Here is a 57,671-nt window from a genome sequence, read left to right as displayed (position 1 = left end):
CACTGATTGAGAAGCTTCCGTTTGGGAAGTTACAACCTTTAGAGATATGAAGGATACGGTAGTCAGTTTTAGAGGGGTAACAGTAGAGCAACAAGGCAATTCGGTATTGTCAGAGGTTTCTTTTGATGTTGCCAAAGGGGAGTTTCTCTATCTATTGGGCAAGACAGGAAGTGGTAAGTCTTCTATTCTTAAGACCATGTATGCTGATCTGCCTTTTCGTGTAGGTACTATTGTTATCTCTGATTATGAGCTAGCTAAGTTACCACAGAAGGAGCTGCCTTATCTAAGACGTAAGCTAGGAATTGTTTTTCAGGACTTTGAATTATTGACAGATCGAACAGTAGAAGATAACCTATTGTTTGTGATGAAGGCGACTGGCTGGAAAAAAGAATCCTTGATGCAACAACGTATGGATGATCTTTTGACCTTGGTAGGCCTTGAAGCTTATCGAAAGAAATATCCTCATCAGTTGTCTGGTGGGGAGCAGCAACGTGTAGCGATTGCCAGAGCCTTAATTAATGATCCTGTACTATTGTTGGCTGATGAGCCAACGGGAAACTTAGATCCTGTAGTCGCTCAAGATATCTTGAAACTATTTATTAAGATCAATCAACAGGGTACTGCCGTAATTATGGCAACACACTATCACAATTTTTTGAAAATGCACCCTTCTAGAGTGATTTTTTGTGAAGAAGGCAGGTTGAGAGATATCTCCAAAGCACAAGTATTGCAACGTCTTGATCTGGGGAGTTAAGAATTTGCTAATAATTATTTTTGTGATATAATAATTATTAATTTACTAACCTCCCATTTTTTCAACTTTTCGAGGGGGAAAACTACGTACTTACGATTAAATAGTGCAATAATATTAATTTGTATTGGAAGGGTAGCTTGTTATTAAGGATTGCTGCCCAATAAGATACAATAACCTAAGGTTACTTTTACAGGTCATGCTGTAGATGCCTTTTGATTTATTAACCCTATTGCACTTGTTATGAGCCCTACAACTACTTTATCATTTTTTCTTGTGGAACTACCTTTAGAGGTTGTGATGCCTATATTGAGTAGTTGTACTTTTATACTAGGAGCAGTTTTGTCAAAGAGTAAGTTGAGGGAGCAGGATAAGTTACCCGTTTCTGTGGAGGCTTGCGCTAAAGCATTGGATACCGCTATGATGGTGATGACCGTTAATGAGTCGGGTAAAATCACCTACATGAATAAGCTCATGTTAAACTTTTTGGGGTATGAAAAAGGTAAATCAGGAGTTTTGCAAATAGATGATGTGTTGGATGCTGTTTCTGTAAACTATTTTAAACAGGAGGTACAATTACTCAAAGAAGAAGGTGCTATAAACCTGGAACTATGCTTTAGAGGGAGTCAACAACAAAATATGTGGGGGATGTGTACTTTCACCAAGTCCCGAAATACCCAAACCAATGCTTTAGAGTACATTGTGTTAGTCGTAGATATTTCTCATCGTAAAAAAATAGAACATGTTTTTCGTCAACAACACTGTGATCTGTTAAGCCAAAAACAAGAGTTATTGAATAGTAATAAGGCAAAAGATAAATTCCTATCGATTTTAGCACACGACATCAAAGGACCTTTGAATGGTTTACAAGGTTTTACTACACTTCTGGTGAGTTATATTGAGCAATTGTCAAAAGAAGATATCCATGAAATGGCTTATGAGCTAAGAGGTTCTTTAGATAATCTTTATAAGCTACTAGAAAACTTATTGGAATGGTCGAGAGCCCAAAATGGTCGTATGGAGTTGCATTTTGAAGAGGTCTCTTTGAAAGTATTGGTAGATCAATCCAAGGCTTTATTAATTAATCTTAGTGAAGGAAAACAGATTACCATCAAAAACCTAATAGATGAACACTTGATGGTAATGGTTGATGTAAATGCAATGGCTACAGTTTTAAGAAACTTGTTGTCTAATGCACTTAAATTCTCTAATAGAGAAGAAGTGGTTGAAGTGAGTGCCGTAGAAGAACAGGATACTGTTTTGATCGCAGTAAAAGATTATGGAATAGGTATGCCGAGTGTCATCAAGGACAAACTATTTAGAGCGGATGAAAAGGTGAGTACACCGGGGACAGAGCAGGAAAGAGGTACAGGACTAGGACTATTGCTTTGTAAAGAGTTTGTAGAGAAAAATAACGGTACGATCTGGGTGGATAGTGTAGAGGGAGAAGGAACAACTTTTTGGTTACGCTTGCCTTCTGCTAGAAATTCACATAAAATCTTTCAACAAAAGCATAAAAAAGAAACAAATCTATAGTTTCCCTAGTTATAGATTTCAGGGTATAAAAAAAGGTACATGAAACATTCATATACCTTTAACCTTAACCAATAAACAACACATAAAATAAACACATGCTTGAAATCAGTGAGGGATTGCACCCCATATACCCCTCCTCGGGCTGATTTTTTAGAGAATTATTCTCTGATAACACTACAAATGTAAGGTACTCATCCATGAAAAAAAAGGAATTTAAACTTATTAAATAAAAAAACGCAGGGTGATTTTGGTCAACAAAATCAATAAAATAAGTGTCATAAAACCCCTTAAATACAGTGTTGCGGTCTTTTGGTATGTTATACTATATTTTGAATAATAGTAAGGGGTACGTTTATAGCCTTTACTCATTTTTATATTTTTTTAAAGGGCAAAAAAACACTTACAATGAAAATTCATACCGGATAAATTATATCTTTGCGGCAGGGATCGTTTTTTGAAAAATTTACAATAGAATGGATAAGCATTTAGAGATTGACGAAATTGATGTCAAGATTCTTACGGAACTTCTCAAGGATGCCAAGACTCCTTATACGGAGATCGCTGAGCGTATCCCAGTTTCTGGTGGAACAGTTCATGTTCGTATGAAAAAGCTGGAGAAAATGGGTATTGTAAGAGGGGCGACATTGGATATTGATTTTGCCCGATTAGGATATGATATCACGGCGTTTTTGGGTATTTTTCTTGAAAAGAGTTCTTTGTACGATACAGTGAGTAAGGAGTTGGAGAAGATTCCTGAGATTTTAACCTTACATTATACGACAGGTGACTATAGTATTTTTGTGAGAATTGCCTGTAGAGATACGAACCACCTGAGAGAAGTACTCCATGATAAAATTCAGCGAGTACCAGGGATTTCAAGAACAGAAACCTTTATCTCTTTGGAGGAGAAATTCAGCAGACCGATATCCTTTGCCAAGGATTATGGTGTGTAGTAGGTCTTTAGGTAGAGTTTGTTGATTGAATCATCAACTCCAAATGTATAAGTAAGAAAAATTATTATGAAGCGGGGCCGTCTCATAACGAACTGTTAAGTGAAATTATTTTCAGAGGGATAAAAGGAGAAAGGATGAAGGAAAATACCTTTTAAAAGGGTGCTTTTCTTCATCCTTTCTCCTTCAACGTCAACAACGTATCTCATTTGAATGATTTTCATTTTTGTTGGAGTTATGAGGTTGTCTCGTTTTTATTTTATACTATAAAATGAACTTAATCGTAAGTAAAAAAATTATTCTGGCTTCCAAGTCTCCCCGTAGGCAACAATTATTGGAGCAGATGGGACTTTCTTTTGAGGTAAGAACCAAAGAGGTGGAAGAGATTTTTCCTGAGGAAATTGAAGCAGCAGATGTAGCAGCCTATTTAGCATCCCTTAAAGGAAAAGCATTTGAGGGGACATTGGTGGAGGAAGAACTATTGATTACTTCTGATACCGTAGTCGTAAATGATGGTAAGGTATTAGGGAAGCCAGCAGATGAACAAGAAGCCTTACAAATGATTGCAGGGATGTCGGGAAAAAAGCATCAGGTATATACCGCAGTTTGCTTGGCCACAGCTGACCATCAGGAGGTTTTCACGGACTGCACAGAAGTCGTATTCCGTTCTTTGAGTAAAGAAGAGATTGCTTATTATGTCTCGACCTATAAGCCGTACGATAAGGCAGGTGCCTATGGTATTCAGGAGTGGATAGGGTTAATAGGGATAGAGCGAATAGAAGGAAGTTACTTTAATGTTATGGGGCTTCCTACTGAAAAGCTTTATACTTACCTTAAGCCATATATCTCATATGAGAAGTAGCGATTCTATTTTTGAAAAAAGTATATAAAACCAATTAATTGAACCATTATGCTAAACTATTTTTTACCTGTTATTGCCGCTGCAATCGGATGGTTTACCAACTATGTAGCCATTAAGATGTTGTTTCATCCTAGAAGACCGGTAAAAGTTTTATTCTTTACGTTTCATGGTATATTTCCTAAACGTAAACCGATGTTAGCCCAACGGTTGGGACGTATTGTAGCCAGGGATTTATTCTCTCCGGAAATGATTAGTGCCAAGATTAATTCCAATGAAAGTCATGACCAGATTAAAGGAGCAATTATGGAACAATTGGATGCCTTTCTGGAAGAAAAGCTGAAAGGAGCTGAGGCGATGTTATTGATGTTTGGTGGAGATCAAATGGTCACCCAGATTAAGGTAAAAGTAGAAACCATGGTTGATGAGATGGTTCCTCAAATGACGGTCAAAATCTCTGAGAAGATTGATCAAGTAGATATCGAGCAAATGGTCGTTCAAAAAGTAATGGAATTTTCGGATGAAAAGTTTGAAGACCTATTGATGTCGGTAATCAAAAAAGAGTTAACCTTTATTGAGGTAATGGGGGCTGTTTTGGGCTTTATGGTAGGATTATTACAATTGTTGTTAGTGAGTCTTTCCGCTTAAAAATGTTTATCGTTTACCGGTTATCGCTTAAAAAAAGTTTATCGGTTATCGGTTATAGCTTATCGTTTATGGTTAAAATAATTTTCTTAACCGATAACCGATAACCGATAACCGATAACCGATAACCGATAACCGATAACCGATAACCGATAACCGATAACCGATAACCGATAACCGATAACCGATAACCGATAATTAACAATGCTTGGAGACGAAAGCACTAATTCTCTCTGACAATTGTAATGGGGTGCCTTCTGAGGTATCTATACGATAGTCTGCTTGCATGTAAAAAGCTAACCGGTCGTTTCTTTTCTCTTCTAATGCTTTCTGTACGTTTTCTAGACTTTGCTGATCATCGACCAGTGGCCTACTTCCTTTTTGCTGAAGGACTCTTTCGGCTAATAACTTCGTAGGTGTATCTAAAAAGATGGCAAGTCCCTGCTCCTTGATAAAGCCCATATTATTGAAAAAACAAGGAGCTCCTCCACCAGTAGCAATAACGGTGTTTTCTGGTAATGTAGTTTCCAGAACCTCTTTCTCTATTTTTCTAAAGTAGTCTTCTCCTTTTGTGGAAAAAATATCAGGAATACTATTCCCTTCTTTTTCTTCGATTGCTTGGTCCAAGTCAAGGAAATTATAGTTGAGGGCCTCTGCTAGGTGATGCCCTACTGTGCTTTTTCCACAGCCAGGCATTCCAATTAAGTAAATTCGCATGAATGTTTAGTTTAGTCGGATACGAGGGTCTAGTCCTGCGTACAGGATGTCGACAAATAAGTTGATGAGTACAAAGATTCCAGAGATCATTAAAGTAGCACCAATAATAATTGGAAGGTCAAGATATTCTACGGCTTGTATCGTCTTCATGCCTATTCCTTTCCATTTAAAAATATACTCTACAAAAAATGCACCTGTAATCAGGGAGGCCATCCACCCCGAAATAGCTGTAACAACCGGGTTTAGGGCATTTTTAAGAGCGTGCTTAACGATGATCGTAAAAGGAGGGAGTCCTTTGGCTTTGGCGGTAAGGATATAGTCTTGAGAAAGTACATCCAGCATGGCATTACGGGTAAGTTGTGCGATGATCGTCAGCGGACGTATCCCTAATGTTAAAGCTGGAAGAATGATATTTTTTAATTGTAACTGCCTCCCGTAGATAGGGTCTGTTTCCCATAAAGATCCTGTCATGTTTAAGTGCGTATAGTCAGACAGGTAGTACCCAAAAGTAATGGAGATAACAATGGCAGACACAAAAGATGGAGTAGAGATACCTAAGACAGAACTACTCATCAGAAAGTTGTCAATGTAAGAACCATAGTTTAAGGCGGCAATGCCTCCTATGACAATCCCAACGATTGCTGCAAATACAATGGAGACCAAGGTGAGCCATAAGGTACCTGGTAGATGTTCCAACAAGATGTCGTCTACCCTTTTATTGGAACGGAATGAACGTCTTAAATAGGGAGATTTCAGTGTCAAGGCATGCTCTCCTAAAGGCAGCAGTAACCAATAGTCATATTTGCTCTTATTTTCTTCCGTATTGGCATGAACGCTTACCACTGATAGGTCATTGATGTAGATCACAAATTGCTGGAGCAATGGTTGATCTAGTCCCAGCTCTTCCCTCATATGTTGACGTGTTTCCATGGAGGAACTGTTTCCGGCCATCATATTTACGGGGTCACCAGGTAGGGTGTGATAAAGCAGGAAGGTGACCACGACCACTCCAAACATAACCAGGGAGCCGTTAAAAAGACGTCGGACGATAAACTTTACCATAAGAGAAGATTTGTTGTGTATGATCAGTTATTCAAATAACGAAAGGCTTTTTTATCTAGTATATTTCTTTATTTATCGGTTATAGCTTACCGTTTATGGTTAAAATAATTTTCTTAACCGATAACCGATAACCGATAACCGATAACCGATAACCGATAACCGATAACCGATAACCGATAACCGATAACCGATAACCGATAACCGATAACCGATAACCGATAACCGATAAGTTATTTCCTAGCTTATCAAAGCTTTTCTGGAATGACTATAACAAAGGCAAGAGGATCTCTGCAGAAGGCGTATCATTGTAATGCCATTTTCCTGCAACTACACCATCTTTTAATAGTATAATACCTGGGTTAGAGCGAATCATGGCTTTTAGTACGGTAGCATCTCCTATAGCATAAGGCCATTCAAGCCCTTTTTCCTGAGCAAATGCCTTATAGTGTGAAGGATCTGCTGTCAGAGTGACAACCTCAATACTACTGTCTTTTAGTGAATTTTGTAATTTTACAAAATCATCAAAAGGAGCCTGGTTGGCTTTGCTAACGAGCTCTATGATGATGACTAATTTATTTCCACTAAGTAATGTGTTGGTATAATCATTACCATCTGCATCGGTGAAGTTGAAATCTGGAATGGGAGAGATGCAAGCTTCTTCATTCAATAGGCGAGAACTGACATAATTATATCCAGGCTCAGTTGGATATTTCTGAAACTCAAACTCCTCTCCACCTTTTTCCATAATATAGACATACTGACAAGGAGTAGTGGGAGATAGTAATGCTGGAATATTTGCTCCAATCTTATAGGGTCTAAAGTCTACAATAGGAAGGTGCATAAGGGCATATCCAGCAATACCCGCACAAGCAAGGGTGCTTGCAGCAACCATAACGGTAGAAAACAAAGAAGTATAATTAGCACTTCTGTTGTAAGGATGTGCAAAGATTAACAGGGTAGCGACCAATAACACCAGATCCTTAGTGAAGGATTCCCAAGGGGTAAACTTAATAGCATCTCCGAAACAACCGCAATCTGTTACTTTATTGAAGTAAGCAGAGTAGAAGGTTAAAAACCCGAAAAAGAGAAGTAGTCCCAGTATTGCCTTAAGGGTATATTTTTTACGGTAACCAAAAAGTAAAGCGGTACCAAGAATTACTTCTAACGATGAAATGACAATAGAGAAGATCATGGCGAGGGGAATAAGCCCCAGAAAGAAATCTTCCAAAAAAGGAGCAAAGGAAGATACATCATCTGCAAATACTGTAAAGTATTCTTCTAGTTTGATTGCTGTTCCCTTTGGATCATTCACCTTGATCAGTCCTGAGAATATAAAGGTGCCTCCTACAAAAAATGTTAGTAATTTGCTTGTCAATCGCATCATGTTGTTAAAGTTAATCTGTTTTCTGTAACCTGTTACCTTCTACTTTTTGCCTATTACTTCTCTTTATCAAATCCCATCAAAATCAGCGCAAATACTGCGTAGTTGATCATATCCTGATAATTGGCATCTACTCCTTCCGATACTAAGGTATTTCCTTTGTTTTCTTCAATTTGTTTAACTCTCAGAAGTTTCATCAGGATAATATCCGTGATACTACTCACCCGCATTTGTCTCCATGCTTCTCCGTAATCATGGTTTTTGTTGAGCATCAAGTCCATAGTTTCCTGAGCGTGCTTTTCATAATGTTCCATCACCTCTTCTGTTGTAAGCTCCAGGCGATCGTCTCCTTCTAGCGCTAATTGTGTCAACGCCATTACGCTATAGTTAATGATGCCAATAAATTCACCTTGAAGGTTATCCTCAATTTTTTGAGTACCTTTTTCTTGTATAGAACGGATGCGCTGTGCTTTGATATAAATTTGATCGGTAATAGAAGGCAAACGTAGAATCCTCCAAGCTGTACCATAATCAGAGGTTTTCTTCTCAAAAAGTGCTTTGCATTTGCTAATCACTGCCTTGTACTCTAGCTCCGTATTCTTCTCCATGGATAAGGGGTATTACTGCCGTTTGATTGAAAAATATAATAAATAGGCTCGAATTTACGAATATTCTAATATTAATAGATCGGGAATGTTAAATTTAGAGGAGTATTTCTTCAAACTTATGGTTAAAATCATTTTCCCAAAGTAAATACAGGCCTGAGCATTGAATTGTTATGGAGGAAAGTAAATATGATAAGAGAATAACGTACCTTTAACTTTATTTTAGATGAGTACTGACTTTTTATACTCATTTAAAATAGATGTTAGAGAAACTTATTCCAGACTTGGAATATTTAAAGAAGTATTCCGAACAACTTTTTTAGTAAGTGTTTGGAGTAACAGAATAATAAAGGTTACAGACAGTGTACAAGTTTAACGAATTTACTGAGCGAAAAACGATTTGTATTCAAGGAAAACTAGTATCCTTGGAAGTTCCTAAGGTCATGGGGATTTTGAATGTCACTCCAGACTCATTTTATGATGGGGGAAAGCATGCCCACATAGATTATGCTTTTCAACAGGCTCAAAAAATGCTGGAAGAAGGAGCGGACATTTTGGATATCGGAGGATACTCTTCTCGTCCTGGCGCAGAGGATATATCGGTAGAAGAAGAAAAGAAAAGAGTTTTACCGATCATTAAGACCTTGTCTGAGGCATTTCCGCAGGCATTGATTTCTATAGATACGTTCCGTTCAGAAGTGGCAGAGGCTGCCATTCAGCAAGGGGCGCATATAGTAAATGATATCTCTGGTGGACAATTGGATCAACAAATGCTGGAAGTTGTAGCGGGCTTGCAAGTGCCATACATTATGATGCATATGAGGGGAACACCGCAAACAATGCAACAAAAGACACAATATAGCGATTTGGTTGGTGAACTGTTGGATTTCTTTCATCAACAAGCAGATAAGTTCCTGGCTGCAGGTGGTAAAGATATTATCATTGATCCGGGGTTTGGTTTTGCTAAAACGGTGGAGCAAAATTATCAGTTGCTGCATTGTTTAGGTGAGCTACGGATCTTGAATTATCCTATTTTGGCTGGGCTTTCTCGTAAGTCCATGATTTATAAAAAGCTGGATATCACCCCTGCTGAAGCGTTGAATGGTACCACTGTATTGAATACAATCGCAATACAGAATGGCGCAAGCTTATTGAGGGTTCACGATGTAAAAGAAGCCAAACAGGTGATTCAATTGTTGAGAGAATAGATATTCCATGGAATATCCTTTACCTTTGTTAAGAATACAATTGATCCTTGTGGTCAGTCTTTATTTACCATTCCGATTATCACCAATTAAAAATACAATAGATTGTTTGCACAGATTCATCGAGGAATATTGCTCTTTCAGATAGGCTTTCTAGAGATAGAAATGGTTGATATTATTGATATTCTTATGGTATCAATACTATTGTTTAATCTCTATAAGCTGATTAGAGGAAGTGTTGCCCTGAAAATCTTTTTGGGAATCCTTTCCCTATACCTGGTTTATCAGGTGGTCAAAGCGACAGAAATGGAGCTTCTTTCTGCGCTCTTAGGACAGTTTATGGAGGTTGGGGTGATGGCAGCCATTATCTTGTTTCAGCCAGAAATACGTAAGTTCTTGATGTTGGTAGGTAACTCCACCGATTTCAAAAATTTCCCTCTATTACGCTTGTTTAGAAGCCGGAAGGATAAGGATACTGAACTAGATATTTCTCCAATTGTGGAAGCGATGAAAGAAATGGGGGCTTCTGCAACAGGAGCCTTAATGGTGATTTCCAAAGATGATGCCTTGAGCTATTATGCCGACACAGGGGATCATCTGGATGCTAAGATCTCTAAACGGATTTTGTTATCGATCTTTTTCAAGAATAGTCCCCTTCATGACGGAGCAGTATTGATCTATAAAAATAGAATTACTGCCGCACGTTGTATCTTGCCTGTAACAGAAAATCAGAATATCCCTGCAACAATGGGCTTAAGACACCGTGCTGGTATTGGTATGACAGAAGTAACTAATACCGCAGTATTAGTAGTGTCTGAAGAAACTGGTCAAATGTCTTATATACGTGGTGGACGTATTTTTCATAATCTTTCTACATTAGAGATTAGACAGAAGCTGAAAGAGTATTTCGCAGATTCTACTGATCGTAGTAATAAGATTTCCCTCAAGTAGTGAGGACCCTTGTGGTCGTTTGATGAACAGTAAGTGAGGTAGAAACTGCTTGTAGCGTCACGTATGTCATGATACAGCCTGCAGCGGGTTTGTACTACTCTTTCTACATGCACTTTCCTTAAGTTGACAACATTGAGCCTGTCCCTACTTATAATCATCCTTTTGACTTATAGGAATTTTGTGGTATCCTCTCTACTTATATGTCCCTTGTTTTTTACCACAAAAAAAAAGCAAGTCCCACGGAGACCTGCCTTTCTATGCAATCTGTAACTGATGAACTACTCTGTGTGCTACTCGGCTTTATCTTTAATTTCTTGATTTAGAAATGTTTTTTTTCATTTGATTATATTTGAATATAAAATGAATCTTAAAAAAAAACATGTAGAATTTACCTATTTTAATACATGGAGGGAAAATATCCTTCCCTTTTTATGTTGTCAATAGGACTATTTTAAGTATTAATTTAAAAGTGGTGGGATGCTGCTTCCAGAAGAGGAAAAAGGTGAGAAATATGGATTGTGTAGGTTGTGGAATAAGTAATAAAGAATTAGTTGAGTTTATAGTTTGGAATCAGAAAGAAAACAGGAATTTCTACCTCTAGGATTGCCCCATCAATTAGACGTTTCATAAAGTACTTTCCATACATCTTCCCCATTTCGGCAGAAAGATGACATCCTGATTCATAGCAGTGTTTACCTTGTGGATCAATTATGGGCTGTAGGCCGATTACCCCTTCCCCCGAAACATGCGTATGTTTGCCATTGGCATCAACAATGTACCATTCCCTACTGATGAGTTGTATACTGTAATCCCCTAAGTTCTCAATGGTGACTTCATAGGTATATACAAAGTTAGAATGTTGGATGTTGGCATATTCTTCCTGAAAAGAGCTTTCTATGCTTACGCGAATGTCGTGGGTGATAGCCTCTACCATATTTTATACGTTTAGAATACCGATGATTTAGATAATAAACGCCGAACTAAATAGATATTATATATGTATATAACAAAAAGGCAGCTCCAATATGGTTTTTTGAAGATTTTTTTCTATAATAGCGTTATAGATATATAAGTACTTATATTTTTAATAGTCCAATGAATTTTTATCAGGATTTAGGTGCGTTGATTTTTGGAAGTCGTTTAAGACGACTAAGTGAGCGCTTTTTAGCAGAGGTTAATAAAATTTATCAGGAAGAGGGTGTTCCTTTTGACGCCTCTTGGTTCCCAGTTTTTTATTTACTGGATCAGAAAAATCATATTTCTTTAATTGAAATATCGGATAAATTGGAGGTAAGCCATTCTGCAATCAGCCAGTTAATTTCTAACTTGGAAAAGAAAGGGTTGGTACAGATGGAAAAAGATCCTGATGATGGAAGAAGAAGGCTGATTACTTTGACTGATGAAGGAAAAGTAATGAAGAATCAGGTGCGTAAAATATGGGTACACCTACAAGAGACTATGGATGAATTGCTAACGGAAGGAGAACATAGCAAGCATCTGTTAAATGGATTGAGTGAAATAGAGAAAAGTATGGAAGAGCGACCTCTTTATGAAAGAGTCCTCGGACGAATGGAATAGTATTTCAAAAGAGAATGTGTGAGGCCACATTCTTTTTTTAAGTTAAAATATATAAGCACTTATATAAAATAAGTTCCTGCACTGAACTAATTAAGCAAAATAAGCATACTAACTATATATAGAAGTTCTAATAGAATAAACTTCACTAATCAGATATGAATAATAACACATTTCGTTACGGGCATGACCATTTGACCGTAGGCTTAGCCTTGGATATTGCCAGAGGGAATATTCAGGGTGTGCTGACAGAAGAGGTGAAGCAGAAAGTGCAGCAAAGTGCACAACATGTAGCCACTATTGTAGAAAGCAAAAAGACAGTTTACGGAGTAAATACAGGTTTTGGTCCACTTTGTACGACTACAATTTCGGAAGAAGATACCATTACGTTACAATATAAAATTCTTCAAAGCCACAGTGTAGGGATGGGGAATCCGATTCCTGAGGAAGTAGCAAAGTTGATGATGATTACCAAAGTACATGCCTTAGCAATGGGGTATTCTGGTATTGCATTGGCTACGTTGGAGCGTATTGTATGGCATATAGATAATAATGTAATCTCTCTGGTTCCTGAGCAAGGTTCTGTTGGGGCTTCTGGTGACCTGGCACCTTTGTCACATTTATTCCTTCCATTGATTGGTTTGGGAGAAGTATATTATAAAGGAGAGTCCCTGCCAATGAAGGCAGTGATGCAGAAGGAGGGACTTGAGCCAATCCAATTGGGGCCAAAAGAAGGGTTGGCTTTGATCAATGGTACGCAGTTTATCCTTTCATTTGCTGTGAGAGCTGTGGAGCGTTTGCAGAATGCATTAGATACCGCTGATATTATTGGCGCGATTTCCCTGGAGGCCTTAATGGGATCGGGAAGACCTTTTATTGAGGAGTTGCATCGCATTCGTCCTTACAAAGGCACCAAGTATGTAGCTAATCGTCTAAGCAACCTATTGGCAGGCTCGGAGATCTTAACCTCTCATGCAGAATGTGACCGTGTACAGGATCCGTATTCCTTGCGTTGTATGCCACAGGTACACGGAGCGTCTCGAAATGCTTGGTTACACTTGAAGGAGATGACAGAGATTGAGCTGAACTCGGTAACGGACAACCCGATTATTCTGGATTCAGAAAATACGATCAGTGGTGGTAACTTCCATGGACAGCCTATGGCACTTCCTTTGGATTATGCGACCATCGCAGCAGCGGAGTTGGGGAACATCTCAGATCGTCGTAGCTATATGATGATTGAGGGACGTTATGGATTGCCAAAACTATTGATGGAAAATACAGGATTGGATTCTGGATTTATGATCCCTCAATATACCTCTGCAGCATTGGTGACGGAAAATAAGACACTTTGTTTCCCTGCAAGTGCGGATAGTGTTCCTACTTCATTGGGACAGGAAGATCACGTATCCATGGGATCGGTGAGTGGTCGTAAGCTGAATCAGGTTATCACGAACCTAGAGAGAATTTTAGCCGTGGAGTTACTTTCAGCAGCACAAGGATTGGACTTCAAGAGGCCATTGAAATCCAGTGTTGTGATTGATGGAGTACATGAGATGATCCGTGAGCATATTCCGTTCGCTCCAGAGGACCGCATCTTTGCCTATGATCTAAATACGTTGGAGACGCTGATCAGGAATAAGAAATTAGTAGAAGCAGCCAATCAAATTGCACAAGAAAATAACATTGATATAAATGGAAAAGAGAATGACACCTTCGGAATTTATTGAGAAATACGCTAAGCATCCTGTATATAAAGCACCAACAGGAAATACGCTACATGCAAAATCATGGCAGACAGAGGCTCCTCTTCGTATGCTATTGAACAATTTGGATGCAGAAGTAGCGGAGATTCCTGAAGAGTTGGTCGTATATGGTGGTATCGGTCAGGCAGCAAGAAACAGGGAATCTTTAGAGAAGATTATCGAGGTATTGCTGGAGCTGGATGAACACCATTCCCTATTGGTACAGTCTGGTAAGCCGGTTGGAGTGGTACGTACACATCCAGAGGCGCCAAGAGTGTTGATTGCCAATAGTAATCTGGTGCCGGAGTGGGCAACATGGGAACACTTTGATGAGTTGAAGGAAAGAGGATTGATGATGTACGGACAAATGACGGCCGGCTCATGGATCTATATCGGAACACAAGGGATCCTGCAAGGAACGTATGAAACGTTTGTTTCTTGTGGACAAAAGCACTTCAACAGCGACCTTCGTCATAAGCTCTTGGTGACAGGTGGTCTTGGTGGTATGGGTGGAGCACAACCATTGGCAGCGACCATGGCAGGGGCCACATTCCTTGGCGTAGATATTGACCCTACACGTATTGAGAAACGTCTGGAGACGCGCTATATCGATAAGATGACGCACTCTTATGAAGAGGCGATTCAGTGGGTGATGGAAGCAAAAGAAAAAGGTGAAGCAGTTTCTGTAGGCTTGGTAGGCGATATCGGAGATGTATTGGAGCGTTTGATCCAGGATAATATCACGCCAGATGTATTGACGGATCAGACTTCCGCACATGATCCTGTAAATGGGTATATACCTAATGGACTTTCTTTGGAAGAAGCGGCCAAGCTTCGTAAAGAAAACCCTGAAGAGTATAAAGCGCTTTCACTGAAGAGTATGGCAAGACACGTAGAATTTATGTTGGAGCTTCAGCAAAGAGGTTCAATTACCTTTGACTACGGTAATAACCTTCGTGAGTTTGCAAGACAAGGTGGATGTGAGAACGCATTCAACTTCCCTGGATTTACGCCAGCATATATTCGTCCATTGTTCTGTGAAGGAAAAGGACCATTCCGTTGGGCAGCACTTTCAGGAGATCCTGAGGATATCTATGTCACAGATCAGGCATTGAGAGAGGCGTTCCCAGAGAACACGCACTTGATCAAATGGTTGGACGAAGCAAAAGAGAAAATTGCTTTTCAGGGCTTGCCATCACGTATTTGCTGGTTAGGTATGGGCGAAAGAGAAAAAGCAGGTTTGATCTTCAACGAATTGGTAAGAACCGGTAAGGTAAAAGCACCAATCGTAATCGGTCGTGATCACCTGGACTGTGGATCTGTAGCGTCTCCAAACCGTGAGACAGAGTCTATGCTAGACGGTTCAGATGCTGTATCAGACTGGCCATTACTAAACTTAATGTCCAACACGGCAGGTGGTGCAACATGGGTGTCTTTCCACCACGGTGGAGGAGTAGGTATGGGCTTCTCTCAGCACGCAGGTCAGGTGATTCTGGCAGACGGTACAGATCGTGCAGAAGCGTGTATCCGTCGAGTACTTTACAATGACCCTGCCATGGGTATCTTCCGTCATGCGGATGCAGGGTATGACATTGCGAAAAAAGTAGGTGATGATAACGATATGTTAATTTAATGTTGAATCGTTGAGGTAGCTACGCTACTGGTTGAATCGTTGATTTGAGTTGAATTGTTTTTTGATATAGCTCAAATCAACGCTTCAACTCGATTCAACTCACCGAAGGTGAAATTCAACAATTCAACGATTCAACATGAAACTAATAGGACCATTTACACAAGCGCTCCCATTGGCCGATCTTCCAATGAAAGGAGCGATTGCTGATGAGGATTTAAAAATTATAGAACAGGCAGGAGTATTGCTAGAAGATGGCAAGATTCTGGCAGTGGATACATTTGACAAATTACAAAAAGAAAACCCTGAGGTAGCAGTGACCGAGATTCAAGAATCCATGGTATTGCTACCTTCTTTTGTAGATTGCCATACGCACATCTGCTGGGGAGGCAACAGGGCTAGGGATTATGCCATGCGTATTGCGGGTAAGCCTTATCTGGAGATTGCCCGTGCAGGAGGAGGTATTTGGGATTCTGTGACGAAGACCCGTGCTGCTTCCGAGGGGGAATTGACAAATATTACAATCCAGAGAGCAAATCGTCACCTTGCGGATGGCATTACTACTATTGAGGTGAAAAGTGGGTATGCTTTGGATGTAGAAAATGAATTGAAGATGTTGAAGGCCATTAAAAATGCCGATCGGGAAGTAAAAGCAGACTTGGTATCTACGTGTTTGGCCGCGCACATCAAGCCAAAGGATTTTGAGGGAGATGCAGCGGCTTATCTTCAGTATATTCTGGAAAATCTACTGCCGGAAATCAAGCAACAAGGTTTATCGAATCGTGTTGATATCTTTATTGAGGATACGGCATTTAATGAGGAGGTATCAGTTTCTTACTTATTAGCAGCAAAGGCTATGGGTTTTGAAATTACCATTCACGCTGACCAGTTCTCTACTGGAGGAAGTGCTGTCGGCAAAGAAGTAGGAGCGGTGTCTGTAGAACACTTGGAGTCTAGTACAGAAGAAGAAATTAGATTAATAGCAGATTCTGATATGGTAGCCGTAGCACTTCCGGGAGCTTCTTTAGGACTGGGGATGCAATATACCCCTTCCCGAAAGCTGTTGGATGCTGGAGCATGTTTGGCAATTGCGACAGACTGGAACCCCGGTTCAGCACCTATGGGAGATCTGTTGATGCAAGCAGCCGTATTGAGCGCCTCAGAGAAGTTAAGCTCAGCAGAAGTATTTGCCGGTATAACCTACCGCGCAGCAGCAGCCTTAAACCTAAATGACAGAGGTCGTTTGGCAGAAGGAATGCTAGGTGATATGGTGGCTTTCCCATGTGAGACCTATCAGGAAATTCTTTACCAGCAAGGAAGGTTAAAGCCTACATATGTCTGGAAAAAAGGAGAGGAGGTAGAAGGTAAAAGGTAAGAGGTATAAGGTAAAAGTAGGGCCTGTTTATAAAAATTATTTTATTCATTATGATACAACGTAGGCCCTCGCGTGACGCGAGGGTCCTCGAAAGAGCAGTGCTTCGGATAGCTATAAGGCCTATTTTATTTTTAATAACAGGCCTTGATTAATCGTATTCATCACCAATACGTCCAAAGCGGTATTTCTAAAAGAGCCTGGGGTTTATTAAGTTTGAATATTTATCTGTCATATTCCGTATAGTGACGGATTAAAATCCGCCCCTATGTAATGTCTCCCTTTCAGGGTTTTATGGTATAATCCCGAAAGGATGACATCACATAGAGGTGGGTAGGGACGGTAAGTCTTCAACCCATCTCTTCACGTAAGAAGTGTGTCGGTTATTTATTCAACCTTAATTAAGCGATAAACAATAACCGATAAACTTACTGCCTTTCTAATACCCCCTCACCAATCGTATAAACTCCGCTCTATACCCCTCTTCATCCTTCCCTCTTGCTTCAGTAGCAAGCTCTGAGACCAGCTTTTTATCTCCCTCAGCAACATACTTGGAATCCCTCAGCAACATGCCGAATAGGGCTACCGCAGCCGAAAAGCGGAAGTTTTCTGAGCTTTTGCTCCATTGCTGTTCTTGTTTTTTAACGACTTCTTCCATCAGGATACTTTTTGTTCCTTGTGGTGGCTTGTAACGAAACTTGACGGTTGCTATCTCGGATTGGTTTCCTGTTGGTACGGTTTCCTGATATTTCAGGTCCTCTACATCTTTTAGGAACTCACTTTCTACGCCAGTAGGAATCACTTCGTATAAGGCGGTAACGGTATGGCCGGCGCCGATCTCTCCTGCATCTTTTTTATCATCCTGAAAGTCTTCATTATTGAGCTTACGGTTTTCATATCCGATCAGGCGGTAGGCCTGTACGGTGGCAGGGTTAAACTCCACCTGTATCTTGACATCTTTGGCAATGGTATAGAGTGTTCCTGCAAACTCTGTCCCTAATACCTTCAGGGCTTCTTGACGGGTATCGATATAGGCGTGATTACCATTTCCTTTTTGGGAAAGTGTTTCTAGCATATCATCTCTATAGTTCCCCATCCCAAAGCCTAAACAGGTAAGGTATATCCCTGAAGTTCTTTTTTCTTCAATCATATCCTGTAACTCTCTTGGGCTATTGGCGCCTACATTGAAGTCTCCGTCCGTTGCCAGGATAATACGATTATTCCCTTCTTTCAGGAAGTTTTCTTCGGCTACTTTATAGGCCAGCTCAATACCTTCCCCACCTGCGGTAGACCCTCCGGCTTCTAGCTGATTGAGGGCTGCAAGAATTTTATCTTTTTCTTGTACAGGTGTTGAGGGGAGTACAATGCCGGCAGCACCTGCGTAAACGACAATGGCCACTTTATCGGTTTCATTCAGTTGATCCAGTAATATCTCCAGAGAGGATTTTAATAACGGAAGTTTGTTATAGTCTGACATAGACCCCGATACGTCCAATAAGAAGACAAGGTTATTGGGTTTTAACTCTGCTTTTGGAAGCTCTTTCCCTTTTAAACCAATATGCAGTAACTGATGCTTTGTGTTCCATGGACAGGTAGCCGTTTCTGTAATCACAGCGATAGGGTGTTGTCCTTTGGGCTGTGGGTAATCGTAGTCAAAGTAATTGATCAGCTCTTCAATTTTAACGGCATCTTTATCGGGTTGCTGTCCCATATTCAACATGCGACGCATATTGGCATAAGAGGCCTTGTCCACATCAATAGAGAAGGTGGAACGAGGTTGACTATTGACAGATAGGAAGGTATTCTCCTCGATCATATGATAAGTTTCCGAATCTTGTGGAGGAGCCATGGGAGCATCTTTTACTTTTCTTTCGTATGCACGTTGGGCGGGAGCCGGAGCGCCTACAACCATTTCATCGGCCACCTCTACTTCTTCTGCAAATTCTATCTCTAAATCTGTTGGTTTGGGAGGAGTTTGCTGTACGGTAGGAGGAGTATCAGTTTCTTTTTGACTCGATTTGCAGCTGGGAAGCACTTGGGATAGTAAAAGGCTAAAACCAATGTATAGCCAAATGTTTTTTGTCAGTACTTGCATAGTATTTAGGGGTTATGGATTTCTGTTTGATGATATTCTAATAATACGGAAAAGGTAAAAAGTTACAGTATTGGATGAAGAATAAATTGTATTTTTTATTCAGAATATAATTCAGTCCCTCTCTATTATTATTCCCCATTCCAAATAATAAATCACATGTTGTCCACCCATTGTCCCTTGCTATTTTATGAAAAAACAATAAGGAGAATTTTTATTTGCGGGATATACTATGCGTTTTACCCAGAAGAGTTAAAAAAATATATCCATTACTACTAAGATGTCAAATACACTAGATACCCTTCATAGATTGATAGAGCATGGCTATACCAATCAGATGGTACATAACTATACCCAAGACCAAATACTGGAAGGCGATAGCCAAGTAACGATTGCAGGAGAAGAGATGACCAACTTTGGTTCTTGTAGTTATTTAGGTTTGGAGCATGAAGAAACCTTGAAGCAAGGAGTGATTGATGCGGTGACCAGATACGGTACGCAGTTTTCTTCTTCCCGTACCTATTTATCCTTAGGGTTATATCAGGAACTGGAAATGAACTTGGAGGCAATATTTCGTAAGCCTGTAATTGTTTCTGCGAGTACCACTTTGGGGCACTTGGCAACACTTCCTGTGATTGTAGGGGAGAATGATGCGGTAATCCTTGATATGCAAGCACACTCTAGTATGCAGATGACGGCACAACAGTTGAAGGCCAAACGTATCACCACTTCAGTGATTCGTCACAACTGTATGGAGTCTCTGGAGAAGAAGATCAAGCTATTGAGCAATAAGCACGATAAGGTGTGGTACCTGGCAGATGGAGTATACTCTATGTATGGAGATAAGGCAGCATTTGAGGAAATCGAAAAGCTGCTGAATCGTTACAAGAAATTTCATCTATATATCGATGATGCCCATGGCATGGGATGGGAAGGAGAGAACGGAATGGGGGTTGTACGTCATCATATGGCCCACCATGATAAGATGGTATTGGCAGTATCGCTCAATAAATCTTTTGGAACGGCGGGTGGATGTATTGTTTTTCCTAATGAGATGATGGCCCGCAAGGTGCGTAATTGTGGCGCAACTTACATTTTCTGTGGCCCTATTCAGCCCCCTATGTTGGGAGCGGCTTGTGCTTCGGCACGTTTGCACCTTTCAGATGAGCTGCCGGAACGACAAAAGTATCTCAAAGAATTGATCGCTTATACCAATCAGCGATTAAAAGAGCTTTCCTTACCTCAGTACCTGGAAGCGGATACTCCTATATTTTTTATTCCGGTCGGGTTGCCGGATCCTACGATGAGTGTGATCAAGAAAATGAAGGATGACGGCTTTTATATGAACTCAGCCTCTTTTCCTGCCGTACCGATTAAGAAAGGTGGGGTGCGCTTTATGGTGAACAGCCGATTAACCAAGGAAGATATTAATCAGATGCTGATGCGATTACAGGTTAATTATCTGAAGACCCTTAATGAAATAGGAAGTAGCTGCGAGGAGGTCAGTAAGGTATTTGGTATTTCGGAGTTTTCTATATCAATAGAAGAAACATCTCCAATACAAGAGGGGCGTGTAGAGACATTGAATACTCGTTTATTCCATTCTATTCATGAAATAAAGAAAGAAAGCTGGAATCAATACTTCAAAGGAAACGGAAACCTGGATTACGATAATATCACTTTATTGGAAGAAACCTTTACCAATCAGGCATTACCGGAGAATAACTGGGACTTCCATTATTTTGTCGTTACAGACAATCAGGGAGAAGTGGTCCTGAAAACGTTTTATACTTCGGCGATCTCCAAGGAAGATATGTTCTCTCCAAAACACGTTTCTGAGAAGGTAGAGGCAGAGCGGGTGATGGATCCTTATTATTTGACCTCCCAAAATATTCTGACAGGTACATTGATTACCAAGGGAAGTCAGGTTTACCTGAATCAGTCCCATAAAGATTGGAAACAAGCACTGAAATTGTTGGTGGAGCAGATGCAATCGTCTTTGCAGGATAAGGGAGCCACCAAGATGATGCTGAGAGACTTCTTTGGAGAGAAGATTGATCAGGAACTGGAAGATGTGATGATGGAATTAGGCTTGGTACGTTATCAGTTGCTGAATAATTATGTAGTAACTGATCTGAACTGGAAAACGACGGATGATTTTCTAGGTCAGTTGGGACAAAAGTATCGCTATAATGTTCGCAAAGAGATTTTGCGTTATGAGCATATGTTTTCCTTGAGTTACGATAGACCTGAATCAGAAGAGGAGTTGTTACATCTTTATGAGTTATATATAAAGGTGTTTGAGAGAGCTTTGGATTTGAATGTCTTCCAGTTGCCTTTTGACTACTTTAAAGCCATGTGTCAAAATCCGAACTATGACATTATAAAAATGTATCTAAAGCCAGAACAAGCAGGAACGGAATTTCCACAATTGGTTGGTGTGATGTTTAGCTATGTAAATGAGGATCTGTACAATGCGATGATTGTGGGATTGGACTATGCGTATGTACGTTCACATAATACCTATAAGCAGATCTTGTATCAAACATTATTAAGAGCCAAACAACTTGGTTGTCATACATTGGATTTAGCCTACACGGCAGAGTTAGAGAAGAAAAAGCTAGGGGCCACTGCTCAGGAAGTATATGCCTATGTACAAGCGGCCGATCACTATAATTTCAGTGTGTTGGAGTCGATGAACTAAGCTTTGTTGAGCATTTTGCTGTTGAGGGAAGGCTTAATTTTCAATTTTCAATGATTAATTTTCAATAGTGGGATATTATTAGTGGACTAAACGCCAAGTAAACATACAGTTAAGTGCTTTTTGGTTTAAGGATAAAGGATCAATAATCGTTCTTTACGAGCTTCTATTCTTTTAATGAACAGGCTTGTAATTGAAAATTAATCATTAGAGCTTATCACGGTTTATTTCGTATGAGTAAAGAATATATCTCTAGTTCAAAAGTAGTACGTATAAACCCTAATCGATGTAGTAAACCACTTGATCCAAGAGCAATTCCTTACTCGTACCTCGTTCGGAATTTGAACTCTTGAACCAGTTCAGAATGGAAAATGATTTTTAAGAATAGGTCCTGCAATTGAAAATTGAAAATTAATCATTGAAAATTAAAAATTCCCTCAACAATGCAGTGCTCAACAGCGTAGCGTTCAACCGATGTCAATGTAAGGTTATCAGGTGTTGTGTATGGAAATAAACAATAGGTGCTCCTATCTTACGTAAGTGAACAGTGAACAATGAACAGTGGGCAGTGAATAGAAATTTGGATAGGGTAGTAAGGCGAAATAGTTTGCTCACTGCTCACTGCTCACTGCTCACTGCTCACTGCTCACTGCTCACTGCTCACTATCACACTAACCCATCACCTTAACCTTATTTATGTTTATAAGACTACACGCATTCTTCTTGTTACTGGGGGCTATGGCCTTAGGAAGTGTACTACATGCACAGACCAAGGATGTTAGTGATTCCTTACAACTCAATTATCATATACGGCAAAATGATATTGATTCTTATGCGGTCACCAACATCGTAGATAAAAAAGCAATTTCTTTATTGGGTGGTAACTTAACGGGGCTTTTAAAAAGGAATGCAGGGATTAGTTTTTCTAATGGTGCGTTGATTTCTGTACGAGGGTTAAATCCACGATACACGAATGTAATGTTGAATGGCTTATTTGCTCCTGTGACCGAGCAAAATATCAAGGCATTTTCTTTGGGGTTGGTTCCTGGAGCAGCAGTACAAGCCTTTGAGGTTTATAAGTCTGGTGATTATCATAATCCTGGGGAATGGGGAGGAGCTGTGGTCGATATACTATCGGATGCCGCATTGAGCGAGAATTTTACCCAACTAGCTTTTGGGGTGGGGTATCAGCATAACTTTACCTTTCAAGATTTTATTAAGGATGAAGAGCACGGCAGTGAGTTGGTAGATTTTTTTGGATATGGAATCAACCGTAGAGACTTTCAGAATGATATTGTAGGTCGGGAAGAGCTACAGGCGATGAGTCGAAATGAAGCCGCTGCAGAAGGAGCTAAGCTGCAAAATACGTGGGCATTGGAAACTACGACCGCAATTCCTAATCTGAATTTTGGTTTTGGGATGGGCAGGGTGATTCTCAAAGAGGGAGAGATGCAGCTGTCCACGATTAATTCTTTGTCTTTTTCACGTGTTCAAGGAGGAATACATTTTAATCGAGCTCGTTACGATGGGTATGTTTTTGACCAAAGAGGAAATGTAATTTCAAGTACTCTGAGAAATTATAGTACCGATGCAGTGTTTTCAATTAAGGCTGACCTTGCACTAAATTCTACCTGGAACTGGAAAATTGATGAAGCCAATACGCTGACCTTCGGAGCAATCTATAGTCACTCAGGGGAGAACAAAACGATCTCCAGGTATTTTGTGAATCTTCAAAATAATGGGGAAGCCTACTTTGCACAATACGGTCCCCTGGAAAAAGAATTATTATTATTTCGTTTATCAGGGCAACATGAATGGACAGATTTCACAGAGGTATCGTGGAGTTTAGGGTTTAATAACTCCACCAGAGAGGATGCCGATTTGAGGAGAGTTGCAGCTCAAAGTAGTTTTAGCATAGAGGATACTCCTTTTCTATTGATCATACCGGAAACCTCTAAGTCAGATATTGGTGCCCGTTTTGGGAGTGATATGTTGGATCAGTCTTATGCCGGTAGGGTGGATATTACACAACAGACACAGCAGGATTGGTTGCAATTCCGATTTGGAGGGATGATGGATTATTATCAGCGGGATTTTAAGGCGCGTGTAATTACTAACGTTAAGGATAATTTAACTTCTACGGACCTGTTGCAGGTGCTGGCAAGCGACTTGCCCAATATCTATCAATCAGCAAACTTTGGTCCTGAAGGGTATTATATTGTAGATGGAACGACACCTTTTGATGAGTATGATGCCAGCAATTTACTTGTAGCGGTTTATACGGGAGGGGAGGTGTTATTTTCAGATAACTGGAGAAGTTCCTTGGGCTTTAGGTATGAATATTTTAACCAAAAACTTAACTCAGGAGATGTAGTGGTCGATAATCATACGGACAGTTTCTTACCTTATGTGAATGTAAACTATGTACCTTCCAATCATCGAATGGCGGTGAAGTTTTCTTATTCTCGTTCAGTAAATCGCCCGGCTTTTCGGGAGTTAGCCCCTTTTATCTTCTTTGATTTTGACTACCGCTCAGATGTACAGGGAACGGTAGATTTAAAGGATGCTAAATTACATAATTTTGATCTTGCCTTTTTATACGAATTTGGAAATAATGAATATGTGAGTCTCAATCCTTTCTACAAGCAAATTAAGGACCCCATCGAGATGATCTATGTTGTTCGTTCAGATGTCCCTTTATTTACTTTTCAAAATGCTGAACAAGCAGAGGTGAGTGGGATTGAACTGGAGTTTTCTAAGTTTCTGAGTAATAATCAGAATAGTTTATTAAGTCACTTATTACTCAGTGCAAACTTAGCTTATATCGCTAGTAATATTGACCTGGGAGATGATACGAATGAGGTATTATCTAACCGTCCTTTGCAAGGGCAAACACCTTGGATAGCATCTGCAGGATTAACCTTTTTTACCGAAGATAAAAAAGGGGTGTTTACGGTGGGGTATAATTTTTTGGGAAGTGCCCTTTTTACAGTGGCTGATGGAGTGGAGACTTTCCCGAGGTATACAGAACCTCAGCATTTTTTGAGCGCAACGATGGCATACAAGATTGGAAAGCATTGGGGGATGAACTTGGGTGTAGGAAATATTCTAAATACAGTATTCAATCAGGTCGCTGATGTTAACTTGAATGCAGAAATCGATGACGAAGTAGATAATGTTGTACAAGAGGGGTTGAGGTATCAAAATTTTTCGATGAATGTTAGCTATAAGTTCTAGCCTATGAAAGCCTATAAACTAATTTATATATTACTCTTATGCTTGATCATAGGTTGTGATAAAATTGAGATTTTGCTTCCTCCAGAAGAGGAGAAAATAGACAAAGTAGGCACAGGGAATACGGATGCTCGTTCTATACTATTCCTGAAAAATGATACGACTACCTTGTATGTAAATCCTGATTCTTATGAAAGCTATCTTTCATCTGAAAATGTAGGGGATTTTATCTCAAACGAAGAGTTTGGTAAGCCATCTCCTGCTGATTTAAACCTTTATAATTTAGAGGACTTTCCGACCTTAAAGCCGGGCTTGGATATGGTATTGGAAAGTACAGAAGGGACTTCTTTACAACTGGTAGATTATCCTGGGGCTTTTGGGACTTTTGTTGATCAAGCATGGCATGTTAATTCCAATTGGTGGGTGTTAGACCCGCAGTTTATCGATTATGGGTATGATCCAGCTACTGTAGTGACGTTAAGTGGACGCATTGATACCAATATTACCTTGACAAAAGATAATAAATACTTATTGTCAGGACAGGTATTTGTGGAGGATGGGATCACTTTGACGATAGAAGCAGGGACTGTAATTTTTGGTTCTGTATCAGTAGCGGGAGGTGCAGGAGTATTGATATTTAATAGAGGAGCAAAAATTAATGCGAATGGCACACCCGAAGAGCCAATTGTTTTTACGACAACAGCTCCCGTAGGAACAAAGAATAGAGGACAGTGGGGAGGTGTCGTTTTTCTTGGTAAAGCACCCAATAATAAAGGAGAGGATATTTTGGTAGAAGGAATACAAGGAACGGAAGAGGGGGATGGTTTGTACGGAGGGAATGATCCAGAGGATAGTTCGGGCTCGTTTAGTTACTGGAGAGTGGAATATGCTGGGGTTGCCATTACCCCTTCCAATGAGATCAATAGTTTAACGTTTGGAAGTGTCGGCTCCAAAACAGTGGCCCATCATATAATTATTGCCAATGCTGGAGATGATGCTTTTCAGTGGTTTGGAGGGACAATGAACATATCCTATGTAGCGACTTTTAGTACGCTGGATGATGATATGGACATGGATTCAGGATATTCAGGGACGGTACAGTTTGCTTATTTTATTCGTAATCCTTTTGCAGCAGATAAAGGAGGTGCCAGTAGTTTTGAGATCGGTAGTTCTAATGCATTGGGTATACAGCCGATAACCTCTGCACTTATCGCCAATGTGACAGTAGTTGGTCCTCTATATCAGTTGGAAGGTCTTGATTTGCTTGCTGACCCGAAATATCAAGGAGGGGTCCTGTCTAAGGAAGCCGCTGAGGCTTTATTGATCAATTCGGTGCTGATTGGCTGCCCGGTGGGTGTACAGAATCCATAATCAGTACTTCCAACAAGATTTGTTTTTATAATTTTCAATGATCAATGATGAATTTTCAATAATTAATACACGCTAGAACTAGTTTAGCAGCCTTTGGAGTGATTCATTTTAATTAAAAATTGAAAATTGATCATTGAAAATTAACCCACGCTAGAAGCAGTTCAGTAGGCTTTTTTAATCATAGACAATTAACCGTGATAAACTCTATTATTAATTTCTCACTCTTCATTAAAAATTAAGAACTCCTTATCTCCTTTACGTTCTCCCCCTCTATATTTGTCTATTATCATTGAAAACCATTGCCAACCATGAGAACTATTACTATTAAAGATGAGTCTGCTACGGGAGAGTTGCTGCATGAACTCCAATTGCAAATGGAAAAGGAATGTATTTCCATTAAAGAGCTTATTGAAGCCAGAGTAAAGGCTGAGGTGGAAGCATATAACCAAAAACTACCAGAGTATTTCAGTGGGTTGGTGCAGCCTAGAATGGAAGAGGAGCAACTTAATGCTACAGTCAAGAAACGTATCCAACCGGTAGATTATGAGAAGCAGGTGTACGTTGCGTTAGAGGCTTTTCAGAAAAACGGTTTCTTTGTTTTAGTAGATGATCTACAGGCAGAACAATTACACGAAGAAGTAATGCTGCAAGAGCATACGGTCATCAGTTTTATTAAATTAACTCCTTTGGTAGGAGGGTGAGTTGAGCACGACATTGTTGAGCGCTTTGCTGTTGAGGGCACCTTCGGTGCGTTGAGGAAATTTTCAATTTTCAATAGAGGGATATTACGGGGATACATCGCAGTGAACTGGTCCAAGAGTTCAAATTCCGAACGAGGTACGAGTGAGAAATTACTCTTGGACCAAGCGATTTACTACATCGGTTAAGGTTTATACATACTACTGGAGAAAGAATCAATAATGGTTCTCTACGGACTTCTATTCTTTTACAAAGCCTGTTTATAAAAGATACAACAAGCCTTATAGGTCTTCGAAATACTATTCTTTCGCAGATTCTTGCGTGACGCAAGGGCCTACATCGTAGTATCAGCATAGAAAATGATTTTAATGACATGCCCTGTAATTGAAAATTAAAAACTTTCTTTTCATCAGTACCCTTTCGTAATGCAGTGTTGTTGCCATGGAAAAATCATTGTATTGAAAATTGAAAATTAATCATTGAAAATTACCCCCCCTCAACGCACCGAAGGTGCTCTCAACAACGCAGTGCTCAACAGCGTAGCGCTCAACTAAATACTATGGATATGAAAGAAATATTAACCGAATTAACGCCACTTTGGCTACAGTTATTTTTAGAAGCACAACAGCAGGGTACACTGTATTCGGGTACTCCAATTACTCAACTTCCAACGTATGAGACCTTCAAGAATGGAGGAGATTTTTTTAAGAAAGCAACAGTGGAATACTGTGTTGATCGCTTTATTACATTGAGCTTGCCTGTGCCTGACAGGCAACAAGCAGGGTGGGACGGAGTCTTATCCAAAATTTTTGGAAAGAATAAGGAGCTGACCACAGAGGAGATTAAACTGAGGGGAAAAGAAAAAAGGTTTTGTGAGCTATTGCTGCAGGCATTGCTTCGAACCAAAATCAACTATGAAGAGGAGGAATGGATTGCCTTGATGCAAAAAATGAAATTCTGTGATGGAAAGGCAGTAAAGATGCGGTATCACTCCTTTGCACATTGGCCTTTGGGGTTCTTTGTAAAGCAAATTGAGCGAAGGGTAAAGCAAAAAGGAGCTTCTGCGAAATTGAAGAATTATTTAGGGGAAATGCTCTCTTGGGATGATTTTCAAGGTAACCCAAAGTATTATGGTTGGAGAACCAACATGGAAAAGCTAAAGCAAAATATACAGGAGATTCTGATGGAGGGAAGTAGTGAAAAGCCTGAGGTACTGCCATACTACCTCAACGAAGAAGATGCCTGGGGTAGAATGATCAATCAAACGATCAAAGAAAAAAAAGAAGAAGAGCAGGTACAGTGGTTTGCTTATTTCAGATACATCACCTCAGCCAATGGAGGGAAGCCTACCCAGAAATTCTTGAAAACGGCCAAAGGATTGGTGGATGCCTTTAAAAAAGAACCTTTTAAAGAAACCATACAGGAATGGTTACAGGCGGTGACCAATATGAAGGAAGAGCGTGTAGATACGGAACGATGGCATTATTATACATTCTTGAATACGACCAATTCAAATCTCTTGAAGGGAATGGTTTGGTCTATGGTACAATTTCACGATACCAAGACACTTTCCATTTTGGCTAATCTGGCTGAACGTTGCTATCGAAAAATACCGGGGGTGGGGCCAGCCGCCGCCAGCGTTGGAAATGCCTGTATTTATGTCTTGGCAAATAGTAGAGGGTTGGAAGGAATTAGCCACTTATCCAGACTTCGCTTGAGAATAAAGCAAGCGAACACCCGTAAACTCATCGGAAAGTATTTGCAGGAAGCAGCGAGTAAATTAGGGGTGACAGAAGAGGAGATCGGAGACCTTTCCGTACCTTCTTATGGTTTGACAGAAGGCTATAAGGAAGTGTTGCTGGGAGAGTATACCTTACAAATCACCTTGCAATCCAATGGGAAGGTGTTACAGCAATGGATAAAACCGGATGGGAAGCCACAGAAGACGGTTCCTACTGCTGTGAAAAATGACAGTAAGTTGGCCGATAAGTTGAAAAAGGTAAAACTGGAGGTAAAGGAATTGCAAAAGACCTATGCGGCTCAGAGAGATCGTTTGGATAGAACCTTTGTACTGGAACGTCAATGGACCTATGAGAATTTTGAGAAGTACTATTTAACACATGGGTTAACAGCCGTATTGGCGCAGCGTATGCTATGGATATTACACTCCAAGGAGCAAGAGGTATCGGCACTGTGGAGAGATGGACGTTGGGAGGATATACAAGGAGCTGTTGTACAGATGGATTGGGAGCAGGTAAAAGTATCTTTATGGCATCCGGTATATGCGGAGACTACCACTATATTGGCTTGGAGAGAGCGTATGGAAACCTTGGAGTGGCAACAACCCATTAAGCAAGTGTTCCGAGAGCTTTATTTATTGACCGATGCAGAAGTCAATACCCGTACCTATAGTAATCGTATGGCGGCCCATCTACTCAAGCAGCATCAATTTAGTGCGCTGGCATCCACAAGAGGATGGACCTATTCGCTCATGGGAGCCTATGATGACGGAAGAGAGAACGATATAGCGATGCTTCATTTACCAGAAAGAAAATTAAAGGTAGAATACTGGATCAATGAAGTGGCTACTGACGATTCTTTCAATGATGCAGGGATATGGTATTATGTGGCGACCGATCAGGTGAGGTTCGTCAGAGAAGAAGGTGGAGAACCTATCCCTTTGGTGGATATCCCTAAAATCATTTTCTCAGAGGTAATGAGAGATGTGGACCTCTTTGTAGGGGTCAGCAGTGTGGGAAATGATCCGGAGTGGAGAGATAACGGTGGACTACCACAATACCGTGACTATTGGCAAAGCTATTCTTTCGGTGATCTGACAGAAGTTGCCAAAAACAGGAAAGCAATTTTAGAGCGCTTGATCCCTCGTCTGAAAATCAGAAATGTTGCAGAGGTAGATGGGAAATTCCTAAAGGTAAAAGGAAAAATTAGAAACTATAAAATCCATATCGGAAGCACGAATATCCTGATGGAACCTAATGATCAATATCTCTGTATCGTACCCGCCCGAAAGAAGGAAGTCAATACTGATAAAGTATTCTTGCCATTTGAAGGGGATCGTGGTTTATCGTTGGTATTAAGCAAAGCCATGTTGCTCTCAGAGGATGATAAGATTGAGGACCCTACGATTTTGAGCCAGTTACATTATTAGTTTTCAATGTTCAATGATTAATTTTCAATTAGTAGTGGTCTGACTGAACTGGTTCAAGAGTTCAAATTCCGAACGAGGTACGAGTAAGGAATTGTTCTTGGACCAAGCGGTTTACTACATCGGTTATTTAATAAGTGTAGAAGTGTAAAGTTTCAAACTCTACGCTTCTACACTTAAAATAACCAACCCAGTAGTAACCTACAGGTTTATTTTTCAGCTAGTACTGATTAGCTAATTAAAAATTAATCATTGAAAATTAACAATTCATTCCACCTCTTCTTCCAACAGTCCCTCCAATATATCAATCGCAGCCTTCGCAATAATTGTCCCCGGCCCAAAAACTGCCTGGGCACCTGCCTTGAACAGGAAGTCATAATCCTTTGGTGGAATTACCCCTCCGACAACGACAATAATATCTTCTCTGCCCAGCTTTGTCAGTTCAGCGATCAGTTCAGGAACAAGAGTCTTATGTCCTGCGGCTAAAGTAGAAACTCCTACAATATGGACATCGTTTTCTGCTGCCTGCATCGCTACCTCGGCAGGGGTTTGGAATAGGGGAGCGACGTCTACATCAAAGCCTAGGTCAGCAAAGCTGGTGGCGACTACTTTGGCGCCCCGGTCGTGACCGTCTTGTCCCATTTTTGCGACCATAATTCTAGGACGTCTACCTTCCAGTTTTGCAAACTCATCAGCAAGTTTCTGGGCTTGCTGGAAAGAAGAATCCTCTGCAGCTTCCTTGGCGTACACTCCTTGTATGGTGTGGGTGACTGCCTTATGGCGTTTAAAGGCTTTTTCCATCGCATCGGAGATTTCTCCTAAAGTAGCTCTTAGTCGGGCAGCTTCTACCGCAAGCGACAAGAGATTGTCTTCCTCTAATGAGTGATTGGTAGTATCTTCCAGTTTACGGAATGCACAAGTCGTGAGCTTTTCTAGGGCTGCCTGCACGGCGTCTTCATTACGGTGTGCTTTTAGATCTTTTAGTCGCTTAATCTGGCTATCCCTTACAACGGTATTGTCTACTTCTAGTAACTCAATTTCCTCGTCATTTTCGACTTGATACTCATTTACTCCGATAATGATATCTTTTTTGGCATCAATACGGGCCTGCTTGCGGGCAGCGGCTTCTTCGATACGCATCTTGGGAACCCCTGCTTCTATAGCCTTAGCCATACCTCCTAGGGATTCGATTTCTTCAATATGCTTCCAGGCTCTTTGGATTAGTTCATCCGTCAGTTTCTCCACATAATAGCTACCTCCCCAAGGGTCTACAACCTTAGATATTTCAGTTTCTTCCTGTAGGAATTTCTGTGTATCCCTTGCGATTTTTGCAGAGAAATCTGTAGGTAAGGCAATGGCTTCATCCAATGCATTGGTATGTAACGACTGCGTATGTCCTAAAGCAGCTCCCATAGCCTCCACGGCCGTACGGGTCACATTATTATAAACATCTTGCTCCGTCAAGGACCAACCGGAGGTTTGACAGTGGGTACGCAATGCCATGGACTTTGGGTTTTTAGGATTAAATTGCTTGACCAATTTAGCCCAAAGTACCCTACCGGCACGCATCTTGGCAATCTCCATAAAGTGATTCATGCCAATGGCCCAGAAGAAGGACAGTCGAGGTGCAAAGTCGTCAATATCTAATCCGGCTTTGATTCCTGTTCTTAAGTATTCCAGTCCGTCACAAAGGGTATAGGCCAGTTCCAAGTCATTAGGAGCGCCAGCCTCTTGCATATGGTACCCACTAATACTAATGGAGTTAAATCGAGGCATCTTTTTGGAGGTATACTCAAAGATGTCTGCAATAATTTGAATGCTTGGCAGGGGCGGATAGATATAGGTGTTTCGCACCATAAATTCCTTAAGGATATCGTTCTGTATCGTTCCGCTCAGTTGGTCTGGACTCACGCCTTGTTCTTCTGCAGCGACAATATAGAAAGCCATGATCGGAATGACCGCTCCGTTCATGGTCATGGATACCGACATTTTATCCAGAGGAATCTGGTCAAACAAGACTTTCATATCCTCTACACTGTCAATGGCTACACCGGCTTTGCCGACATCTCCGGTTACCCTTGGATGGTCGGAATCATACCCCCTATGGGTAGGAAGGTCAAAGGCTACCGAAAGCCCTTTTTGTCCTGCCGCCAGGTTTCTTCGGTAAAAGGCATTCGATTCTTTTGCTGTACTGAATCCGGCATATTGTCGGATTGTCCAGGGACGAGTAACATACATGGTAGGGTAGGGACCTCTTAAGAAAGGAGGAATACCAGCTGAAAAGCCAAGGTGTTCCACATCTTTAAGATCTTCCTTGTGATAATTTCCCTTAATGTATATTCCTTCTGCAGTTTCCCATTCTTGTGGTGTTGTTTGCTTGGTACTTGTTGTCTTTGTAGTTGATGAGAGTGCTTCAAAGGACAACTGCTTGAAGTTGTGTTTCATTTAAAACAGGGTTGTGATATTTAGTATTATTTCACGTGTTAATTGCAATATAAAAGGAATAATGAGAATTTGAAATCGATTTAGAAAGTACACTTGTACGAAACTCTTTATTCATAACAGATGTTTCTCTCGGGGTGAGATAAATCATATAAATGTATTTTTCATAGAAAAGCTACTACTATTCAGGAGTACAAAGTGAAAAACACTACTCTTAGAAGAAAACGTATTTTTTGATGGCTATTAATTGCTTTAAAGGCATTGTATAGAGTAGTCATTAATTATTTAAAGAAATAATAATCCTTTAGCAATACGCAGTGATGGAACTAGTAAACGGACGCTATCAGATTCAGGGGGTTGACCTTCTGTCAGTATGTAAAGATCATGGAACTCCTCTATATGTATATGATGCAGATAAGATAGGGCAGCAGGTAGAGCGTCTGCGCAATGCCTTTGAGGGAGTAAACCTGAGAATAAAGTATGCAACTAAAGCCTTAACCAATATCAACATTCTAAAGTTGATGAGAAAGTATGGTACGGAGGTAGACACCGTATCTATTCAGGAAGTAAAGTTGGCATTGCATTGTGGATTTACCCCTGAAGAAATTCTATATACTCCTAATTGTGTTTCCTTTGACGAAATCAAGATGGCAGTAGATTTGGGTGTTATGATCAATATTGATAACATCCATATTCTGGAGCAATTTGGTGAGTTCTACGGCAACTCAGTGCCTTGTTGTATCCGTGTCAATCCACACTTGACTGCAGGAGGAAATGCTAAGATTCAGGTAGGGCACATCGGGTCCAAGTTTGGAATTTCTGTATTCCAGATGAGACATGTCCGTAAAGTAGTTGAAAACTTTGGTATCGATGTAGTAGGACTACACATGCATTCTGGATCAGATTTCTTGCAGAGCGAGGTATTCCTAATGGCTGCAGAGGTATTATTCAATGAGGCGCAGCACTTCCCGGACCTTAAGTTCCTGGATATGGGTAGTGGATTCAAAGTAGCGTATAAAGAAGGGGATATCACAACCAATATCGAAGAGATTGGTAGAGAGATGAGCAAAGTGTTCAAGAAATTCTGCAAGGAATATGGCAGGGACCTGGAGCTTTGGTTTGAGCCTGGTAAATTCCTGGTAAGTGAGGCAGGTTATTTCTGTGTAAGCACTAACGTAGTGAAGCATAGCCCAGCAGCGGTTTTTGCCGGAGTAGATTCCGGACTTAACCATTTGATCAGACCAATGATGTACGGTTCGTATCACGATATTGTGAATATCTCTAATCCATCCGGTACACAGCGTGTATACGATGTAGTAGGTTATATCTGTGAGACGGATACGTTTGGTCAGGACAGAAAACTGAATGAGGTAAGAGCAGGAGATGTTTTGGTCATGAAAAATGCAGGAGCATACGGTTTCAGTATGACTTCGAACTATAACTCACGCTTCAGACCGGCAGAGGTATTGATATACAAAGGTCAGGCACACTTGATTCGTAGAAGAGAAGTATTCGAGGATCTATTGGCTACACAGGTAGAAGTATTATAATGTAGGCCCTCGCCTCAGGCGAGGGTGGCTAGTTTTGTACAGAATCCTATCCAGTGATATGGTATGTGGGCCCTTACTGTGAGGTAAGGGCCCACAATATTAAAAATTGAAAATTAATCATTAAAAATTAAAGCCCTACTCAACCAGCAGCGTAAGCTGCCTCAACAACATCATGTTGCTTGATTTTTTTGGTAAAGATAAGGTATAACGTAGAAATCAACCCAAAGCCAAAAAACACTCCCAGTATACCCACGATACCCATATGGACAGCTGCAAGGCCAAACCAATCCTTTGTCCATATCATATACCCTAATGCCGATGAGCTACTGATTACCTGTACCCAACTTCCCAGTAAATCACGATCCATCACCGAAGTATATCCGTAAATGCCTAAAGCGATAATCCCTCCAAAGTAGTATACCTCTGGCATGGTTAAGCTTCCGTTGGAGATAAGGTAAAGCATTAACGTCGTCAGTGAAAATATTCCTACAAACTGAATCCATGCCCATAGTCCCATAAACTTGGATAGGTGACTATCGTATTTTACTTGCTTATGAACATTTTCCTGATAGTCTACAGGGAGTTTTTCGGCTACATCAGCGGGTCTCCATCCCAAAGGCATAAACCATATACGGGCTTTGTCCCAGTAGCTTTTGGCATACCAGGCATCTCGGATCAAGAAAGCCAAGTGCTTATAGTTAATCTTGAAAGGGTTCCAGGTATTTAGCGGACGCGTCACGCCATATACTGCTGGCTCCTCTTCTAATTCTTCTTGAAAAGTACCGAATAATTTATCCCAGATGATAAAGATCTGACTATGGTTTTTGTCCAGGTAAATCGGGTTGATAGAGTGGTGCACCCTGTGATGAGAAGGCGTCACTAAGATATATTCTAGCCAGCCCATCTTGCCGATAAGACGTGTATGGTACCAGAACTGAGCAAATAGATGAAGTGGTCCCAATAGGGCGATCACTTTGGGAGGAATCCCCAATAAGGCGGCCGGGATAAGGAAAAGTCCGTGATAAGCTAAAATACCTGAGATAGGTTGCCTTAAGGCGCAGGCTAGATTAAACTCCTCACTGCTGTGATGAACAATATGACGGTTCCAAAATACATTCAGGGTGTGGTTAAGGCGATGTGACCAATACCCTGCGAAGTCTAGTGCAATAAACCCTATAACATAAATACTCCAATGATTATCGATCTTTGTGAGTGCAATATGCTTTTCAACCCACTCATAAGATAGAATAGCAATGCTGATTCCTAAGATACTTTTGAGTGTGTTGGTCATTCCTGAACTTAAGCTGGAAATGGTATCCATGCCGTTGAAGGTATGGAAGCCTTTAAAATAGCCATAAGCATATTCCAGTAACATGAGGATCACAAATCCCGGAATAGCATACATTAAAGCGGTAGCATATGTTTGCATAATTGTGTGTAGTTAGTAATGAAAAAGGTTTCTATAAAAAATAGTCTATGCAGACCTTAATAGATGATTGAGTGAATATTCACTATAATCATAACAATATAGTTATTCAGTTTAATTATTTGAAGATAGTGCATAAAAAAACACCCTGCGAAATACAGGGTGTCATCTGTTGTTGAGGCGGCTTGCGCCGCTGGTTGAGCGCTTCGTTGTTGAGTAGAGCTTCGCTCCGTTGAGCTATTATATGGTGTAGACTTCGTACGTTGAGACTTTGCAGTACTGCTCTTTCTCAACAGCCCGAAGGGCTACTCAACAGCGAAGCGCTCAACCAGCGGCGTAAGCCGCCTCAGCAAATTAATCTTCTTTATCGTCGTTTTTCTTGATTTCATTCAGGTTGATTTCCTCATCCTCATCCTCGAAGTAAAAATCATCTGCTCCATCAATCATTGGCTCAAGGTCCAATGGCTTGATATCAAATGTATACAGTAAAGATGGAAGTAAAACCAAGTTGGTGATCATCGCAACCAATAAGGTGATGGACGTCAAAAGTCCTAAAGCGATGGTTCCTCCAAATGCTGAGAATACGAAGATGATAAATCCAAAGAACAGGATAATAGAGGTATAAAGCATACTGGTACCTGTCTCACGGATACTTACAATCAACGCATGTTTCAGGTTTAGATGATGCAGCTTCATCTCCTGACGATATTTTGCCAGGAAGTGAATTGAGTCATCCACGGAAATACCAAAGGCAATACTAAAGACAATCGCTGTACTTGGCTTGAGTGGAATACCTACATAGCCCATCAATCCAGCCGTAACAATCAACGGAATAATATTAGGAACCAGAGATATCAATACGATTCTTAGGTTTCCGAAAAGTGTTCCCATAATGATCGCAATCAGTAAGAAGGCAATCATCATGCTTTGCTTCAAGTTTTTGATCAGGAACTCATTACCCTTGATAAAGATGAGGGTTGTACCTGTTACAAATGCCTCTAACCTTGATCCTTCCAGTATTTCGTCAATCTTCGGTCTGAAATGATTTTCCAGAAGTGAATCCATTTTAATAGACCCTATATCTGCCATCTTCATAGAGATACGAAGGTAGCGTTGTGTAGAATCAGAATACTTGGTCATTAAGCTAGAACCATTGTCTGATTGACTCTGAATATAAGGGGACAAGAAAGTAATTTCATTACGGGAAGGAAGACGGTAGAATGAAGAGTCTCCTTCATAGAAGGCTTGGTTAGCTGCCTTAAGGCCTGTAACGACTGACAAGGCAGGACTTACCTCAGGGAAGCCACTTAAAAAGTTTTGAATCTCCTCAACTTTCTCAAAGGTACCCGGACGTCTCATTCCTCTTTCTCTACCGGTATCCACGACTACCTCCAAAGGCATTACCCCCTCAAAGTGCTCTTCAAAGAACTTAAGGTGCTGCTGTACGTGATAGTCCTCTGGTAGATCATCGACCATATACGAAACGGCTTTGACCTTATAAGTACCAATCAAGGCGACCACAATAAGTACGGCCGAAGCGATATAGACATATCCTCTATAATTCGTTACGGTGATTTCAAGCAATTGGATGATACGTTGTGTTGGCGCAAACTCCAAGTGCTTCAGGTGGCGTGTATCAGGGTCTGGCAAATACGAGAATACTGCCGGGATAAACATGATACTGATCACAAAGGTCACAAAGATGTTGATACCCGCAACTACGCCAAACTCCTGCATGGCCGTAATACCAGTCAAAACCAATACACAGAAACCAATGGCCGTAGTGGTATTGGTAATCAGGGTGATCATACCAATCTTTTTGATCACTGTAGCCAATGCCTTGATCTTATTGCCATGCTTCAGGTATTCACTGTGGTATTTATTCAAGAGGTATACCGAGTTAGGAATACCAATAACAACCAATACCGGAGGTAGAAGTCCTGTTAGAATGGTAATTTTATAGCCTAATAAACCCAATGTACCCACGATCCAAACGATGATAATACCAATCATCACCAAAGGAACAAATACGGCAGAGAACGATCGGAAGAAAAGGAAGAGTACCAAAGCGGTGACCGCTACGGAAAGTCCTAGGAAAAGCAGTAGCTCCGCCTTAACCTTCTGCGCCATGATAGAACGCACGTAAGGAAGTCCAGCGTAGTGCAACTCAATACCAGTCTCTTCTTGATAAACTTCTGCGATGTCAATAATCTTATTCATCAAAGGTGTACGATCCTTAGAGTTCAGGACGTCATCTTGGATGTTGATCGCCATAAAGGTGGCGTTGTCTTTTCCAAATAAAGACTCTTTGTAGAAGGCCCAGTTTTTAACGACAGCCAACAAGCTGTCTAACTCTTGCTGACTCTTGGGGTTTTCTGTGAAAAGAGGTCTGAAGTTGAAACGTTGGTTTTCACGATCCGTATCGATGGTCTGTACCTTGGCAATAGAAAGAATATTGGAGATCCCCTCCAATTGCTCAATCTCTTCTCCCAAAGCCTTGAATTTATTGAATTGCTCCAACTCATAAAGACGATCATCTTTTATACCTAGTACAAAGGCATTCGCATCTTCACCAAAAAGTTCTCGGAACTTCGTATAATATTCCATGTCTGGATCATCTTCAGGGATAATCCTCATGAATTCGTAATACATTTCAATCTTTCTCCCATGGTAACCCATAAAGGCGGTTAATATACCAAGGGTGATTAAGATTGCCAGCCTATATCTAATAATAGAATGTGCAAATTCCTTCCACATGTTTTTGTTGGTCTGAATTATTCAGTTACTATAGAATCAAAAAGTCAATTTATCTGGTTTTAGAGCCTGTTGTATAAACAAGACAAACACTCATTCTGTTAGTGGACAAGTCAGTATTTATGAAATACTGACTTGTATCAAGAAAGAGCGCTTAAAAAGGGCTACTGTAGAAAGAGTTTACTGGTTAAATCCTATCATTTTGATAGCTGCAACCGCCGCTTCTACCCCTTTGTTGCCATGCTTTCCTCCAGCTCTATCCAAAGCCTGTTGCTGGGTATTTGGCGTTAGTAGTCCAAATATGACTGGTTTATTATATTTCAAAGATACGTTGGTAACACCTTGGGCAACCGCATCACAGATGAAATCGAAATGCTTCGTTTCTCCTTGAATAACACATCCTAGACAGATGACAGCATCTACCTCGTCTCTTTGTGCCATGAATTGAGCACCCAACGTCAGTTCATATGCTCCAGGAACGTCTTCACGGAAAATATTTTCCGCTTTAGCACCTTCTTTTAAAAGCGTTTCGGTAACACCTTCGTAAAGGGCTTCTGTAATTTCAGGATTGTATTCAGATACTACCACAGCAAAAGTCTTGTTGCTGATGTCGATTGTTTTGTTTTTAGTGTACTCACTAAGATTTTTCAGTGCTGTTGCCATTACTATTTATATGTTTTAGGAAAGTGTGCTTTCTGCAATATGCAAGGAGCATACAATCCGTGATAAAGATCTATTATTGTAGTACTATATTATTTTTATAAACATAGGAAAACGAAGGAGCGTTAAGTATTTCCTTTATGATACTTGTCATCTCCTTCTCCTCTATCAAAAGATCTTCTTCCGTAAATTAAGATGTAAATCCAGAAATTACCCTCTCAAATAAGGACTTATCATTCAATATTATGCGTTTAAGTCTTATTTTAAGCAGGAACGGTGGATGTATTCATTAGCGACAGACTATTGCATGAGTGAATAGTCTCTTTGCTTGAAAGCACTTGCAATATGCAATATTTTTCTTGAAATGTTAATATTCTATAGAAAGGATGTCTGCTTTATTGGACGAATCATGGGGTAATATCTGAACCCATTTAGTTCTTGAGCAGGGGAAGAATGTGAAAATCCATGTTTTTTATAAAAGGGAATGGCCGTTTTGGAGGCATTGACAGAAAAAGAAAGGTGGGGGGACTGCTGTATAATATGCTCGAGCAATAAACTACCTATCCCCAGCTTTTGGTGCAAAGGATGTACATATAGGTGAAAGATATGAGCGTGTTGTTTTACACTGATGACTCCTATAATCATGTCTTTATGAAGGTATACCCAGTAAGAAATACCTATCTCCATTAGTCGCTTGACACTGTCCGCCTGATGGGCGTGTAGAAAAATTTGATGTCCTTCAGGGGTGTAATCCTCGAAGTTTTGTTTTTGGGCAGTGTATAAAATTAGTTCGCTAATGGAGGAGGCGTCTGTGGTATAGGCTTTTCTAAGGAATCCTTCGTTGAGGCTTGAAATAGGTTTCTCCTTTTCCATGATTACTAATGTTCAGTTGCTTGGGTTGGTTAACGTAAATAATATCTCCAAAAGAGAAGTTTTCGGACTGAAGTGTTGTTACTGGAAATACTGTGATATTTCCAGCACTTTTATGTGTGATAAATACGTGGCTAGCTTGTAACTGCTCCGCAAACAGACTAGATGCAGAAAAGTTACCAGAAATATAATCAAAGTAAATGATCAATTCACTACAGGAGCCATTCAGAGTAATCGGACTGCCACTATTGGACCGTACGGATACTTTCTCACTATGGAGGGTAAGTTGTACGTCACTCATGCTACTATTGGTAAATAGCTGAAAAGAAGGGGTAGATATGGGCGTGTGATTTATCACTTGTCCGTAGTGATGATAGAGCTGAAGCGATTTTAAGGTAGTAGCCGGTAGGTATACGGTAGGGAGTTGACTCTCTTCCCATGCCCTGGAAGAGCTTCGTTCTAACGATAACGTTTGTCCTTCCACCTTCCAATTAAAACCTTCAAGGGTTTCATTATTCGTTTCAAAACTTAGTGTTGAGCTAGTCGTATTCAGAACAATATGGAATGTTCCACTTGCTTTTAAGCTTGAAAAGGGTGGGATAGTATAGGATTCAATATGTCGAATATCTTCTTCACATCCGATATTGAATAAGGCGAGCAGGAGAATGAAATAGCAGTACTTCATAAGAAGTATTTAATTAAGTTTTTGGTAATATTCATTAGAGTTTGTCGTAGTTAACTGTCTATGAGTAAGATAGCTTTCTGAACTGCTTCTAGAGTGAGTTAATTTTCAATGATCAATTTTTAATTAAAATGAATTACCCAAAAGGCTACTCATATAGTACTTCAAGTTAATCTTGTCGCTGTCTGCCGAATAATATACAGCTTATTGTTTATCGCTTATCGTTTATAAACAATAACCCATTACATGGCGTCTTTAAACAGAAAATGCAACAGTTTCAACCTTAACTACTATAGTTCTAGAGTGTATTAATTATTGAAAATTGATCATTGAAAATTATAAAAGCTATAGCGTACCACTGACCTATTTTAAGAGCGGAGAGTTCTCTGCTTATACTGAGTTAACCTTCCATAGTAGCAAGGGGTGACTCTCCAAAAAACTCAACTAAACATCATGAACGAGCGAAGCTCAACTAAACAATATGAACAATGGTCTATAAGCCTTGCTCCTCGATGCTTCTCAGAAAAGTCATCTTGCAAGCCTCCAAAGAAGACAGGCTTCTCTTAAATATTTTTTTGAAATCCTGAGGGTCCGCGAGTAACGACTCTGTAGAGAACCACACCTCTGTTTCATTGATAAAAGCGGTACAAACTTTTGTGGCGTAAGTTACTTGTACGCACTTGTCTTGTACTTTCATAATCAGTTCCGGGTTCTCCATCTTCCAGGCTCCCATCAGAACCATACGGAAAAAATAAGGATCTTCCTCATGTACTTCTATATAATAGGATTGTTGCTGAAACTCAAAGCGAACATCCCCATAAGTATCTACTCTAGGTAATAAGCCTTCTTCTTGAAGAAAAGCTACATATTGGTTCTGCATATCAGCCTTACTTACTGAGGAAGCAGGAGTTTGTGCATAGGAAACATTAAGAACCAAGAATAATAATTTGAATAAGAAGAATTTTATCGAAGTTTTCATTTTTATGTTAGTAGGTTAATAATTGCGAACAAAAAACGGCAATTTGTTATTGGAATACAACAAATTACCGCGTTTATATTATTTGTATAAGGATAATATGTTCATGATGTTTAATTGTAATTGCTAGGCAATTACGTTGATGATGTTTAGTTGTTTTTTTATAGACAATTGAATGGAGCCATTAAACAACTAAACAACATGAACGAGCGAAGCTCAATTAAACAACATGAACAAAAAGAGTCTATTGCAGGCTTTTCTCTTTAAATAAAGCTTGTAGAATTACACTAATACCAATCACTAACAAGCAACCAATCACATTAAACCACAAGAAAGGTGTTGCGCTAAAGAAGTATAGCCCCAGAATGCAAGCCTCTGCAATAATAGCGGCAATGAATACAGCCTTGCTTCCTACTTTCTTGAAGAAGAATGCTACAGAGAAAACTCCGAGAATAACACCATAGACCAAAGACCCCAAGATGTTTACAGCTTCAATGAGTGTACCTAGCCTATTGGCATACATGGAAAATAAAATGGCATAACATCCCCAAAAAATGGTCATTAGTTTAGAGATGCGTACATAATGTTGCTCACTTCCATTGGAGTGTATCATTCGCTTATAAATATCAATCACAGAAGTGGAGGCTAAAGCATTTAGCTCGGAGGCGGTAGAGGACATGGAGGCAGATAAGATTACTGCGATTAACAGTCCGACCAAACCTGGAGCCAGGTATTTTTTCACAAAGGAAAGGAAGATATAGTTGGTGTCGTTGGTGTCTGCATCTGGTATGGCTTGCTTGATGACCGCAATAGCCTCTCCCCGTATTGTTTCTGTTTGTTGCGCTTTTTCTTGTAAGGTGATGGTCGATGTTTCTATCAATGCTTGGTTGTCCGCATGCAAGGCATCAACAAGCTGTAAGGCTGCGGCTTGTTTTTGCTGATGAGCATCCGTATAAGCATTTTCGATCTTTTGCAACTCAGTCTCAAATCCTTTTTCCCTAGCCTCGTTTAGTAGTACTTGGTTAAAGAAAACAGGCGGTTGATTAAAGAAGAAAAATACATAGACCAAGGCACCAATGAGTAGGATAAGGAACTGCATTGGAATTTTGATCATACCATTGAACAATAGCCCTAAACGGCTTTGTGCAATAGAACTTCCAGAAAGGTAGCGCTGTACTTGCGACTGATCTGTTCCGAAATACGATAGGGCCAAGAAGAAACCTCCAATAAGTCCAGACCAGATATTATACTTGCTAGTAGGATCAAATTCCAGGTCTACGACGTTAAGTCGGCCCATTTTACCAGCTATATGTAAGGAGTCCCCAAAGGATACATGCTCGGGTAAAAATTGGACGACCATGATCCCTGCAGCAAGCATACCAACAAAGATTACCCCCATTTGTAGCTTCTGTGTCTGATTAACAGCCTTGGTTCCCCCAATAACAGTATAGATAATCACCAGAATACCAATAATGATATTGGTTAGGGTAACATTCCATCCCAGAATAGAGGAAAGGACCAAAGAAGGGGCAAAGATGGTAAAACCTGCAGCCAGTCCTCTTTGTGTAAGAAACAATATAGCGGCCAGGCTTCTTGTCTTGAGGTCAAAACGCTTTTCCAAAAACTCATAAGCAGTATAGACATTTAGCTTATGGTAGATAGGAACGAAGAACACGGAGAGTACAATCATGGCAATAGGTAGCCCAAAGTAAAATTGTACAAATCGCATTCCGTCCGTATACGCTTGACCTGGTGCGGATAAGAAGGTGATGGCACTCGCTTGAGTTGCCATAATGGAAAGAGCTACCGTTAGCCATTTGGCTTCTCGGTTTCCTCTCAGGTAGCTTTCAATCGTATTTTGTTGTCGGTTTTTCCATACCCCATAGACAATAATAAAGGTCATGGTACCACCGAGTACGAGCCAGTCGAGTAAATGCATGTTGACAGTTAGTTAGAAAAAAATGCTGTAAATCCATAAAATAAGGCAATAAGGAAGAATAGCTCTCCTATGACTACCCAGTATACCTGTTTCCAGCTTTTGAAGAGAGAGGGAAGCCCCTCTCTTTCTTCTTTCGTTGTGTCGATTTCTTTTTTCATTTTCATTATTTCGATTTGTCAGTAGCTTCTTGCTTTAAGGCAATCAGATTGGACAGTATACGGAAAGCTCCCGGTACGCCCGCAGGAAGTTCTCGGAACCATGAAATGCCCGTATAGACATAATAGCCTTTTCCATATGGAGCAATTAGGGTGCTTCCTTCCTTAGGGGTTTCTCCTGGGTCATGCATGCTGAATAGTGGGGTATAATGGGCATCCCATTGAGAAGGGAAGTATAACCCTCTTTCTTGTACCCATCCTTCAAAATCCTTTTGCGTAATTTTGTTAGGATATTGCATGGCCGCATGATTTGGTTGCAATAGTTTCACTTTTGCTTCCTCTACCGTCACCCGATCTCTCGATAAGGTCAATGGGTAGGGGCCTAGTTCCTTTGTTTTCAGTCGGTGGGAGGTATTGTATTGAATAATCAGATTACCCCCATTTTTCACATACTCCAATAGCTTAGGCTGATGGTATTTCATTCGGCTATTCACATTGTATGCCCTGATACCGACCATGATCGCATCGTAACGTTGTAGTATTGTAGGAGTGATATCGTCATTTCCTAGAATATCCACTTGATACCCAACAGCTCTCAAAGCCTCTGGAACGAGGTCTCCTGCTCCCATGATATAGCCAATTCTATTTTGCTCACCACGCTGTATGTTCAGCTTGACCAACTTGGTGTTGGTTTTAGACATTAAGGTTTGTGTAGGAATGTGATCATAGGTAATCTCTTTATATCCTTGTTCATATGCTCGCCCATCTGCTGTAGTGATGGCAATCGATAGGTTGCTGACTCCTTGCTTTTTAGGAGGGTGTACGGTAAAAATAAAAGAAGCTTCTTCGTATTTTTCATCCAGTACAATACTAGCCACATCAGGGGATACTTTCCAGCCTTTACCAACACGAAGCGATAGGTTGCCAGAAGCATTATCCTTTTGTGCCTTGACGGTAACTTTGATTTCTTTAGGTTGATCGTCTGCAAAAGTAATGACTCCTTCCTCAATATTGGCAGTTAGGGTAGGAGTAATGGCGATTGGACGGTATTGTTCTCCTTTAGCGGGGTTGATCCACTTATAGAAGATTGGAATCGTAGTCGTTATCGATGTACCATTTACTTTCAGGTGGATGGTAGCAGGGATAGCATAAGGGTTTTCAGGAAGTCCCCTCAATGCTTGCTCCTGAACAATAAACATTCCTTTTGTTTCTTTTTCTTTCAGCCAATAAGGGTGAGAATAGTCAAGAGAGGTAGGAAGAAGAATGCTGTGGGACAGTTTTGTAAGCGTATTCTTTTCCAGTACACTATCAATCGCAATGCTTCCCCAATTCCCTAGTTGAATAGAGTCTACTTGCACCTGCGCATTTCTTTGAATAATATTTAGGGCCAATTGCAATGAATCTCCAGCTACCAAATTATATTCTTTACTCAAGGCTTCTTGCCAATACCCTGCGCAAGATAGAATCAGCTGTTCTACTTCCTTGGTTTTTAGACGTACATAGTAAGAGTCTTCTGCCGCTCTTAATAGGTGTAGTAATTGAGTCAGTTCAGGAATGGAAGCGGCTGGATTTTCCATGTCAAAGTCATCGTAGACTTTTTTAGCAAGGGGAGCAATCTTATCACCTCCTTTCACTCTATTCCAAGAGGTGTCGATGTCCTCAAATACATCTTTGGAAGCGGAGTCCCCTTTGAGATGTCTCAAATACTCTTCATGGGTACCTCTGGATAGTTCAGCTCCAAATCCTTGGCATCGGTGCTGTGAACGAGCTTCCATAGCAATTTCTCCCAAGGACTTTCCTAATAGAGGGTCATATCCACCAGCATCAAGAATAATATGTTCCGAAGGATCAAAGGTTTCTCCTGTGTAACGGTAGAACCAAGGGGAAGTATTCCAAAGAATACGTTTAGGTTGCCATGTATCTACATATTCCAGTTGTTCTGGAAAGCGATTGGGGTCAGCAGCAGCATCAAAGGCTTCCATACCCAGAATCGCTGAGGTAGTATGATGCCCATGTGTTTTACCTGCACGATAAGGTGAGAAGCGAGTAATAATTACATCTGGGCGCAATTTACGAATGGCCCATACGACATCGGCCAATACGGCTTCTTTGTCCCATATATTCAGCGTTTCATCCGGATTCTTGGAGTAACCGAAGTCATTGGCGCGGGTAAAGAGTTGCTCTCCGCCATCAATACGACGAGCCGCTAATAATTCTTGTGTTCGGATAACCCCCAGCTCTTCTCGTACTTCTGGTCCGATAAGGTTTTGACCTCCATCTCCACGGGTAAGGGAGAGGTAAGCAGTACGCATACCTTTACCTCTGGCAAAGTAGGTAATGATGCGTTGGTTTTCATCGTCAGGGTGAGCTGCCAGATACATGACACTCCCCAGAACATTTAATTTTTTTAGTGCAGCCTTGATCTCAGAGGCGGATTGGTTAGGAGTTGGCTGGTGTTGTGCCTGAGCACTTAGCAAACCAAATAAGAGTCCAAAAAATATCAGTAATTTGTTCATTGACAGTTAAGCTTGGTGGTGATGACACTATTCGTTTCGTTGAATCGTTGAATTTCACCTTTGGTGAGTTGAATTGAGCTTCGCTCGTTGATTCGAGTTGAACCGTTGACTGATTCAATTCTAATTGAATGCTCAATCATAATTGATCAATAAACAAATCAACTCGAATCAACGAGCGAAGCTCAATTCAACGATTCAACGATTCAACAGATGCTTACTTAAAAAAAGAGGTTTAGGAACTAACAGCTCCCAAACCACTTTATGAGAAAAGCGTGATGCAAAAATAATTATTTTTTTGCACTTGCTTTCCATGTATTGATATCCTTATCGATCATGCCTTGACCGTTGAAGTAGTTGAAAGCACCGTCAGGGTTTTTCTCTCCGAAAGCTTTTGCTTTTTCAGCAAGCTTTACAGCTTTCTTGTACTCTCCGTCTTGTGCAAGGATCTGTGCTTTAGTCCAAGTATTCCAGAAGTACTCTGGTTTCACTTCGATAGACTTGTCGATCATTTCCATCGCTTTAGCAGTATTGTTTGCAGATACATAGTATCCAGCGATGTTTTGGTAAGTTCTCCAAGCTCTGTCCAGTTGTTTTAGCTCAGCTTCTACGTTTGCAGTAGCCAACGTTTCTGTAGGAACCTCAACCTCGAAAGAGATCATTGTCTTTTCCCACCATAGGCTTACCGTAGCTTTGTTGTCAGTAGTAGCCTCAACTAGGTAAGTCAAACGCTCTTTCATTGGCGCTTCCATAGGCTTAGCTTCTACACGTACTACGTCATCTGCTTTGATCGCCTCAACATCTTGACCGGCTTTGTAGTCAAAAATACTTTTACCTTCTCCATTGAAGTGGAATGTCCATGCTTTGTCAGCGTAAGGTGTTAGGAACAGGCTGTAATCACCTGCTTTCAATGCTGTTCCATTGATCGTTACATCTGTGCTGAATGTGATTTTAGTAGCGCCATTGGCACCAGCTCTCCATGTTACACCATAAGGCTGTAGCTCTCCGAATACTTTACGTCCTTTTACGGCAGGAGAAGAATAGTCAATGCTGATGTCGGTAAGTCCTACTTGTTGTTTAACACTAGCGGCAGGGCTTGGTACAGGTAGTTGTTGTGCAAAGGCACTGAAGTTGAATAGCATAGCTGCTACTACTAGCAGTGTGCGTGTCATGAATTTGTTCATCATGCTTTAAGTAAATTGAAAAATATTAATAAATATTACTGCACAAAGTACTAATCAGAAGAAGAATTGTTCAAAATACGAGTGTTAAAAAACGTTGGAGATAGTAATTAAACCCTTTAAGGGTGATCCTTTGAGTAACATGGTAACCGATTTTTTTTAATATAAAATGAAAAATCCTATGTAAGGAATAACATCCTCCCTTTCTTATGAATGAGCGTATATCTTGTTAAGAGGGCTGTATGGTACATGATATGTTCATAAAAAAATGAGGTATAATGATATGAATTCTAAGAATTTATAATTTTTTTATGAAAAAAGTGGAGTCCAGAAACCACTGATTAAACGGGGCGATGCCGAAAAGCCATATGAGTAGGGAATTTTTAAACTGAGAATAACCATGAAATACTATTTGAAAGCATTGCAAAACTATGCTGTATTTAGCGGAAGAGCCACAAGAAGTGAGTATTGGTACTACGTATTATTCAACCTTATCTTCTCTTTTATTGTTGGATTTATTGGCGGGTTTATTGGAGTGGAAGCATTGGGTGCAATTTACTCATTAGCAGTAATACTACCTTCTTTAGCGGTAGCTGTAAGAAGAGTTCACGATACCGGTAAAAGTGGATGGTTCGTATTAGTGCCTATTTATGGATTGATTTTGATGTTTACAGAGGGAGAAGCAGGTGATAATAAGTACGGTGTGGACCCTAAAAACCCTGAAGCGGAAAGAGTATTGATCTAAGCGTATCTTTTCAGTTGTTGAATCGATGAATTTCACCGAAGGTGAAATTCATCGATTCAACAATAGATTAAGCTGATAGCTTTTCTTTTTTTACCAATTCCTCCTCCAGCATATTAGCCCAAGCCATCATATACCGTAAGACATCCTCCTTACGATTATGTTGAAGTACTGCCTCTCCATATCCCATATAGGATAGAATTTCAGGATCTGTCAAACGTTCTAAGTGCTTCAGATCATCTGTCGTAAGCCCTGCTTCCAGCATCTTGGTGATCACCAAGTCCATGGGCAACTTACTTTGAGGACAGAAAGCAGCGACCTGATCTGCCCAATCTCCTTCCCTGGCCCTTAAGGCATAATGATGTATCTCTCCCTGCGTATAATTAGTAAGTTCTTGTGCGAGATGTCCGCAATTGCATAACCCCATATGCCCCCATTGGTACTTAGGGTTGTGACGTATTTTGTTTATCGTTCTCCTTAATGCTTCAACGAGTGGATAATTTGCGATAGCCATAGTGTTATTAGGTTTAAGGTGGTTACTTTTTTTTGGTAACGGCTTGTTGGGGGAGAAAGTTTATGAAAAAATTAAGAGCTTGTTTGAATGACAACTCACCACGGATAATTTATTGCTATGAATGAATTATTAGCCCCTTGCCTAAAAAAACATTAGACATGAAAAAGCTTAAACATATCGATGATAATGCGCTCTGCATTCAGCGAAAAAAATGGGGGAAGGGGTATACTTACCTCAATGAAAGTGGTCGGAAAATCACGGATGATGAAATGATTGACCGTATCAAACAGCTCGTAATTCCACCGATGTGGGAGGATGTTTGGATCTGCAAGTATGAGAATGGTCATATACAAGCTGTTGGACGGGATGAAAAAGGCCGCAAGCAATACCTTTATCATGAAGAATGGCAACGGAGAAGTCAACAGCAGAAGTTTGAGAAACTGAAATCCTTTGGAGAAGCGTTGCCAGAGATGCGAAAACGCTGCTTGATGGACCTTGAGCAGCAGGATTGGGTACAGGAAAAAGTATTGGCACTGATGGTATTGCTGCTCGATGAAACGGGTATTCGCATTGGTAACCGGCAGTACGCTGAACAGAATAACTCTTATGGACTTTCGACTTTGAGAAGGAAGCACTTGCATGAGACGGGGAAAGAACTGCTATTTAGGTTTATGGGGAAAAGCAAGCAGCAGCAGGAAGTATATATAGAGAATAAAGAACTGATTCATCATATCAAGGAATCTGCTGAACTGCCCGGCTATGAGCTTTTCCGCTATCAGGAGAGTAGTACTAAATGGTGTACAGTGGACAGCGAAGACGTTAATGAATACATTCATCAAACGATTGGGGATGATTTCTACTGCAAGGACTTTCGTACTTGGGTGGCGAATCGTACTGCTGTAGAGTGTTATGCTGAAGCTTTAAGCCTTCATGGTGATTCATCTCAAAAGAAGCTAAGTAATATATTGGTTAGACTCGTTGCCGAACAGATTGGCAATACTGAGTCCGTCTGTAGGGAGTATTATATACATCCCAAAATCCTGAAATTAGTTGAGGAAGATAGGTTTCCTAAAAATACTTATAAGGACAGTAAAAAATTGTACGGGCACTCAGCAGAAGAAAAGTTTCTGTTGAAAAATATCTAAGGGCTCTTAGAGCTTGTTTGGAATACTGATTCAGAAAGAAAATTCCTCTAATCACTATTCAAATCAATTCATATTTTCATCAAATAGAACCACTATTCTCTTCAAATCTGACTCGATTTGAACAGGTTATAGAAATTTTCTCTATCTAAATCAGTATTCTAAACAAGCTCTTATTATAAATGAAGAAGTCGATGCTATTTATTTGATTACTGATATTTGGTGTCTTGCAACCGGTTACTAACACTTTGAACTCGCATCACTTATTTGTAAGATTTTTAAAGAAATATATGGAATGTGAAGTTTAAAATATCAGAAAAAACTTACATGATATATAACAGAGGTAATGGGGGTTATTGTATTTGTTTTGAGTGTTAATGTTGTTTTTTGGGGTTAAATATTCCGTTATTTAATTTTTTATTACGTGTGATTCATTGGGTTACTTTTAGATAAAGTTGCTTTTTATTTTTAATGAAATTAACATTGAACTACTTACTAACCATTCAATTATTATTAAATTTCGAAATCCAAATGAACACTTTTACTTTAAAAAGGGTCCGCTCTTTTGTTGCGCTTTGCTTGTGCCTTTGTGCTAAAGGTAGTCGATAACGTATAGCAAAACGTCTTTTTGAAATCACATCGTAGTCATTCAATCCCTATTAATTTCACCAAAATTACTGACCGTATACTTGAAATTACTGTTCGCATTAAGTTTTGTGACCAATCCTAGTTATTGGACATAGGCTACCTATTTTCTAATTTGAAATAGGATAGGAGTATGTCCCTGTGTGTACTATCTCTAGGAGGAGGTATGAAAGTTAGTGTGTGTTTCAAACTACTGGACATGATATCTGTTTTCTGGTTTACCTATTTGAAAACGTGGTAGGGATGTGCCATTGGCACGTCCGGAATGTTTAATAGTGCCTGAAATTTAGTTCATGTGCAAGTAGTCAGTAGACTTCAGGCTTAACAAACGATTGAGGTGTATTTAACAGATGTTAGATATGGATGGGATGACTGTTTGTAAACTCTGCGGAGTATTAAAAACTACTTAAAATCCCCGATAAAAATGAAAAAAATTACTCTAAGGCTAGTGTTGGCACTAGTCGCTACTTTCTCTTTTGTTTCATCGTATGGACAAACGATTTCTGAAAAAGCGATGATCGTACAGAAGTATGACAAAACAAAACTAAAAACACTTCAAGGTAAATTTAAGAAAAAGGAAACTGAAGCTAGGAAAAATGCTTATGCAATGGCCCAGAAAAAAGGCTGGGAAATAGCAAAGAAAAATGCTGATGGGACTTTTGACCAATTGGTAGCCGTGTCTTCTGATGGTTTTCCTATTTACTACAGCGTCTATAACGTAGATGCAGCAAGGTCTACAAGAGCCAATCATCTAAATTCAGGAGGTACCCTGGGACTAAGCGTAGACGGTCAAAATATGACGGCTTACGTTTGGGATGGAGGAGCTACCCGTACCACCCACGTTGAGTTTGACGGCCCGGGAGGAAACAACAGGGTGAGTATTAATGATGGAGTAACTACACTGAATAGCAATAGTTTCCATGCACAGCACGTGACGGGTACGATCGTAGCTTCAGGTGTATTAGCGGATGCAAAGGGTATGGCCCCTCATGCAAAAGCAAAAACACATGATTGGAACAATGACTTGTCAGAGGCTACTACTGAGGCGGTAAATGGTATGTTGATCTCCAACCACTCTTACGGGTATAGGGCTGACCTTGTACCAGACTGGTACTTTGGTGCTTATATTGATGAGTCAAGAGATTGGGATAACTTAATGTATAACTCACCATACTACTTAATGGTGGTTGCTGCAGGTAATGATGGAAATGATAACTCCTCCAATGCTAGTCCTTTGGGTGGGAACTCAGCTTTTGACAAGCTAACGGGGCATTCTACCAGTAAAAACAATATGGTAGTAGCCAATGGTCAGGATGCCAACGTAAACAATGACGGTACGTTGAATAGTATTGTGATCAATAGTGGTAGTAGTGAAGGCCCAACCGATGACTTGAGAATTAAGCCGGATATTACTGGTAACGGTACAGGTGTACTTTCTACTTATGACAACAGTGATGATGCTTATAATTCTATTTCAGGTACGTCAATGGCCTCACCAAATGTTGCAGGTACTTTGTTGCTGTTACAACAACATTATAAAAATGTAAGCGGAAGCTTTATGAAAGCTGCGACCCTTAAAGGACTAGCACTTCATACAGCAGATGATGCGGGTATTGCTGGTCCTGATGCTGTTTATGGATGGGGACTAATGAATGCTAAAGTAGCCGCACAGGTGATTTCTGAAAGTGGAAATACATCAAGAATAGAGGAGCTTACACTAAGTAGTGGACAATCGTACTCCATCACTGTAGATGCGGATGGAGTAAATGACTTAATGGCTTCTATTTCATGGACTGATCCAGCGGGTACTGCAAATACGGGAACCACGAACTTGTCTACTCCAGTTTTGGTCAATGATTTGGATATTCGTGTAACACAAAACACTTCCTCTTTCTTGCCCTACAGATTGACTGGTGTCAATAGCAATACCAAGGCAGATAACAATGTAGATCCTTACGAAAAAGTTGATATTGCCAATGCTTCTGGCTCATATACCGTAACGGTTACGCACAAAGGTTCTTTGCAGGGAGGTTCTCAAAACTTCTCTTTGATTATATCAGGTATAGCTGGCCAAGCTCAACAGTGTATTGCTACTACACCAACTTCATTAACCATCGATCAAGTGACAGACAATAGTGCTGTGGCTAGTTGGTCTGCTGTTAGTGGAGCATCTTATGATCTGAGATATAGAGTGACTGGAGGTACGTGGAGCACTGTTGCTGTTGCAGGAACATCTTATACATTGTCATCTTTGGCGGCTAACACAACTTATGAAGTACAAGTAAGAAGCAAATGTTCTGATGGAACTACTTCGTCTTACACTACAACAACCTCATTTACTACTTCTGATACGATTATTACCTACTGTGCTTCTAATGGGAACAGTGTAAGTGATGAGTATATTGGAAATGTGAGTATCGGTTCAATTAACAATACAACAGGTGCTAGTACAGGAGGGTACGGTGACTATACGTCAATATCAACACAACTAGAAAAGGGACAGTCAAACACGATTTCTGTGACACCAGTTTGGACAGGGACAAAGTATAATGAAGGATATAGTGTTTGGATTGACTTTAACCAAGATGGTGACTTTGATGATAGTGGTGAGCAGGTTTGGACAAAGGCGGTAAGTCAGGATTCTCCAGTTACAGGCTCATTTACGGTACCTGCTACAGCAACAGAAGGTACGACAAGAATGAGGGTTTCTATGAAATATAATGGTATTCCAACCGCTTGTGAGTCGTTCTCCTATGGAGAAGTGGAGGATTATACCGTGGAAATTGTACCTGATAATGGTGGTCCTGATCCAACTCCTGTTTACTGTGGTTCTGAGGGTTCTGATGATTATTATTTCTGGATTGACTTGGTAGAAGTAGGTAGCATGAGTAACCCAACGGGGCAAAATGGCGGTTACGCTGATTATACTTCTTTGACAGGAGGTAATTTAGGCTTTGGTGATAATACCATTTACTTGAGTGCGGGTTATAGAAGTACATTGTATACGGTTTACTGGTCGGTATGGGTAGATTTCAATAAGGATGGAGACTTTGAGGATGCAAATGAACTGGTTATTCAAGGTTCTTCAAGCAGTGATGGAAGGCTTTCAGCAACCGCAACAGTACCGACAACGGCTTCATCGGGGCAAACAAGAATGAGGGTAGCGATGAAGTATGGTTCGGTTTCTACGCCTTGTGAGACATTTACTTATGGAGAAGTGGAGGACTATACTGTTAATATTGGAGGCACGAGTCCAACAGCATTGGCTACAGATCCAGCACAACGCTTGGGAGCTACGATGTTCTCACCTTCAGTGGAGTACAAAGTATATCCTAACCCAGCAAGCCAAAGAATTCAGGTTCAGGCACCTTCTTTTAATGATGAAACCTCTACTGTTAAAGTGTATAATATCAGTGGTAGATTAGTAAAGTCTTTGAAAGTTGTGGATATGAAAGGTGGGTTAGATATCAGTTCATTAGACGAAGGAGTATACTTCATTCGTTTGGAAAATGAACTGTCTTCTAAAACATTGAGATTTATAAAAGGGAATAAATAATACGTTAGTATATTTTATATTGTTTGATTTAAGTGCTGTAACTCAACACCCTCGCGGATTTAACGTGAGGGTGTTTTTTTATGGATAAAATTTCAAACAAGCTCCTAAAATAGAATCTGATTAGTAAGGTTATTTTGAAATTGATTATAAGAGGTGATATATTGTTAGGCTAATTAATTCTACTTTACTTAATCTTTAATTCCCTTTTTTATGAGAAACAACATTCTTCAATACAGCAGCTTTTTGCTTACTCTTCTGGTGTTTTCAAGCTGTTCCAATCAGGATGCAGTAACCCCCACACAGCTGGAAGGGCAATGGATCAACGTTAACACCCCTACAGACACGCTCTTTTTCAAGTCTATGGAAAATATGGAAGTGATGACACTGCATAGAGCCATGGAAATCAAAAATGGAGTTGAGCAGCCAGAGTCAGGATCTGGTACGTATCAGTATAGGCTTACTGAAGGGAGTATTGCTATAAAAAGTCTATTTTCCAGTAGTATGATTTTCGATGACTATTATTTCAATGTAGAAGAAATGCAATTTTCGATTGGTGCTTTTTATGGTTCCGATAATGGAAAGTTATTGCATTTTGAGAAAATAGATTAATGAATCAGTATGCTTCAAACTAGTCAAAGATAAAATCTAAACTCTCAGAGTAGGTAGAGGTTATTGCTTTTACTGAACTCCGATGGATTAATGTAGGTTATCGGAAGTAAGGGGAGATAAAACTCCCCTCTATTTTGTCCACATAAAAATACCTACAAAATGAAAGCAATGGTAATCAATAAGTATGGTGAAAATGCTGTATTTGAAGCTCAGGAAGTAAATAAGCCAACCCCTAAACAAGGACATGTATTAATCAAAATTGCTGCTTCCAGTGTCAATACGGTAGATACCATGATTCGTAAGACCGGTAAAGATTTGCCTTTGTCACCCGATACGCCTGCGATTCTTGGGATGGATTTTGCCGGAACGATAGAAGAAGTTGGAGAGGGAGTAGAAGGGTTTGCTGTAGGCGATGAGGTTTATGGGTGTGCTGGAGGTTTGGCGGATTTACCAGGTACTCTGGCAGAGTATATGGCTGCTGATCATCGACTGATTGCCCATAAACCAAAAAATCTTAGTATGCGGGAAGCTGCTGCTTTACCATTGGTTGGTATCACAGCCTATGAAGGGTTAATACGTGCCAATATTCAAAAGGGACAGAAAGTATTGGTACATGGAGGTTCTGGTGGTGTGGGACATGTGGCTTTACAGTTGGCGAAGTATTTTGGAGCAGAGGTATATTCTACTGGAGGAGGAGAGAAGCAGTTACAATTAATAGAGAAGCTAGGAGCGACCCCTATCAACTATAAGACAGAAGCCGTGGAAGCTTATGTAGAGAAGTACACTGATGGAGCAGGATTTGATATTGTATATGACTCTGTAGGAGCAGGTAATCTGATCAATTCATTTAATGCTACTGCTCTCAATGGGCATGTAGCCACCACAGTAACTTTGTGCGAACTGGATTTAAGTATTGCTCATTTTAAAGGATTGTCACTGCATGTAGTCTTTATGCTTATTCCTATGTTACATAATATTTATCGGGAGCAGCATGGTGAGATTTTAAAGAGTATGGCTCAGATTATAGAAGCGGGGCATTTGACTCCTGTACTTGATGAGCAACACTTTTCACTGGAAGAAGCAGGAGCAGCCCATGCCCGTTTGGAAAGTGGTAAAGCGATGGGGAAGGTGGTGATTGAGAATTAAAAATTGATAACCAGTAGGTATAGTTAATTAAAAAGAGCCCCAAAACTAGTCAAAGAATTCAGATTTTATCGGTTACAAAATGATAGTTGTACTACCCAAGTATCATAGATGAAATCTGAACTCTGGTAGTAGGTAGAGAATTTCAAATACGTTCCAAAAGTATTATAGCTTAACAAACAGCCCCATATCAAATTGTAGCCTACCAAACGAATGTTTTGGAGACTGTATTTTTTCACTTAAATTATTTTCCGAGGTCCAAGTATAAATGGTGCGTGTATAGCGAATACTTTTTTGGGAATAGAAGTAACTGGAATTAAATAAAAGGCCTATTGCCGTATTTTTTATTTTAAACGTTTGTAACCTCAGGTCCACTTTGGGTTGAATATACGGTTCAAAGTGAATGTTTGTCCCGTAATGATATTGAAGGCGCTCATTGGATAATTTTTTCTTTTGGACAAAAGTCGTTTCCTCTTTCAAAAAAGAAGATACCCCCAGGTCACATTTTATTAGAAGCCTTATGAAGCGATAATTTAATGCCTTTATTGCAGGGGAGATGTAGAAACCCAAGTCGTAAGCGGTAAACTGTTTTACGTTGGAATCCATCAAATAATAATCGGGTAAGTTTTCTAGTTGATACTCCTCAAAGTAGGTGATGTGATTTTTGTTAAGGATAGAACCAATACCAATTCCTAGCCCATTTTTTAGAAAGTAATGGGTGGATATGTCATAATTATCAGGAAGCAGGTCATCCATGAGGATAAGCTGTATATCTGCAGATAGTTGCTTGGATAGATCAGCGCGATAAGCAAGCCTTGCAATAATATAGTCGTTATACTCAGGATAGGTATCGATATAGTTAATGAAATCCAGTTCCTTGTTAGAAGATGATTGCTTCAGGTATAACTCGGAAGCACCTACGGAAAGGGAGAATTCCTGATTTTTAAAGATTGGAACTTGAGCAAATAGATTAAGGCTGAGAAGCGATAAGGTAATGAAAAAAGTCAGTCTCATGATGGGCTATTTGATGATTGAAAAAGTTTCGGTAGTATAAAAAAGTGTATGCCCATTGTCGAGGGTGATACTTACCTCAAATTGCGCAAGAGTATTCTCGATTTGAGGTTTTAAAATCACTGTAATGGAGGAGGTTGGATAGGCTTGAGTACCGTTTAAGAAGGAGATCCCTTTTTCTAAAGAATGATACAAGTCAAAACTATCCTCAGCATACAGAAAATGTTCAGTAACATTGTCACCACTTTTTAGGGTCTCATTGAGATCTAATACTGTTGTTATTTGAATCGCTGTGACTTTATGAAAAGGAGTAAAGCTTTCAACAGGGCTGAATGCATGAACACTTGGGAGAGCAAGAGCTTCTATCACGCTATGGTATAGAGAAGCGGTATAATACATGGAAGTATCCGTCAAGCTAAGCTGTAAGGCAATAGCCTCCGAATACATGGTGTTGACAGTATCGTACTTATTGATATACTGCCCACTATTGTCGATACCTGTGACACTTAATTGATTATAATGGAAATCTATAGGATCCGGAGTGTTACAGCTGAAAAATAACCTGATTCCAAAGCTTACTGAAAGTACGATCAGCATCTTTGAAATCGTGGAAGTTTGCTTCTTATTCATTTTTGTTTTTGAGTGATTTTAGTTGTTTGTAGTATTCTGTTTTAAATATAGATATTATTGGGAGAAAGGAGAAAGGAGAAAGGAGAAAGGAGAAAGGAGAAAGGAGAAAGGAGGAAGGAGAAAGGAGAAAGGAGAAAATTGTAGCTCCTCGCCTCATGGCGCGGAGACTACGAACCAATAGTGCTATCCCCGAGCTCTAACTAGTCAAAGAGTTCATATTTCGGTAGTGTCATGAATTAACTGATTGGCTTTTCCATGCCTCTGAAAACGTTGTTGCACGGAAG

General features: G+C 40.2%; 43 protein-coding genes (1 of these 43 running past the window's edge). 23 read left to right on the top strand and 20 right to left on the bottom strand.

The window, feature by feature from the left end; genetic code table 11:
* The 6 genes from ABD985_RS05535 to ABD985_RS05510 form a co-directional block, all read left to right on the top strand.
* Positions 1-50: the 3' portion of a fructose-6-phosphate aldolase gene (locus tag ABD985_RS05535; RefSeq protein WP_345369892.1), read on the top strand. The gene continues 154 nt to the left of window position 1, outside the view; the window shows 50 of its 204 coding nt (coding positions 155-204); the start codon falls outside the window, past its left edge; its stop codon occupies positions 48-50.
* Entirely contained in the window at positions 47-754 is a 708-nt protein-coding gene (locus ABD985_RS05530) for a cell division ATP-binding protein FtsE (protein WP_345369891.1), read from the top strand. Before ABD985_RS05535 ends, ABD985_RS05530 begins: the two co-directional genes overlap by 4 nt.
* Positions 755-1,027: 273 nt before the next feature.
* Positions 1,028-2,287 (top strand): PAS domain-containing sensor histidine kinase, encoded by a 1,260-nt coding sequence (locus tag ABD985_RS05525; RefSeq protein ID WP_345369889.1) that lies wholly within the window; start codon positions 1,028-1,030, stop codon positions 2,285-2,287.
* A 473-nt stretch (positions 2,288-2,760) separates the two neighbouring features.
* Complete coding sequence (locus tag ABD985_RS05520) at positions 2,761-3,240, top strand: Lrp/AsnC ligand binding domain-containing protein (protein ID WP_345369887.1); 480 nt, start codon at positions 2,761-2,763, stop codon at positions 3,238-3,240.
* A 268-nt stretch (positions 3,241-3,508) separates the two neighbouring features.
* On the top strand, positions 3,509-4,099 hold the full coding sequence (locus ABD985_RS05515) for a Maf family nucleotide pyrophosphatase (RefSeq protein ID WP_345369885.1): 591 nt from the start codon (positions 3,509-3,511) through the stop codon (positions 4,097-4,099).
* 48 nt (positions 4,100-4,147) lie between these two features.
* A complete protein-coding gene (locus ABD985_RS05510) occupies positions 4,148-4,744 on the top strand; it encodes a DUF445 domain-containing protein (protein WP_345369884.1) in 597 nt (198 codons plus the stop codon).
* Positions 4,745-4,939: 195 nt separating this feature from the next.
* Here ABD985_RS05510 and ABD985_RS05505 read toward each other — a convergent pair whose 3' ends face one another.
* The 4 genes from ABD985_RS05505 to ABD985_RS05490 all read right to left on the bottom strand — a co-directional run bounded on the left by ABD985_RS05505 (position 4,940) and on the right by ABD985_RS05490 (position 8,509).
* The gene (locus ABD985_RS05505) at positions 4,940-5,458 is read right to left on the bottom strand and encodes a shikimate kinase (RefSeq protein WP_345369882.1); all 519 of its coding nucleotides are present in this window, start codon (positions 5,456-5,458) and stop codon (positions 4,940-4,942) included.
* Positions 5,459-5,464: 6 nt separating this feature from the next.
* The gene (locus ABD985_RS05500; RefSeq protein WP_345369880.1) at positions 5,465-6,520 is read right to left on the bottom strand and encodes an ABC transporter permease; all 1,056 of its coding nucleotides are present in this window, start codon (positions 6,518-6,520) and stop codon (positions 5,465-5,467) included.
* Positions 6,521-6,785: 265 nt separating this feature from the next.
* Positions 6,786-7,904, bottom strand: coding sequence for a BT_3928 family protein (locus ABD985_RS05495; protein ID WP_345369878.1), 1,119 nt, complete (start codon positions 7,902-7,904; stop codon positions 6,786-6,788).
* A gap of 53 nt (positions 7,905-7,957) precedes the next feature.
* Positions 7,958-8,509: a DUF1599 domain-containing protein gene (locus ABD985_RS05490; RefSeq protein WP_345369877.1), complete on the bottom strand. Its 552-nt coding sequence runs from the start codon at positions 8,507-8,509 to the stop codon at positions 7,958-7,960.
* A gap of 359 nt (positions 8,510-8,868) precedes the next feature.
* Between ABD985_RS05490 and folP the strand changes: the two genes are divergently transcribed.
* Both folP and cdaA read left to right on the top strand, forming a co-directional pair.
* Positions 8,869-9,714: a dihydropteroate synthase gene (folP, locus tag ABD985_RS05485; protein WP_345369876.1), complete on the top strand. Its 846-nt coding sequence runs from the start codon at positions 8,869-8,871 to the stop codon at positions 9,712-9,714.
* A 162-nt stretch (positions 9,715-9,876) separates the two neighbouring features.
* Positions 9,877-10,662 (top strand): diadenylate cyclase CdaA, encoded by a 786-nt coding sequence (gene cdaA, locus ABD985_RS05480; RefSeq protein WP_425550436.1) that lies wholly within the window; start codon positions 9,877-9,879, stop codon positions 10,660-10,662.
* A gap of 547 nt (positions 10,663-11,209) precedes the next feature.
* Here the strand turns inward: cdaA and apaG are convergent.
* Entirely contained in the window at positions 11,210-11,596 is a 387-nt protein-coding gene (gene apaG / locus ABD985_RS05475; protein WP_345369873.1) for a Co2+/Mg2+ efflux protein ApaG, read from the bottom strand.
* Positions 11,597-11,757: 161 nt separating this feature from the next.
* Here apaG and ABD985_RS05470 point away from each other — a divergent pair, with 161 nt between their 5' ends.
* The 4 genes from ABD985_RS05470 (at position 11,758) to hutI (ending at position 16,987) form a co-directional block, all read left to right on the top strand.
* Positions 11,758-12,240 carry a MarR family winged helix-turn-helix transcriptional regulator gene (locus tag ABD985_RS05470; protein ID WP_345369870.1) on the top strand — a complete coding sequence of 161 codons (483 nt, stop codon included), beginning with the start codon at positions 11,758-11,760 and terminating at the stop codon, positions 12,238-12,240.
* A gap of 155 nt (positions 12,241-12,395) precedes the next feature.
* Positions 12,396-13,967 carry a histidine ammonia-lyase gene (gene hutH, locus ABD985_RS05465; protein WP_345369869.1) on the top strand — a complete coding sequence of 524 codons (1,572 nt, stop codon included), beginning with the start codon at positions 12,396-12,398 and terminating at the stop codon, positions 13,965-13,967.
* Entirely contained in the window at positions 13,945-15,615 is a 1,671-nt protein-coding gene (gene hutU / locus ABD985_RS05460) for a urocanate hydratase (protein WP_345370234.1), read from the top strand. The genes hutH and hutU overlap by 23 nt, the downstream gene beginning before the upstream one ends.
* A 136-nt stretch (positions 15,616-15,751) precedes the next feature.
* The gene (hutI, locus tag ABD985_RS05455) at positions 15,752-16,987 is read left to right on the top strand and encodes an imidazolonepropionase (RefSeq protein WP_345369867.1); all 1,236 of its coding nucleotides are present in this window, start codon (positions 15,752-15,754) and stop codon (positions 16,985-16,987) included.
* A 436-nt stretch (positions 16,988-17,423) separates the two neighbouring features.
* On the opposite strand, the gene ABD985_RS05450 is transcribed toward hutI, so the two are convergent.
* Positions 17,424-19,079 carry a vWA domain-containing protein gene (locus ABD985_RS05450; RefSeq protein WP_345369865.1) on the bottom strand — a complete coding sequence of 552 codons (1,656 nt, stop codon included), beginning with the start codon at positions 19,077-19,079 and terminating at the stop codon, positions 17,424-17,426.
* Positions 19,080-19,356: 277 nt separating this feature from the next.
* Between ABD985_RS05450 and ABD985_RS05445 the strand changes: the two genes are divergently transcribed.
* The 5 genes from ABD985_RS05445 to ABD985_RS05425 all read left to right on the top strand — a co-directional run bounded on the left by ABD985_RS05445 (position 19,357) and on the right by ABD985_RS05425 (position 30,250).
* Positions 19,357-21,780: an aminotransferase class I/II-fold pyridoxal phosphate-dependent enzyme gene (locus ABD985_RS05445; protein WP_345369864.1), complete on the top strand. Its 2,424-nt coding sequence runs from the start codon at positions 19,357-19,359 to the stop codon at positions 21,778-21,780.
* Between the two features lie 693 nt (positions 21,781-22,473).
* Positions 22,474-25,014: a TonB-dependent receptor domain-containing protein gene (locus tag ABD985_RS05440; RefSeq protein ID WP_345369862.1), complete on the top strand. Its 2,541-nt coding sequence runs from the start codon at positions 22,474-22,476 to the stop codon at positions 25,012-25,014.
* A 3-nt stretch (positions 25,015-25,017) separates the two neighbouring features.
* Positions 25,018-26,382 (top strand): hypothetical protein, encoded by a 1,365-nt coding sequence (locus tag ABD985_RS05435; protein WP_345369860.1) that lies wholly within the window; start codon positions 25,018-25,020, stop codon positions 26,380-26,382.
* A 308-nt stretch (positions 26,383-26,690) separates the two neighbouring features.
* Complete coding sequence (locus ABD985_RS05430; RefSeq protein WP_345369857.1) at positions 26,691-27,083, top strand: hypothetical protein; 393 nt, start codon at positions 26,691-26,693, stop codon at positions 27,081-27,083.
* Between the two features lie 563 nt (positions 27,084-27,646).
* On the top strand, positions 27,647-30,250 hold the full coding sequence (locus ABD985_RS05425) for a DUF4132 domain-containing protein (protein ID WP_345369854.1): 2,604 nt from the start codon (positions 27,647-27,649) through the stop codon (positions 30,248-30,250).
* A 264-nt stretch (positions 30,251-30,514) separates the two neighbouring features.
* On the opposite strand, the gene scpA is transcribed toward ABD985_RS05425, so the two are convergent.
* Positions 30,515-32,692 (bottom strand): methylmalonyl-CoA mutase, encoded by a 2,178-nt coding sequence (gene scpA, locus ABD985_RS05420; protein WP_345369853.1) that lies wholly within the window; start codon positions 32,690-32,692, stop codon positions 30,515-30,517.
* Positions 32,693-33,009: 317 nt separating this feature from the next.
* Between scpA and lysA the strand changes: the two genes are divergently transcribed.
* A complete protein-coding gene (gene lysA / locus ABD985_RS05415; protein WP_345369851.1) occupies positions 33,010-34,239 on the top strand; it encodes a diaminopimelate decarboxylase in 1,230 nt (409 codons plus the stop codon).
* A 139-nt stretch (positions 34,240-34,378) separates the two neighbouring features.
* Here lysA and ABD985_RS05410 read toward each other — a convergent pair whose 3' ends face one another.
* The 10 genes from ABD985_RS05410 to ABD985_RS05365 all read right to left on the bottom strand — a co-directional run bounded on the left by ABD985_RS05410 (position 34,379) and on the right by ABD985_RS05365 (position 47,401).
* A complete protein-coding gene (locus tag ABD985_RS05410; RefSeq protein ID WP_345369850.1) occupies positions 34,379-35,668 on the bottom strand; it encodes a sterol desaturase family protein in 1,290 nt (429 codons plus the stop codon).
* A gap of 351 nt (positions 35,669-36,019) precedes the next feature.
* Complete coding sequence (locus ABD985_RS05405; protein WP_345369849.1) at positions 36,020-38,422, bottom strand: efflux RND transporter permease subunit; 2,403 nt, start codon at positions 38,420-38,422, stop codon at positions 36,020-36,022.
* 177 nt (positions 38,423-38,599) lie between these two features.
* Positions 38,600-39,082, bottom strand: a complete 483-nt coding sequence (ribH, locus tag ABD985_RS05400; RefSeq protein WP_345369847.1) for a 6,7-dimethyl-8-ribityllumazine synthase — start codon at positions 39,080-39,082, stop codon at positions 38,600-38,602.
* A 372-nt stretch (positions 39,083-39,454) separates the two neighbouring features.
* Positions 39,455-39,952 (bottom strand): GNAT family N-acetyltransferase, encoded by a 498-nt coding sequence (locus tag ABD985_RS05395; protein ID WP_345369845.1) that lies wholly within the window; start codon positions 39,950-39,952, stop codon positions 39,455-39,457.
* Positions 39,906-40,634 carry a GIN domain-containing protein gene (locus ABD985_RS05390; protein ID WP_345369843.1) on the bottom strand — a complete coding sequence of 243 codons (729 nt, stop codon included), beginning with the start codon at positions 40,632-40,634 and terminating at the stop codon, positions 39,906-39,908. Before ABD985_RS05390 ends, ABD985_RS05395 begins: the two co-directional genes overlap by 47 nt.
* Positions 40,635-41,124: 490 nt before the next feature.
* Positions 41,125-41,610, bottom strand: coding sequence for a hypothetical protein (locus ABD985_RS05385; RefSeq protein ID WP_345369841.1), 486 nt, complete (start codon positions 41,608-41,610; stop codon positions 41,125-41,127).
* Positions 41,611-41,851: 241 nt separating this feature from the next.
* Entirely contained in the window at positions 41,852-43,546 is a 1,695-nt protein-coding gene (locus tag ABD985_RS05380; protein ID WP_345369839.1) for a sodium:solute symporter family protein, read from the bottom strand.
* 8 nt (positions 43,547-43,554) lie between these two features.
* On the bottom strand, positions 43,555-43,704 hold the full coding sequence (locus ABD985_RS05375) for a hypothetical protein (protein ID WP_345369838.1): 150 nt from the start codon (positions 43,702-43,704) through the stop codon (positions 43,555-43,557).
* 5 nt (positions 43,705-43,709) lie between these two features.
* The gene (locus ABD985_RS05370) at positions 43,710-46,217 is read right to left on the bottom strand and encodes a PIG-L family deacetylase (RefSeq protein ID WP_345369836.1); all 2,508 of its coding nucleotides are present in this window, start codon (positions 46,215-46,217) and stop codon (positions 43,710-43,712) included.
* Positions 46,218-46,504: 287 nt separating this feature from the next.
* Complete coding sequence (locus ABD985_RS05365) at positions 46,505-47,401, bottom strand: DUF2911 domain-containing protein (RefSeq protein ID WP_345369835.1); 897 nt, start codon at positions 47,399-47,401, stop codon at positions 46,505-46,507.
* A gap of 394 nt (positions 47,402-47,795) precedes the next feature.
* Here ABD985_RS05365 and ABD985_RS05360 point away from each other — a divergent pair, with 394 nt between their 5' ends.
* Complete coding sequence (locus tag ABD985_RS05360) at positions 47,796-48,140, top strand: DUF805 domain-containing protein (protein WP_345369834.1); 345 nt, start codon at positions 47,796-47,798, stop codon at positions 48,138-48,140.
* A 67-nt stretch (positions 48,141-48,207) separates the two neighbouring features.
* Here ABD985_RS05360 and ABD985_RS05355 read toward each other — a convergent pair whose 3' ends face one another.
* Positions 48,208-48,651 carry a hypothetical protein gene (locus ABD985_RS05355; protein WP_345369832.1) on the bottom strand — a complete coding sequence of 148 codons (444 nt, stop codon included), beginning with the start codon at positions 48,649-48,651 and terminating at the stop codon, positions 48,208-48,210.
* A gap of 158 nt (positions 48,652-48,809) precedes the next feature.
* Here ABD985_RS05355 and ABD985_RS05350 point away from each other — a divergent pair, with 158 nt between their 5' ends.
* From ABD985_RS05350 to ABD985_RS05335, 4 genes are all read left to right on the top strand, one after another.
* Positions 48,810-49,796: a DNA topoisomerase IB gene (locus ABD985_RS05350; RefSeq protein WP_345369830.1), complete on the top strand. Its 987-nt coding sequence runs from the start codon at positions 48,810-48,812 to the stop codon at positions 49,794-49,796.
* Between the two features lie 1,066 nt (positions 49,797-50,862).
* Positions 50,863-53,994 carry a GEVED domain-containing protein gene (locus tag ABD985_RS05345; protein ID WP_345369828.1) on the top strand — a complete coding sequence of 1,044 codons (3,132 nt, stop codon included), beginning with the start codon at positions 50,863-50,865 and terminating at the stop codon, positions 53,992-53,994.
* 210 nt (positions 53,995-54,204) lie between these two features.
* The gene (locus ABD985_RS05340; protein ID WP_345369827.1) at positions 54,205-54,603 is read left to right on the top strand and encodes a hypothetical protein; all 399 of its coding nucleotides are present in this window, start codon (positions 54,205-54,207) and stop codon (positions 54,601-54,603) included.
* 159 nt (positions 54,604-54,762) lie between these two features.
* A complete protein-coding gene (locus ABD985_RS05335; protein ID WP_345369826.1) occupies positions 54,763-55,749 on the top strand; it encodes a zinc-dependent alcohol dehydrogenase family protein in 987 nt (328 codons plus the stop codon).
* A gap of 162 nt (positions 55,750-55,911) precedes the next feature.
* Here the strand turns inward: ABD985_RS05335 and ABD985_RS05330 are convergent, their stop codons facing one another.
* Both ABD985_RS05330 and ABD985_RS05325 read right to left on the bottom strand, forming a co-directional pair.
* Positions 55,912-56,760 carry a hypothetical protein gene (locus tag ABD985_RS05330; RefSeq protein ID WP_345369824.1) on the bottom strand — a complete coding sequence of 283 codons (849 nt, stop codon included), beginning with the start codon at positions 56,758-56,760 and terminating at the stop codon, positions 55,912-55,914.
* Between the two features lie 6 nt (positions 56,761-56,766).
* Complete coding sequence (locus tag ABD985_RS05325) at positions 56,767-57,387, bottom strand: hypothetical protein (protein WP_345369822.1); 621 nt, start codon at positions 57,385-57,387, stop codon at positions 56,767-56,769.
* Between the last annotated feature and the right edge of the window lie 284 nt (positions 57,388-57,671).

It is taken from the genome of Algivirga pacifica, assembly GCF_039543525.1.
GTDB classification, from domain to species: domain Bacteria; phylum Bacteroidota; class Bacteroidia; order Cytophagales; family Flammeovirgaceae; genus Algivirga; species Algivirga pacifica.
Note: the sequence above shows the minus strand (reverse complement) of the source record. Positions and strands in the feature narration are given on the sequence as shown.

Coding starts and splice junctions, on each gene's coding strand:
- ABD985_RS05530 (WP_345369891.1), top strand. CDS start 47: ATGAAGGATACGGTAGTCAGTTTTAGAGGGGTAACAGTAGAGCAACAA.
- ABD985_RS05520 (WP_345369887.1), top strand. CDS start 2,761: ATGGATAAGCATTTAGAGATTGACGAAATTGATGTCAAGATTCTTACG.
- ABD985_RS05515 (WP_345369885.1), top strand. CDS start 3,509: ATGAACTTAATCGTAAGTAAAAAAATTATTCTGGCTTCCAAGTCTCCC.
- ABD985_RS05510 (WP_345369884.1), top strand. CDS start 4,148: ATGCTAAACTATTTTTTACCTGTTATTGCCGCTGCAATCGGATGGTTT.
- ABD985_RS05505 (WP_345369882.1), bottom strand. CDS start 5,458: ATGCGAATTTACTTAATTGGAATGCCTGGCTGTGGAAAAAGCACAGTA.
- ABD985_RS05500 (WP_345369880.1), bottom strand. CDS start 6,520: ATGGTAAAGTTTATCGTCCGACGTCTTTTTAACGGCTCCCTGGTTATG.
- ABD985_RS05495 (WP_345369878.1), bottom strand. CDS start 7,904: ATGATGCGATTGACAAGCAAATTACTAACATTTTTTGTAGGAGGCACC.
- ABD985_RS05490 (WP_345369877.1), bottom strand. CDS start 8,509: ATGGAGAAGAATACGGAGCTAGAGTACAAGGCAGTGATTAGCAAATGC.
- cdaA (WP_425550436.1), top strand. CDS start 9,877: ATGGTTGATATTATTGATATTCTTATGGTATCAATACTATTGTTTAAT.
- apaG (WP_345369873.1), bottom strand. CDS start 11,596: ATGGTAGAGGCTATCACCCACGACATTCGCGTAAGCATAGAAAGCTCT.
- ABD985_RS05470 (WP_345369870.1), top strand. CDS start 11,758: ATGAATTTTTATCAGGATTTAGGTGCGTTGATTTTTGGAAGTCGTTTA.
- hutH (WP_345369869.1), top strand. CDS start 12,396: ATGAATAATAACACATTTCGTTACGGGCATGACCATTTGACCGTAGGC.
- hutU (WP_345370234.1), top strand. CDS start 13,945: ATGACACCTTCGGAATTTATTGAGAAATACGCTAAGCATCCTGTATAT.
- hutI (WP_345369867.1), top strand. CDS start 15,752: ATGAAACTAATAGGACCATTTACACAAGCGCTCCCATTGGCCGATCTT.
- ABD985_RS05450 (WP_345369865.1), bottom strand. CDS start 19,079: ATGCAAGTACTGACAAAAAACATTTGGCTATACATTGGTTTTAGCCTT.
- ABD985_RS05445 (WP_345369864.1), top strand. CDS start 19,357: ATGTCAAATACACTAGATACCCTTCATAGATTGATAGAGCATGGCTAT.
- ABD985_RS05440 (WP_345369862.1), top strand. CDS start 22,474: ATGTTTATAAGACTACACGCATTCTTCTTGTTACTGGGGGCTATGGCC.
- ABD985_RS05435 (WP_345369860.1), top strand. CDS start 25,018: ATGAAAGCCTATAAACTAATTTATATATTACTCTTATGCTTGATCATA.
- ABD985_RS05430 (WP_345369857.1), top strand. CDS start 26,691: ATGAGAACTATTACTATTAAAGATGAGTCTGCTACGGGAGAGTTGCTG.
- ABD985_RS05425 (WP_345369854.1), top strand. CDS start 27,647: ATGAAAGAAATATTAACCGAATTAACGCCACTTTGGCTACAGTTATTT.
- scpA (WP_345369853.1), bottom strand. CDS start 32,692: ATGAAACACAACTTCAAGCAGTTGTCCTTTGAAGCACTCTCATCAACT.
- lysA (WP_345369851.1), top strand. CDS start 33,010: ATGGAACTAGTAAACGGACGCTATCAGATTCAGGGGGTTGACCTTCTG.
- ABD985_RS05410 (WP_345369850.1), bottom strand. CDS start 35,668: ATGCAAACATATGCTACCGCTTTAATGTATGCTATTCCGGGATTTGTG.
- ABD985_RS05405 (WP_345369849.1), bottom strand. CDS start 38,422: ATGTGGAAGGAATTTGCACATTCTATTATTAGATATAGGCTGGCAATC.
- ribH (WP_345369847.1), bottom strand. CDS start 39,082: ATGGCAACAGCACTGAAAAATCTTAGTGAGTACACTAAAAACAAAACA.
- ABD985_RS05395 (WP_345369845.1), bottom strand. CDS start 39,952: ATGGAAAAGGAGAAACCTATTTCAAGCCTCAACGAAGGATTCCTTAGA.
- ABD985_RS05390 (WP_345369843.1), bottom strand. CDS start 40,634: ATGAAGTACTGCTATTTCATTCTCCTGCTCGCCTTATTCAATATCGGA.
- ABD985_RS05385 (WP_345369841.1), bottom strand. CDS start 41,610: ATGAAAACTTCGATAAAATTCTTCTTATTCAAATTATTATTCTTGGTT.
- ABD985_RS05380 (WP_345369839.1), bottom strand. CDS start 43,546: ATGCATTTACTCGACTGGCTCGTACTCGGTGGTACCATGACCTTTATT.
- ABD985_RS05375 (WP_345369838.1), bottom strand. CDS start 43,704: ATGAAAAAAGAAATCGACACAACGAAAGAAGAAAGAGAGGGGCTTCCC.
- ABD985_RS05370 (WP_345369836.1), bottom strand. CDS start 46,217: ATGAACAAATTACTGATATTTTTTGGACTCTTATTTGGTTTGCTAAGT.
- ABD985_RS05365 (WP_345369835.1), bottom strand. CDS start 47,401: ATGATGAACAAATTCATGACACGCACACTGCTAGTAGTAGCAGCTATG.
- ABD985_RS05360 (WP_345369834.1), top strand. CDS start 47,796: ATGAAATACTATTTGAAAGCATTGCAAAACTATGCTGTATTTAGCGGA.
- ABD985_RS05355 (WP_345369832.1), bottom strand. CDS start 48,651: ATGGCTATCGCAAATTATCCACTCGTTGAAGCATTAAGGAGAACGATA.
- ABD985_RS05350 (WP_345369830.1), top strand. CDS start 48,810: ATGAAAAAGCTTAAACATATCGATGATAATGCGCTCTGCATTCAGCGA.
- ABD985_RS05345 (WP_345369828.1), top strand. CDS start 50,863: ATGAAAAAAATTACTCTAAGGCTAGTGTTGGCACTAGTCGCTACTTTC.
- ABD985_RS05340 (WP_345369827.1), top strand. CDS start 54,205: ATGAGAAACAACATTCTTCAATACAGCAGCTTTTTGCTTACTCTTCTG.
- ABD985_RS05335 (WP_345369826.1), top strand. CDS start 54,763: ATGAAAGCAATGGTAATCAATAAGTATGGTGAAAATGCTGTATTTGAA.
- ABD985_RS05330 (WP_345369824.1), bottom strand. CDS start 56,760: ATGAGACTGACTTTTTTCATTACCTTATCGCTTCTCAGCCTTAATCTA.
- ABD985_RS05325 (WP_345369822.1), bottom strand. CDS start 57,387: ATGAATAAGAAGCAAACTTCCACGATTTCAAAGATGCTGATCGTACTT.